This window comes from Rhizobium sp. AG207R, from assembly GCF_027109195.1.
GTDB lineage: Bacteria > Pseudomonadota > Alphaproteobacteria > Rhizobiales > Rhizobiaceae > Rhizobium > Rhizobium dioscoreae.
Genome location: NZ_JAEPVT010000008.1, coordinates 49,912 through 105,576 on the forward strand (window position 1 = coordinate 49,912; position 55,665 = coordinate 105,576).

Annotated in this window: 56 protein-coding genes and 9 pseudogenes (1 of these 65 only partly in view); 34 read left to right on the plus strand and 31 right to left on the minus strand. The window is 58.4% G+C overall.

Features of this window, described 5'->3' with window-relative positions; all coding sequences use genetic code 11:
- A partial coding sequence (locus JJQ51_RS19810; RefSeq protein ID WP_269245167.1) for a 3'-5' exonuclease occupies positions 1 to 895 on the plus strand: 895 nt, incomplete at its 5' end.
- 598 nt (positions 896 to 1,493) lie between these two features.
- Here JJQ51_RS19810 and JJQ51_RS19815 read toward each other — a convergent pair.
- Positions 1,494 to 1,850 (minus strand): response regulator, encoded by a 357-nt coding sequence (locus JJQ51_RS19815; protein WP_145634897.1) that lies wholly within the window; start codon positions 1,848 to 1,850, stop codon positions 1,494 to 1,496.
- Positions 1,851 to 2,670: 820 nt separating this feature from the next.
- Here JJQ51_RS19815 and JJQ51_RS19820 point away from each other — a divergent pair.
- Complete coding sequence (locus JJQ51_RS19820; protein ID WP_246661175.1) at positions 2,671 to 3,654, plus strand: PAS domain S-box protein; 984 nt, start codon at positions 2,671 to 2,673, stop codon at positions 3,652 to 3,654.
- A gap of 510 nt (positions 3,655 to 4,164) precedes the next feature.
- Here JJQ51_RS19820 and JJQ51_RS19825 read toward each other — a convergent pair.
- Positions 4,165 to 6,378 (minus strand): PAS domain S-box protein, encoded by a 2,214-nt coding sequence (locus tag JJQ51_RS19825; protein WP_183813620.1) that lies wholly within the window; start codon positions 6,376 to 6,378, stop codon positions 4,165 to 4,167.
- Between the two features lie 447 nt (positions 6,379 to 6,825).
- Positions 6,826 to 8,271 carry a MocR-like pyridoxine biosynthesis transcription factor PdxR gene (pdxR, locus tag JJQ51_RS19830; protein WP_113353594.1) on the minus strand — a complete coding sequence of 482 codons (1,446 nt, stop codon included), beginning with the start codon at positions 8,269 to 8,271 and terminating at the stop codon, positions 6,826 to 6,828.
- A 69-nt stretch (positions 8,272 to 8,340) separates the two neighbouring features.
- Between pdxR and JJQ51_RS19835 the strand changes: the two genes are divergently transcribed.
- The 4 genes from JJQ51_RS19835 to JJQ51_RS19850 all read left to right on the plus strand — a co-directional run bounded on the left by JJQ51_RS19835 (position 8,341) and on the right by JJQ51_RS19850 (position 11,066).
- Positions 8,341 to 9,069, plus strand: coding sequence for an NAD-dependent epimerase/dehydratase family protein (locus JJQ51_RS19835; RefSeq protein ID WP_269245168.1), 729 nt, complete (start codon positions 8,341 to 8,343; stop codon positions 9,067 to 9,069).
- A 17-nt stretch (positions 9,070 to 9,086) separates the two neighbouring features.
- Positions 9,087 to 9,647 (plus strand): cupin domain-containing protein, encoded by a 561-nt coding sequence (locus JJQ51_RS19840; RefSeq protein WP_269245169.1) that lies wholly within the window; start codon positions 9,087 to 9,089, stop codon positions 9,645 to 9,647.
- A 269-nt stretch (positions 9,648 to 9,916) separates the two neighbouring features.
- Positions 9,917 to 10,192: an alpha/beta fold hydrolase gene (locus JJQ51_RS19845; protein WP_331275830.1), complete on the plus strand. Its 276-nt coding sequence runs from the start codon at positions 9,917 to 9,919 to the stop codon at positions 10,190 to 10,192.
- A 169-nt stretch (positions 10,193 to 10,361) separates the two neighbouring features.
- Complete coding sequence (locus JJQ51_RS19850; RefSeq protein WP_269245170.1) at positions 10,362 to 11,066, plus strand: DUF899 family protein; 705 nt, start codon at positions 10,362 to 10,364, stop codon at positions 11,064 to 11,066.
- Between the two features lie 1,105 nt (positions 11,067 to 12,171).
- Here JJQ51_RS19850 and JJQ51_RS19855 read toward each other — a convergent pair.
- Positions 12,172 to 12,399: a DUF2934 domain-containing protein gene (locus tag JJQ51_RS19855; RefSeq protein ID WP_186449596.1), complete on the minus strand. Its 228-nt coding sequence runs from the start codon at positions 12,397 to 12,399 to the stop codon at positions 12,172 to 12,174.
- A gap of 293 nt (positions 12,400 to 12,692) precedes the next feature.
- Between JJQ51_RS19855 and JJQ51_RS19860 the strand changes: the two genes are divergently transcribed.
- From JJQ51_RS19860 to JJQ51_RS19870, 3 genes and pseudogenes are all read left to right on the plus strand, one after another.
- The gene (locus tag JJQ51_RS19860) at positions 12,693 to 12,932 is read left to right on the plus strand and encodes a hypothetical protein (RefSeq protein ID WP_269245171.1); all 240 of its coding nucleotides are present in this window, start codon (positions 12,693 to 12,695) and stop codon (positions 12,930 to 12,932) included.
- A gap of 212 nt (positions 12,933 to 13,144) precedes the next feature.
- Positions 13,145 to 13,381, plus strand: a pseudogene (locus JJQ51_RS19865) (transcriptional regulator); the annotation flags it as partial.
- Positions 13,382 to 13,506: 125 nt separating this feature from the next.
- Positions 13,507 to 13,845, plus strand: coding sequence for a hypothetical protein (locus JJQ51_RS19870; protein ID WP_113391245.1), 339 nt, complete (start codon positions 13,507 to 13,509; stop codon positions 13,843 to 13,845).
- Here JJQ51_RS19870 and JJQ51_RS19875 read toward each other — a convergent pair whose 3' ends face one another.
- Positions 13,846 to 14,298 carry an NUDIX hydrolase gene (locus JJQ51_RS19875; protein ID WP_331275828.1) on the minus strand — a complete coding sequence of 151 codons (453 nt, stop codon included), beginning with the start codon at positions 14,296 to 14,298 and terminating at the stop codon, positions 13,846 to 13,848.
- A gap of 197 nt (positions 14,299 to 14,495) precedes the next feature.
- Between JJQ51_RS19875 and JJQ51_RS19880 the strand changes: the two genes are divergently transcribed.
- Positions 14,496 to 15,947, plus strand: a complete 1,452-nt coding sequence (locus JJQ51_RS19880) for a CYTH and CHAD domain-containing protein (protein ID WP_269245173.1) — start codon at positions 14,496 to 14,498, stop codon at positions 15,945 to 15,947.
- Positions 15,948 to 16,126: 179 nt separating this feature from the next.
- Here JJQ51_RS19880 and JJQ51_RS32950 read toward each other — a convergent pair whose 3' ends face one another.
- From JJQ51_RS32950 to JJQ51_RS19915, 8 genes and pseudogenes are all read right to left on the minus strand, one after another.
- A complete protein-coding gene (locus JJQ51_RS32950; RefSeq protein WP_442967338.1) occupies positions 16,127 to 16,297 on the minus strand; it encodes a hypothetical protein in 171 nt (56 codons plus the stop codon).
- A gap of 303 nt (positions 16,298 to 16,600) precedes the next feature.
- A pseudogene (locus JJQ51_RS19885) lies at positions 16,601 to 16,907 on the minus strand (DNA polymerase Y family protein); the annotation flags it as partial.
- A gap of 162 nt (positions 16,908 to 17,069) precedes the next feature.
- Positions 17,070 to 17,405: pseudogene (locus tag JJQ51_RS19890) on the minus strand (DUF4143 domain-containing protein); the annotation flags it as partial.
- Between the two features lie 1,131 nt (positions 17,406 to 18,536).
- Positions 18,537 to 19,040, minus strand: coding sequence for a DUF4405 domain-containing protein (locus tag JJQ51_RS19895; RefSeq protein WP_113420988.1), 504 nt, complete (start codon positions 19,038 to 19,040; stop codon positions 18,537 to 18,539).
- 14 nt (positions 19,041 to 19,054) lie between these two features.
- Entirely contained in the window at positions 19,055 to 20,134 is a 1,080-nt protein-coding gene (locus JJQ51_RS19900) for a 4-oxalomesaconate tautomerase (RefSeq protein ID WP_113391240.1), read from the minus strand.
- Positions 20,127 to 20,798 (minus strand): 4-carboxy-4-hydroxy-2-oxoadipate aldolase/oxaloacetate decarboxylase, encoded by a 672-nt coding sequence (locus JJQ51_RS19905; protein ID WP_113352385.1) that lies wholly within the window; start codon positions 20,796 to 20,798, stop codon positions 20,127 to 20,129. Before JJQ51_RS19905 ends, JJQ51_RS19900 begins: the two co-directional genes overlap by 8 nt.
- 1 nt (position 20,799) lies before the next feature.
- Positions 20,800 to 21,762: a VOC family protein gene (locus tag JJQ51_RS19910; RefSeq protein WP_113352384.1), complete on the minus strand. Its 963-nt coding sequence runs from the start codon at positions 21,760 to 21,762 to the stop codon at positions 20,800 to 20,802.
- 20 nt (positions 21,763 to 21,782) lie between these two features.
- Positions 21,783 to 22,517 (minus strand): PIG-L deacetylase family protein, encoded by a 735-nt coding sequence (locus tag JJQ51_RS19915; protein WP_113391238.1) that lies wholly within the window; start codon positions 22,515 to 22,517, stop codon positions 21,783 to 21,785.
- Between the two features lie 280 nt (positions 22,518 to 22,797).
- Here JJQ51_RS19915 and JJQ51_RS19920 point away from each other — a divergent pair, with 280 nt between their 5' ends.
- The 7 genes from JJQ51_RS19920 to JJQ51_RS19950 all read left to right on the plus strand — a co-directional run bounded on the left by JJQ51_RS19920 (position 22,798) and on the right by JJQ51_RS19950 (position 29,579).
- Complete coding sequence (locus tag JJQ51_RS19920; RefSeq protein ID WP_113352382.1) at positions 22,798 to 23,652, plus strand: branched-chain amino acid ABC transporter permease; 855 nt, start codon at positions 22,798 to 22,800, stop codon at positions 23,650 to 23,652.
- Entirely contained in the window at positions 23,652 to 24,701 is a 1,050-nt protein-coding gene (locus JJQ51_RS19925; RefSeq protein ID WP_113391237.1) for a branched-chain amino acid ABC transporter permease, read from the plus strand. Before JJQ51_RS19920 ends, JJQ51_RS19925 begins: the two co-directional genes overlap by 1 nt.
- A complete protein-coding gene (locus tag JJQ51_RS19930) occupies positions 24,698 to 25,450 on the plus strand; it encodes an ABC transporter ATP-binding protein (RefSeq protein ID WP_113352380.1) in 753 nt (250 codons plus the stop codon). The genes JJQ51_RS19925 and JJQ51_RS19930 overlap by 4 nt, the downstream gene beginning before the upstream one ends.
- On the plus strand, positions 25,443 to 26,150 hold the full coding sequence (locus JJQ51_RS19935) for an ABC transporter ATP-binding protein (protein WP_113391236.1): 708 nt from the start codon (positions 25,443 to 25,445) through the stop codon (positions 26,148 to 26,150). Before JJQ51_RS19930 ends, JJQ51_RS19935 begins: the two co-directional genes overlap by 8 nt.
- An 89-nt stretch (positions 26,151 to 26,239) precedes the next feature.
- Positions 26,240 to 27,409 carry an ABC transporter substrate-binding protein gene (locus JJQ51_RS19940; RefSeq protein ID WP_269245175.1) on the plus strand — a complete coding sequence of 390 codons (1,170 nt, stop codon included), beginning with the start codon at positions 26,240 to 26,242 and terminating at the stop codon, positions 27,407 to 27,409.
- Between the two features lie 74 nt (positions 27,410 to 27,483).
- Positions 27,484 to 28,371, plus strand: a complete 888-nt coding sequence (locus tag JJQ51_RS19945) for an NAD(P)-dependent oxidoreductase (protein ID WP_113391234.1) — start codon at positions 27,484 to 27,486, stop codon at positions 28,369 to 28,371.
- Positions 28,368 to 29,579, plus strand: coding sequence for a LysR family transcriptional regulator (locus JJQ51_RS19950; protein WP_113391233.1), 1,212 nt, complete (start codon positions 28,368 to 28,370; stop codon positions 29,577 to 29,579). Before JJQ51_RS19945 ends, JJQ51_RS19950 begins: the two co-directional genes overlap by 4 nt.
- A gap of 255 nt (positions 29,580 to 29,834) precedes the next feature.
- Here JJQ51_RS19950 and JJQ51_RS19955 read toward each other — a convergent pair whose 3' ends face one another.
- From JJQ51_RS19955 to JJQ51_RS19965, 3 genes and pseudogenes are all read right to left on the minus strand, one after another.
- Positions 29,835 to 30,017 carry a hypothetical protein gene (locus JJQ51_RS19955; protein ID WP_162749491.1) on the minus strand — a complete coding sequence of 61 codons (183 nt, stop codon included), beginning with the start codon at positions 30,015 to 30,017 and terminating at the stop codon, positions 29,835 to 29,837.
- 360 nt (positions 30,018 to 30,377) lie between these two features.
- The gene (locus tag JJQ51_RS19960; protein ID WP_269245176.1) at positions 30,378 to 30,701 is read right to left on the minus strand and encodes a DUF1236 domain-containing protein; all 324 of its coding nucleotides are present in this window, start codon (positions 30,699 to 30,701) and stop codon (positions 30,378 to 30,380) included.
- A 213-nt stretch (positions 30,702 to 30,914) separates the two neighbouring features.
- Positions 30,915 to 31,133: pseudogene (locus JJQ51_RS19965) on the minus strand (hypothetical protein); the annotation flags it as partial.
- 663 nt (positions 31,134 to 31,796) lie between these two features.
- Between JJQ51_RS19965 and JJQ51_RS19975 the strand changes: the two are divergent.
- Together JJQ51_RS19975 and JJQ51_RS19980 are read left to right on the plus strand one after the other, a co-directional pair.
- On the plus strand, positions 31,797 to 32,258 hold the full coding sequence (locus tag JJQ51_RS19975; RefSeq protein WP_113391230.1) for a M24 family metallopeptidase: 462 nt from the start codon (positions 31,797 to 31,799) through the stop codon (positions 32,256 to 32,258).
- A 118-nt stretch (positions 32,259 to 32,376) separates the two neighbouring features.
- Positions 32,377 to 32,517, plus strand: a pseudogene (locus tag JJQ51_RS19980) (ABC transporter substrate-binding protein); the annotation flags it as partial.
- Here JJQ51_RS19980 and JJQ51_RS32850 read toward each other — a convergent pair.
- The 3 genes and pseudogenes from JJQ51_RS32850 to JJQ51_RS19990 form a co-directional block, all read right to left on the minus strand.
- Positions 32,518 to 32,710 (minus strand): annotated as a pseudogene (locus JJQ51_RS32850) (hypothetical protein); the annotation flags it as partial.
- Positions 32,711 to 32,748: 38 nt separating this feature from the next.
- Positions 32,749 to 33,270 (minus strand): aldo/keto reductase, encoded by a 522-nt coding sequence (locus JJQ51_RS19985; protein ID WP_442967328.1) that lies wholly within the window; start codon positions 33,268 to 33,270, stop codon positions 32,749 to 32,751.
- A gap of 128 nt (positions 33,271 to 33,398) precedes the next feature.
- Complete coding sequence (locus JJQ51_RS19990) at positions 33,399 to 34,391, minus strand: MBL fold metallo-hydrolase (protein ID WP_113391229.1); 993 nt, start codon at positions 34,389 to 34,391, stop codon at positions 33,399 to 33,401.
- Positions 34,392 to 34,557: 166 nt separating this feature from the next.
- Between JJQ51_RS19990 and JJQ51_RS19995 the strand changes: the two are divergent.
- Positions 34,558 to 35,464 (plus strand): annotated as a pseudogene (locus tag JJQ51_RS19995) (LysR family transcriptional regulator).
- A gap of 49 nt (positions 35,465 to 35,513) precedes the next feature.
- Here JJQ51_RS19995 and JJQ51_RS20000 read toward each other — a convergent pair.
- Complete coding sequence (locus JJQ51_RS20000) at positions 35,514 to 36,008, minus strand: lipocalin-like domain-containing protein (protein ID WP_269245177.1); 495 nt, start codon at positions 36,006 to 36,008, stop codon at positions 35,514 to 35,516.
- Positions 36,009 to 36,060: 52 nt separating this feature from the next.
- A pseudogene (locus JJQ51_RS20005) lies at positions 36,061 to 36,914 on the minus strand (SDR family oxidoreductase).
- A gap of 74 nt (positions 36,915 to 36,988) precedes the next feature.
- Between JJQ51_RS20005 and JJQ51_RS20010 the strand changes: the two are divergent.
- Positions 36,989 to 37,888, plus strand: a complete 900-nt coding sequence (locus tag JJQ51_RS20010; protein ID WP_113391225.1) for a LysR family transcriptional regulator — start codon at positions 36,989 to 36,991, stop codon at positions 37,886 to 37,888.
- Positions 37,889 to 37,930: 42 nt separating this feature from the next.
- On the opposite strand, the gene JJQ51_RS20015 is transcribed toward JJQ51_RS20010, so the two are convergent.
- Positions 37,931 to 38,257, minus strand: coding sequence for an Atu4866 domain-containing protein (locus JJQ51_RS20015; RefSeq protein ID WP_269245178.1), 327 nt, complete (start codon positions 38,255 to 38,257; stop codon positions 37,931 to 37,933).
- Positions 38,258 to 38,363: 106 nt separating this feature from the next.
- Positions 38,364 to 38,918 (minus strand): nuclear transport factor 2 family protein, encoded by a 555-nt coding sequence (locus tag JJQ51_RS20020; RefSeq protein WP_113391223.1) that lies wholly within the window; start codon positions 38,916 to 38,918, stop codon positions 38,364 to 38,366.
- Between the two features lie 172 nt (positions 38,919 to 39,090).
- On the opposite strand from JJQ51_RS20020, the gene JJQ51_RS20025 reads away from it, so the two are divergent.
- The 3 genes from JJQ51_RS20025 (at position 39,091) to JJQ51_RS20035 (ending at position 42,094) form a co-directional block, all read left to right on the plus strand.
- On the plus strand, positions 39,091 to 39,780 hold the full coding sequence (locus tag JJQ51_RS20025; RefSeq protein WP_442967329.1) for a LysR family transcriptional regulator: 690 nt from the start codon (positions 39,091 to 39,093) through the stop codon (positions 39,778 to 39,780).
- 812 nt (positions 39,781 to 40,592) lie between these two features.
- The gene (locus JJQ51_RS20030; RefSeq protein WP_113391222.1) at positions 40,593 to 41,177 is read left to right on the plus strand and encodes a TetR/AcrR family transcriptional regulator; all 585 of its coding nucleotides are present in this window, start codon (positions 40,593 to 40,595) and stop codon (positions 41,175 to 41,177) included.
- A gap of 5 nt (positions 41,178 to 41,182) precedes the next feature.
- Positions 41,183 to 42,094: a haloalkane dehalogenase gene (locus JJQ51_RS20035; protein WP_269245179.1), complete on the plus strand. Its 912-nt coding sequence runs from the start codon at positions 41,183 to 41,185 to the stop codon at positions 42,092 to 42,094.
- A gap of 210 nt (positions 42,095 to 42,304) precedes the next feature.
- Here the strand turns inward: JJQ51_RS20035 and JJQ51_RS32955 are convergent, their stop codons facing one another.
- The gene (locus JJQ51_RS32955; protein WP_442967339.1) at positions 42,305 to 42,508 is read right to left on the minus strand and encodes a winged helix-turn-helix transcriptional regulator; all 204 of its coding nucleotides are present in this window, start codon (positions 42,506 to 42,508) and stop codon (positions 42,305 to 42,307) included.
- A gap of 141 nt (positions 42,509 to 42,649) precedes the next feature.
- Between JJQ51_RS32955 and JJQ51_RS32960 the strand changes: the two genes are divergently transcribed.
- Positions 42,650 to 43,180 carry an alpha/beta fold hydrolase gene (locus tag JJQ51_RS32960; RefSeq protein WP_442967330.1) on the plus strand — a complete coding sequence of 177 codons (531 nt, stop codon included), beginning with the start codon at positions 42,650 to 42,652 and terminating at the stop codon, positions 43,178 to 43,180.
- Here JJQ51_RS32960 and JJQ51_RS20045 read toward each other — a convergent pair.
- Complete coding sequence (locus tag JJQ51_RS20045) at positions 43,177 to 43,362, minus strand: hypothetical protein (RefSeq protein WP_145324682.1); 186 nt, start codon at positions 43,360 to 43,362, stop codon at positions 43,177 to 43,179. The genes JJQ51_RS32960 and JJQ51_RS20045 overlap by 4 nt on opposite strands.
- Positions 43,363 to 43,367: 5 nt before the next feature.
- On the opposite strand from JJQ51_RS20045, the gene JJQ51_RS20050 reads away from it, so the two are divergent.
- Positions 43,368 to 44,003, plus strand: coding sequence for an NAD(P)-dependent oxidoreductase (locus tag JJQ51_RS20050; RefSeq protein WP_113352363.1), 636 nt, complete (start codon positions 43,368 to 43,370; stop codon positions 44,001 to 44,003).
- 41 nt (positions 44,004 to 44,044) lie between these two features.
- Here the strand turns inward: JJQ51_RS20050 and JJQ51_RS32965 are convergent, their stop codons facing one another.
- Positions 44,045 to 44,203, minus strand: a complete 159-nt coding sequence (locus tag JJQ51_RS32965; protein WP_113420974.1) for a zinc-binding dehydrogenase — start codon at positions 44,201 to 44,203, stop codon at positions 44,045 to 44,047.
- 159 nt (positions 44,204 to 44,362) lie between these two features.
- Entirely contained in the window at positions 44,363 to 45,256 is an 894-nt protein-coding gene (locus tag JJQ51_RS20055; RefSeq protein WP_442967340.1) for an SDR family oxidoreductase, read from the minus strand.
- Between the two features lie 232 nt (positions 45,257 to 45,488).
- Here JJQ51_RS20055 and JJQ51_RS20060 point away from each other — a divergent pair, with 232 nt between their 5' ends.
- Positions 45,489 to 46,364 (plus strand): alpha/beta fold hydrolase, encoded by an 876-nt coding sequence (locus tag JJQ51_RS20060; RefSeq protein ID WP_113352361.1) that lies wholly within the window; start codon positions 45,489 to 45,491, stop codon positions 46,362 to 46,364.
- Positions 46,365 to 46,646: 282 nt separating this feature from the next.
- On the opposite strand, the gene JJQ51_RS20065 is transcribed toward JJQ51_RS20060, so the two are convergent.
- The 4 genes and pseudogenes from JJQ51_RS20065 to JJQ51_RS20080 all read right to left on the minus strand — a co-directional run.
- Entirely contained in the window at positions 46,647 to 47,069 is a 423-nt protein-coding gene (locus JJQ51_RS20065; RefSeq protein WP_113352360.1) for a type II toxin-antitoxin system VapC family toxin, read from the minus strand.
- Positions 47,066 to 47,320, minus strand: a complete 255-nt coding sequence (locus tag JJQ51_RS20070) for a type II toxin-antitoxin system Phd/YefM family antitoxin (RefSeq protein WP_113352359.1) — start codon at positions 47,318 to 47,320, stop codon at positions 47,066 to 47,068. The genes JJQ51_RS20065 and JJQ51_RS20070 overlap by 4 nt, the downstream gene beginning before the upstream one ends.
- A gap of 542 nt (positions 47,321 to 47,862) precedes the next feature.
- Positions 47,863 to 48,357, minus strand: a complete 495-nt coding sequence (locus JJQ51_RS20075) for a sulfite exporter TauE/SafE family protein (RefSeq protein ID WP_233790204.1) — start codon at positions 48,355 to 48,357, stop codon at positions 47,863 to 47,865.
- A gap of 9 nt (positions 48,358 to 48,366) precedes the next feature.
- Positions 48,367 to 48,609: pseudogene (locus JJQ51_RS20080) on the minus strand (dihydrodipicolinate synthase family protein); the annotation flags it as partial.
- A 702-nt stretch (positions 48,610 to 49,311) separates the two neighbouring features.
- On the opposite strand from JJQ51_RS20080, the gene JJQ51_RS20085 reads away from it, so the two are divergent.
- From JJQ51_RS20085 to JJQ51_RS20115, 7 genes are all read left to right on the plus strand, one after another.
- Positions 49,312 to 50,055, plus strand: coding sequence for a FadR/GntR family transcriptional regulator (locus tag JJQ51_RS20085; protein ID WP_269245181.1), 744 nt, complete (start codon positions 49,312 to 49,314; stop codon positions 50,053 to 50,055).
- 204 nt (positions 50,056 to 50,259) lie between these two features.
- A complete protein-coding gene (locus tag JJQ51_RS20090; protein ID WP_269245182.1) occupies positions 50,260 to 50,523 on the plus strand; it encodes a helix-turn-helix domain-containing protein in 264 nt (87 codons plus the stop codon).
- A gap of 342 nt (positions 50,524 to 50,865) precedes the next feature.
- Entirely contained in the window at positions 50,866 to 51,843 is a 978-nt protein-coding gene (locus JJQ51_RS20095; RefSeq protein WP_269245183.1) for a 3'-5' exonuclease, read from the plus strand.
- A 510-nt stretch (positions 51,844 to 52,353) separates the two neighbouring features.
- Positions 52,354 to 52,596 (plus strand): type II toxin-antitoxin system VapB family antitoxin, encoded by a 243-nt coding sequence (locus tag JJQ51_RS20100; RefSeq protein ID WP_113355626.1) that lies wholly within the window; start codon positions 52,354 to 52,356, stop codon positions 52,594 to 52,596.
- Entirely contained in the window at positions 52,596 to 53,009 is a 414-nt protein-coding gene (locus tag JJQ51_RS20105; protein WP_269245184.1) for a type II toxin-antitoxin system VapC family toxin, read from the plus strand. The genes JJQ51_RS20100 and JJQ51_RS20105 overlap by 1 nt, the downstream gene beginning before the upstream one ends.
- Before the next feature lie 542 nt (positions 53,010 to 53,551).
- On the plus strand, positions 53,552 to 54,784 hold the full coding sequence (locus tag JJQ51_RS20110; protein ID WP_113355620.1) for an HlyD family secretion protein: 1,233 nt from the start codon (positions 53,552 to 53,554) through the stop codon (positions 54,782 to 54,784).
- Positions 54,766 to 55,665, plus strand: the start of a protein-coding gene (locus tag JJQ51_RS20115) for a glycosyltransferase (protein WP_269245308.1). The gene runs 1,095 nt beyond the window's last position; the window shows 900 of its 1,995 coding nt (coding positions 1–900); its start codon is at positions 54,766 to 54,768; its stop codon lies beyond the right edge, outside the window. The genes JJQ51_RS20110 and JJQ51_RS20115 overlap by 19 nt, the downstream gene beginning before the upstream one ends.

A 55,665-nucleotide genomic window follows, 5' to 3' on the forward strand; every position in this document is an offset into this window, starting at 1 on the left:
CGGATCATCGCCCGATGAAGCCGAGATGGTGCGGATGCTGGAAGCAACCGGACGCTATCAGATCCTGAAAAAACTCGAGCCACGCGCGATCGCCCCTGCCCTAAGGCCGGGCTATCCGCTGAGGGGCGTTATCCTCGACACCGAGACAACCGGTCTCGACGCGAGGAAGGACGAGATCATTGAAATCGGGCTGATCGGCTTCACCTTCAATGCGGACGGCAAGATCGGAGATGTCACCGGCATTTACGGCGGACTGCAGCAACCGAGCATCCCGATCCCGGCCGACGTGATCCGGCTGACCGGCATCACGGACGCCATGGTTCATGGCCAGATGATCGACATGCCCGCCGTGCGTGCGCTCATCGAGCCCGCCGATCTCGTCATTGCCCATAATGCCGGCTTCGATCGCCCCTTTTGCGAGGCCTTTTCCTCGATCTTTGCCCGCAAGGCCTGGGCTTGTTCCAATTCCGAGATCGATTGGAATGCCAGGGGCTATGAGGGAACGAAGCTCGGCTATCTCATCAATCAGAGCGGCTATTTCCATGTCGGGCACCGGGCCGTCGATGACTGCTTTGCGCTGCTGGAAGTCCTGGCACTTCCTCAGGGCGATAACGGTCAAACACCATTTGCCGAGCTTTATCAGGCAAGCCAGCGTTCCCGCGTGCGCATCTTCGCGGAAAACTCGCCCTTCGATCTGAAGGACCGGCTGAAGGAGCGGGGCTACCGCTGGTCGGACGGCAGTGACGGCCGGCCGAAATCCTGGTGGATCGAGATCGCCGAGGAGGCGATGGAAGACGAGCTTAGCTTCCTGCGAATCGAGATCTACCGCTGGGAGGATGCTGACCCCCCGGTTCAGCGTCTGACGGCATTCGACCGGTTCAGGGGGCGCAGATAGATTCGGCCCCTCGCTACTACATCGGGTATTCCCGACCTTGCCGGGCCCGACTTTCAAATTACAACTGAAAACAGCAAGCGCCGGCAGAACGCTTCCATCTCACGCTCAAACCGATCAAAGGCGTCATAGACCCAAGGCTCGTAAAGTTCAGACGCGCCACTACTACTACGCAAGGCACGCGATCGGAGCATCTTGAAACGCCGAAAGGCCATAAATCGAGTCGCCTTCAACCAAAACGGAGCCCGCTCCATAACATCATCAATTCGGTGGCTGTCCATCCATTAGAAGCTCGAAAACTAAAGGTCCCAGCAAGTGTTGCGAATTTGACAGCCTTCATCAGCACGCGTTGGCACTTGGCCATCATGGCGTTGCAATTGATCGGCCATTTCGCCAGCTGCGCATTGGATGCATCGCACAAGGCGTCCTGCGTGCACTGTGATCTTCGAAGCCTGCATATGGTGATGGAAGAAGAACTGGGCCCTGAGAACAACTTGAGGTCAGACGAACAGAGCTTTGGTTTCCGATTGATTTCCGACGCATATTGGAAGGCGGGAAGGCCGCAGCAATTCGCGCGTTGCTGAAAGCTAAGCGGCCGCGGTCAATTCGCCATCTTCGAGAGCAGGTCAACCATCTTTCGAGGCTCGTAGGGTTTCGCGAAAAAGACACTACCTTCAGGCATCTCTCTCGCCGCCAGGGGCTGTTTGCCCGAGACCAACACTGTGGAAATCGATGGCCAGCGACGGCTCACTGTCCAAGCGAGCTCGAGGCCGTTCATGCTTCCAGGCATATCGATGTCGGTCATAAGGATCCGAGTATCGGGCGTGCGCTCGAGCAGAGTAATAGCCTCCTCCGCGTTGGTGGCTTCCAACGCTTCGAGGCCAGCTTCCTCAACCAGATCCACCGCCAGCATCCTGAGCAGCGGCTCGTCCTCGACAATCAGAACAAGTTGACGCATTGGGCCCCGCGTTTTCTCGATCGCGTCTAACCTCGGAATGGCGATCAGGTTCCCCCCTTGCGGGGATCATCGTGAACTCCGGTTCGTCGCGCTGGACCTTCGAACGATTGAATGTCCTCCGCCTTTGGTATCGAATAACATCGATGGGCGACGTTTGGTAACGAGTTTATGAGCGACAGCCGGTGTGCCACCGCGATGTCCACCATATTCACGAAATCTAGCGGAGAAACCCCCGACTGGATCACATTGTATCCTCCATCGTCTCGCAACGAACATGTGAGGTCGACGGGCGGCGATGGGAACAGGCCAATGGTAAGCTCGATCCGTGTTCGCACCAGTAGACCCTCGAGCCTTCATCTATCCGGTCTTTCAGATGCGCCACGAACGAGACAGCCAGCCGTCAGCCCTCGGCGGGAGGTCACCGACCATCGACTGAGGCCATCTTCCGTCGGATCTCTTCAAGAATTAAAGATCTTTGTCTATCGTCTGAGCGATGACCGGAACCTAACGGCATTCAAAGATGTGAACGGTGCCCTATGTTAGTAGGGAGATACTTCAAAAACCGGCGATTCTCGCTTGGGAAACAGCTGGCGTTTTGACGAGTCCGCCGGCGAAGAGATGCTATCAAAAAGGCAAACGTGCATGATTTCTTGCGTTTGCCTCTGTTTTGGCGGTGATGAGAGTGGTTCAGGAGTGTTGCATGGCAAGTTCCGCGGAAGACCCCCCATTGGATGACGGACCGTCCGCGCCACCCCACGCGTGGCGGGCGAGCGTGCGGCTTCCATCAAATCCCTTTCCGCCAGCCAAGCTGATACACCAAGTGACAGCGGACGGACCCGATCCGCGTGACTGGCTGGCCGCTATTATCGATGGCTCGGATGATGCGATCATCAGCAAGAATCTAAGGGGCATTATCCAGAGCTGGAACCCAGCCGCGACCCGGCTCTTCGGCTATGAGGCGGAGGAAGTGATCGGCAAATCCATCACCATTCTCATCCCCGAGGATCGGCTCGATGAGGAGCCAGCGATCCTCGCCGAGATCCAGCGTGGCATGCGCGTCGAGCACTTCGAGACAGTGCGACGGCGCAAGGATGGATCGTTCATCGACATCTCGCTCACGATTTCACCCATCCGCAACGCGCAAGGCATGATCGTGGGCGCATCGAAGATCGCGAGGGATATTACGGAAAGGCGCCGGACGCAGGCGGAGCAAGAGCTTTTGATGGGAGAGATGCGTCACCGCGTGAAGAATCTCTTTGCGCTCGCGACAGCGATCGTCTCCATCAGCGGACGCTCCACCACGACCCATGAGGACTTGCTGGCGACGATCCAGGCGAGGCTCTCCTCGCTCGCGCGTGCGCACCAGCTCACCATGGCCGATTGGAAAGGTGAGATCGACGACATCCAGGCGATCTCACTGCACACATTGTTCGGGACCATCCTCGAACCTTACGGGGCAAGGGAAAGGATCACCATATCGGGCAGCGATCCCTCGGTCACGGGCAAGGCGATGACGCACATCGCTCTGCTGCTGCATGAGCTTGCCACCAACGCCGCGAAATATGGATCTCTTTCGGTCGCAAGCGGATATCTCGATGTAAACTTGCTGGATAAAGCGGATAGGATTGAGCTCATTTGGCGGGAAACGGGAGGGCCGGAACCATCAACTTCCGAAACCTCAGGCTTTGGCAGTCGGCTCGAAACAGCTCTGGCCGGTGCGCTTGGCGCCACCATCGAGCGCGACTGGAGACCGACAGGGCTGGTCGTTTCCATCAGCATTCCAAGGGCGGCATTTTCAGGCTGAGGAGTTCCTTCGACGTTGGGCGCCGATAGGTGTCACGATCCTAGTCGGAACGAATAGGAAGCGGAGAATTTCTGAGGGGAGCGATTGATACCGCACGTCGATCCGCGGATTTGGGCAGCCTTGATCTCGTACTCATTGGCATGCGGTTAAGGGTCTCCCACGCCTCGAACCGGCCACCGCGTATTGATGGGCACCACCCATGGAATATTCGTGATGGGGCAGCAACTCGCCCACGTTCGTATAATGGCACCAAGTGACTCCCATCGATCCTTCTCGACTTCAGGCCTGCGGCCGGTAAATTCAATGCAGGCCGGGTTGAAGTAGGTTACGACCCCTTCGACGTCAGTCACCTAAATGGCGACCGGAAACTGGTCTTGCGCCTCGCCAAGCTCCGCGATGCCCGTGCTGAGCGCATGGAAAGCCGTTCAAGAATGGTATCGATGCCAGGCGTCAGCATACCCCGCTCCCCGTCGGGCATTCGCAATACAAGCGGCTCCTGTGAAGGGACCATCACTCAAACTCCTCATCCAGCGCATCACGTACCTTCGCAGCCAGTTCCGCCGAACCGAATGGTTTTGTAATCAGTCTTACACCCTTGTCGAGACGGCCATGATGAATGATCGCATTACGCGCGTAGCCGGTTGTAAACAAGACCTTCAGACCCGGTTTAATCTCTTGCGCCTGGGCCGCGACCTGCGCTCCGGTCAGGCCCCCTGGAAGGACCACATCGGTGAAGAGCAGATCGACTCTCGCCTGTCGCTCAAGGAGGCGTAGCGCGGAAGGCCCGTCATGCGCTTCGATCACCCGATACCCGAGTTCACGAAGAAGCTCGACCGAATAGGCTCGCACATCATCGTCGTCCTCGACGACGAGGAGGGTCTCGTCATTTTGCCCTTCAGGGACCGGCAGATCAGTCTGGGGCTCGTCCGACGTATTGGCCGATGTGAATCGCGGTAGATAGATCTTTACCGTCGTGCCGTGGCCGAGCTCCGAATAGATCTTCACGTGCCCGCCGGACTGTTTGACGAAGCCATAGACTTGGCTCAGTCCAAGACCAGTCCCCCGACCGACCGGCTTGGTCGTAAAGAATGGCTCGAAGGCCTTTGCGATCGTGACTTCGTCCATGCCCGTGCCGGTATCCGACACCGCTATACAAACATACTGCCCTGCTGAAACCTCGGCGTAGGAGGCGGCGTAGGCCTCATCAATGTGGGCGTTCGAGGTTTCGATGGTCAAACGGCCACCATCCGGCATGGCGTCGCGCGCATTCACCGCGAGGTTGAGAATTGCGGCCTCAAGCTCGTTATTGTCCGCCTCCACCTGCCATAACCCAGCGGCCAGAACAGTTTCCACGGCCATGGTTTCCCCAAGCGTTCGATGGATCATCTCCGAAAGGCTCGTCACAAGGGCGTTGGCATTCAGTGGTTTTGGATCGAGTGGCTGGCGTCGAGAAAAGGCCAAGAGCCGCTGGGTAAGGGCAGCGGCGCGACGAGCGCCGATCATTGCGTGGCCCGCAGCTCGCTTAAGCCGCCCGGAATCCTCCGGCAAGTTCCGCTGCAAGATGTCAAGATTGCCGATAATGACCTGCAACAGATTGTTGAAATCATGAGCGATGCCGCCCGTCAGCTGCCCAACGGCCTCCATCTTCTGCGATTGGCGTAGCGCGCTCTCATTTTCTCTAAGCTGCGCTGTTCGTTCCGCGATTTGTTGCTCGAGGCTTGCATTCAGATCGCGAAGGGCTCCTTCCGCGCGCTTCCGCTCCTCAATCTCACGTTGGGTGGCCTGTGAAAGGTTAGCGTTGTCGATCGCTACCGCGGCCTCCGCCGCCAATCCTTCCAGGCCCCGCTCGGAGCGTTCGTTGAAGACAGCTGGCGTGGCGTGGCCAAAGAACAGGCCCCCGAGCACTTCCCCGGTGCGCGAAATCACTGGCACGGCCAGATAACTGCGCACGGGCAAATGACCCTCGGGCATCCCGCGTCGAGGCGCGTTTCGGCCATATCGCGGATCCTTCGTGATGTCGTCCGAGCGTACGATGCCTTCCCCGTTGAACGTCGGCGCGAACACTTGCGTGTTGCGCGGCATCGGGAATTTCGAAAAGGCTTCGATGGGAGCCCCGGAAAGCGTATAGAGCATATAGCTCTCACCGCGCTCGTTCAGCACATTGTAGAAGAACGCGCCGAATTCAGCGCCGGAGATGGCAACACCGGCATCGGTGACGATCTGCACCACCTTATGGAGGTCCGTCTCAGCCGCCAGGGCAGATCCCGCGCGGTTCAGCAATTCGAGCGCGCGACGCTCTTCGGCCGCGCCCTCTTCAGCCTTGCGCTGGGAGGTCCGATCGCGCAGGATCTTCACGTATCCGCTCTGCACCCCATCGGTGGCCCTGATAGGGGTCATCGCGCCAGACGCCCAAATGCGGCTCCCATCCTTGCATATACGCCATCCTTCTTGGCCGCCGCCACGGCCGTATGCCAGCGCGTCGCGCATCTCGTTTGCCAATATGTCTCGCTGGCGATCCTGGTCAGTAAACAAACGCTCCAGCGTCTGGCCCAGCATTTCAGCTTCCGTCCAGCCCAGGATGCGGTGCGCGCCTTCGTTCCAGCTCGTCACCTTGCCTTGGAGGTCGGTCGTAATGATCGCCGTATCGACCGCGCTATGGACGATTTGTCGCCATTCAGGCGCAGAAATCGCTTCAGGACCGCTGGGCGCTCCGGAATTGTTCATCGAGCTCCTCCCACCCGATGGCAACGGGTTTCAGTCTCCCCACAAAATCGTTCGCGCGTTAACGTCGAGAGCCCACTTTAGTTCCTTCCGTCCAGTTCCTTGGTGGTAGATCGGCGGCGCCATATCGTTCGCGCACCAGCGCTCCTTCTCCATCCGATATTATCAAAATTGCGATAGCCGGAGAGGCAAACAATGAAGCGGGTGTGCGATTTCCAGTCGCCGTGCTCCAGACCTGCGTCCGGGTTTGGCCCTTCGGTTATGGCGTTGAGGGACGGAACATACCCAATAAAGACTGTATAGGCGAGTTCCAGGTCGTTCGGGTGTAGTTCTCCAACAAAGGGAAGAGACGCCTCGTCTCTATGTGCTGCGCAACATACAAGAAGCCGAGCCGCGCAATCCAGCTTCCGTGCTTAGCACGAACAGCCTTTCTTCGTGAGCTACCGGACGTCAAGCTTGCGTAAATTCACCGATGATGGCCTGCAGTGCCTGCCAAGCGGTAGCGGCCGACCACGGCGTCACGTTCGTTACCCCCAGCAGCAGCCCAGGCCGGGAGCGGCTCGCATCCGCATACCAGCTCGACAGGGGTGATGGCCCCAGCCCAAGGTCGCGGGCGCGGCGAGCGATGGCGGCATCATCCGCACCATCCGGAAGACCAAGAATAAGCGCCAATCCGCCCCTCTTCCGGTCCATCAGCGCGGTGCCCGCGATGCCGCTCAAAACTTCGCTCCGTTCCGAATAGAGTCGCCGCATCTTGCGCAAATGCCGAAGGAAATGGCCCTCGGAGAGGAAGGAGGCAACGGCAATCTGGGCCATCGTCGCGGGAGCAGGAGAAAGAAACATCGCCCGGCGGAAAAGCTCGTCCAGCAGGCGGGGAGGCGCCACGAAGAAAGCCAGTCGCAGCGCCGGGCTGATCGTCTTGCTGAACGTCCCCACATGGATGACACGCTCTTCGGCGTCCAGCGAGGCGAGTGCCGGTGCAGCGCGTCCCTTCAGCTGCAATTCACCCAAATAGTCGTCTTCGATGATGAAAGCGTCTGCCGATGCCGCCCAGTCCAGAAGAGCCCGCCGACGGGTGAGCGACATTGTCATTCCCAGTGGGGCTTGCTGTCCCGGCGTTACGACCGCGAGCGATGCGTCGGGGGCGATCGCCATGCCGAACGCCACGTCGAGCCCGTCGCAGTCAACCGGGACGGGCACAACCTCTATGCCTTTCAGCGCAAGTCCGGCCTTTGCCAAAGGGTAACCCGGATCTTCAACCCACGCCTTGCATGGCCGTGCTGCGAGCGTATCGGCAATCAGGCCGAGCGCGGCGGTGAAACCTGTGGTGATGAAGACCTGCTCCTCATGACAGACGACAGAACGGGCCACGGCAAGATAAGCTGCGATCTCGCGACGCAGGGCCAGCTCGCCGCGTGGGTCCGGGTAACTGAGCGGCAGGAGCGCTGCCTTTCGGCCGGCCCGTACCAACAGTCGAGACCAGGTCGTCGCAGGGAACGCATCCTGTGAAGGCACGCCGAGCTGAAACAGGCGCGGCGGCATACCGGGTGTGATCATTCCGAGCGCGTGGAAGGGATCGCGGAGCGACATGCGACGCTCGCCCGCGGTGCGCGGGGGCAGGTGCGCGCTGACCCGCGTTCCCGCGGGACCGTGACTGATCAGAAGTTGGCGGTCGATAAGCCTTTCATATGCGGCCTTGACCGTCCCGCGCGCAACGCCGAGCTGGCTTGCCAGATCGCGCCACGATGGCAGCCGCGCGCCTCCCGACAACCGCCCATCCAGAATGGCGGCCTCGATCGACTGCGTCAGCTGGTCAGTGAGCGTTTTTCCAGATTGCCGATCAACCGTTATGGAGAGGGACCGAACATCCGTGGATGGTACAGTTTTTTTGCCCAATCTTGGTCCTTTTTACTGGATGATAGCGGCCATAGTGTAGCTATACAACGGAGAGGCAAGGAGAATATCGTGCCCAAGACGATTTTTCTGGCGGGTGCCACAGGTGCTATCGGCAGGCGGATCGTGCCGCAATTGTTGGATGCAGGATATGACGTTTTCGGGACGACACGCTCGTCCGACAAAGCGCGCGACCTTGATGCGGCCGGCGTCCATGCAGTGGTGGTCGACGTCTTCGATCGCGATGCGCTAAAGCGGGCGGTGATAGAGGCAAATCCGGATGTGATCATCCACCAGTTGACCGATCTCCCCCCGGCCGTAGACCCGTCACGAGCATCCGAATTCGCCGCCCGCAATGCGCGCATCCGCCGCGAGGGGACCGCCAATCTTATGCGGGCCGCGATGGCTGCGGGCGCCAAGCGCATTATCGCGCAAAGCATCGCCTGGGCCTATGCTGCTGGGAACGAACCCCATGACGAGTCGGCGCCGCTGGATCTCGCAGCGCCCGAGCCTCGCAGCGTTAGCGTCTCGGGTGTTGCGGCGCTGGAGGCCGCTGTCCTGGGAGAGCCTGAAAGGGTAACCGGTATCGTTCTGCGCTATGGGCGCCTCTACGGCCCCGCGACCGGCGCGGACTTCCCCGATGCCACGCTCGCCGTCCATGTGGACGCGGCGGCCCGCGCGGCAATGCTTGCAGTCAAGGCGGGAACGCAGGGCATCTACAATATTGCCGAAGCGAGCCCAATGGTTACCTCTGCGAAGGCTATCCGCGAACTCGGATGGACGCCGGAGTTCCGGATCTGAAGCCCCCTGAGCTATCATTGAAATCCCTGTCGCCGATGAGATACTCCATGCTGAAACCAAACGTTTATTCAATCTTCGGCTCGGTCGCGGAGAACAGCGCGATCTCGTCATCTATTTCGATGACCTTGGGAACCGTCGCCGTGCTTGCTTTATTCCTGGGCATTACCGCTTTCCGGAGCGGCGAGGCCGATCCAGGCCCTGCTCAGCATCATATGTCCGAAACCTCCGATCCGGCGGCCGCCGGACGACCCCAGACCACAGTGAGGCCAATTTCCTGCGAGCCATTGCCGAACGTGCCGGGTAAGTCACTGACCGTCGCGGTCGTCGATTATCCACCCAACGCCTATACGCCACGTCATCGGCATCCTGGCTCGGTCTCGGCCTTCGTGCTGAAGGGGACCTTGCGCTCTCAGCTTGAAGGTGGCCCGGCCGGGACCTATCGCGCGGGCGAAACCTGGTTCGAGCCACCCGGAACTGCGCATCTTTTTGCAGAGAACGTCAGCAAGACCGAGCCCGCTGAGTTGCTGGCGACCTTTGTCGCCGATAGTGACTGCGGGCCGCTGGTAATACCCGATTGACGATCTCCTTTGACGTCGTTTGGATTACATTTGTCCGAGCCTCGCTTCATCAATGAATCAAGGTAATATGCCACCTGGACCCTCACGTGACATCAACGCCGCGTATGCTAGGTTAGAAGAAGCACCGCGTTGGGCTACCATATAGCATTGCCGGCAATCGGCAGCGTCAGCTCTCTTTGGTTGTCGAAGGCGCTCGCACGTGATTGATCTCCGCATGAGCCACGACCGGCGACCTTTGCCAGATCTCAGAAGGAAGCGTGAAGATGGGGATGGTCCTAATTCCAGGATTCATGCTCGACGCCGACCTCTGGCGTGACGTTGAACCCGAGCTGGCGGCATATGGCCCAATCATCCATGCCGACCTATCGCAGGACTCGTCAACCGCTGAAATGGCGAGTCGTGCTATTGCTGTGGCGATGGCGGAAATGGTGCTGGTCGGCTTCTCGATGGGAGGCCACGTGGCCCTTGAAATTGTGCGCCAGGCGTCCGAGCGTGTTATCGCGCTGATTCTGATTGCCACCTCTGAGCAAGGCGACCGCAACTGAAACCGAAAAAAATTCGAGCTCTTGTCGAGAACGGATCGCCTCGTACGTCTATTTCAAGTGAGGCGTGGAAAACCATCATGCGCGCCCGCCGATTTCCGACGACAAGCATGGGATGGCCGAATGGAGGTCGTTTCGCGAGACGGTCGGAATAGATCCAAGGAGCAGGCACATGGACATGAGCGAATTGAGACCCGCAAAGGAACTGGCCGCAAAACGTGTGAGCAAGTTCACGAACGAAACTCCGGAATACGCCGAGGCAAGGACCGCCCTGCTGGCGGAGGAAATCGAAGTCCGGCGACATCTCACGAGGCTTGCGGAGCAGCGCCGGCGCCTGCCTCCAGGTCCCGTCGTTGAGAAGAACTATCGCTTCAAGGATGAGAACGGCGACGAGGTCGGTCTCGCGGACATGTTCGGTCACCACGATACACTAGTGACGTACTTCTGGATGTTCGGCCCACAGCGCGAACGGCCCTGCCCCATGTGCACGAACTTTCTTGGCGGAGCGAACGGCAACGGCGCCGACATCAAGCAACGGGTTGCCTTCAAAATCATCGGTCGCAGCCCCGTGGCACGACAACGCGCCTTTGCCATCGAACGCGGCTGGCGCGACCTGGACTTCGTCCAGACCGTCGGCGACGACTACGCCCGTGACCTAGGCCTGCTGAATGACAACGGATCTGAAAATCCAGGATTCACCGTCTACCAGAAGGATGGGAAAGATATCCGCGTCTTCTACAATGGCGAGATGCCGACCGAAGCAGCGGATCCTGGCCAGGATCCAAGGGGGGCGGTCGATATCGCACCACTCTGGAACATTCTGGACATGACGCCAGCCGGCCGCGGCACAGACTGGTACCCAAAGCTCAATTACTGAGCACGATCATTTTAGTCGTTGGTCTCATGCTACGAGTCAGAAGTCAGATGGAACGACAGCGGCACCACCTCCTCCTTTGAACCGCGGTAAGATGGATGTCGATCCAGCATGCGGGGCTCCGTGAGGCCGGATGTGGAGATCCGACCCGATCTCGTGTACCCGAGCTGTGGACCGACCGCCTGGATTAGCGCGGCGTTGATGCGCAGGCAGGTGATCATCGTTACCTTACGACGCTTGAGGGCATCTGCCAGAGGAGCTACGGGACCACGCGCCAGGTGTCGTGCTCGAGCATCGCTCTGGAGCGTTCGCCGTTGCCCGCGCCGGACGACTTAGAGCGCGCGCGAGAAATCTGGACATGGTGCATGGCCCCTATCGCACAGCGTTGGTACGCCAGTCATCGCGGTGGAGTCTGAAGCCATGCGTTGAGTCGACAGGCAACGATCGCGAAAAACATTGTCTCGCTCTTGAAGGGACTCGAACAGTCGACTCCTAATCGATCCATGGACTAAATTATTGATATCTAACGAGTTTTTGTGTCGGTGCGGCCGAATAGCCGAGCCGGAAACGTTCCCGTTCCTGACTTACCCGGATCGAAGGCCGCAAGTCGGAGGCTGTGAGCGTCGAATCGACGCTGATCGCCGTCCGAACTTGCGAGCAATGGTGCTTGGCCTGCGATCAATAAACCATTTCGCCAACGGCCAAGCGGCATTCCTCCGAACCGCCCTCATTCTCGATCGATAGCCTCTCTGAATTTGAGAGGTAACTTCCCGGCTTTGCGACCTGATTGCGGCGTGTGGGTGCACCTAGATTGACGTCAATGCGGTGCCCGCCGGTGAGATCCGGATTCATAGGCCGATCGCATTAACGCCGGCTGATATCAACACGACCGCAGTCTGGCTTCCTACCGAGGAAGGCATGGCTGCCTGCGGACAACCCTCATCAGAAAATGCCGAATATGACAAAAGATCATGGTCGGACTGAGGGCGTCAAGCGCCGAAAATCGCACCGAAAAATCTCAAATTAAGTGCCATCACCTCCGCAACGGGCGCATTCCCACAGTTAAATGCCAAACGACAGGGTGCCATCTGCGACGAAGTTGACGTCCTCAGTCCGGTGGGATCACAGTCGGCATGACGCCCGGCGAGTTCTGGTCATTGGGCAGACCGGCCTCTGCCTTCCAGTTCTCGGTGCCTTCTCCAGCGGCTACGTGTTCGCCTGCCGCAATTTCCTCTTCAGCTCGCCGCCAGTGTTCCTCGTGACTGCCTTCGGGGCGACCCTCTTCCTCCCATATCTGGTTGGCGCGCTCACGAATCTTCTGTTCTCTGTCCATCATTAGATCTCCTTCTAATTCCGGCTCAACGCCGCTGGCAGCTGCAACGTTCCTTGCGATGAGCAATGTCTCGATGTTTTACCGTGCAGTTGGATTTGCACCGGATCCTTATTGTCCAACGATCCACTTGAGTGGGGGTCGGCCTTATCAGCGCTAGGAAAAGGTGCTCCGCTAGCGCGCTATCGCCTCGAGTGATTTTTGCAGATGCCTCTAAGCCACCAGTTGCAGCCAGCCAGGTCGCTGGAACTTCCCGCGCTGGCGCGGGTTCTCCTTCCCTCAGAAAAAGGAGGAACATCATGACCGACGAACTCAGTGCTGGCTTCACAGGAACACTCGCAGAATCACCAACAGGTATCCGGAGGGTCGCGAAGGATGCCAAGGATGCTGTTGTCCGTGAGAGCGCCGCAGTGGCCGCGGGCGCCGCTGAGCATCCGCACACGGCAACGGGGATTGTCCTTACGATCGGCGCCCTCGCCTTCGCGATTGGCTATGTTCTCGGGCGCGATGCGTCGTTAAATAATTCTCGATGGCGGTGATGTGGACTGCTGGCGCGCGCTGAGCGTCATTTGCGTCGGGCCTATCACGCGAACTCGTTGATATCGCCCTGCCGAAAAGCGGTACGCCGATCAGCCCTTCTCTCCGGCCGTCATGAGTGTCCTGGCATGCCATCGCTAGTTTTTCTAGGTAGTCGGATCCAGATGTGCTGTTCAACACCTTTGAATATCGCTGAGACTTAAAGGACCATAAGATGCTATCTGGCAGGCAGATTTCGGCCTCTCGAGCGCTCATCGGTATGCCGCAAGCAACGCTCGCTCTCGCTGCGAATATCTCCGTGCCGACGCTGAAACGCATGGAAGCAAGCGAAGGCCCGGCCACCGGCATGCGGAATCATGTTGTCGCGGTCCGCGCCGTCCTCGAAACAGCTGGCGTGACGTTCCTCCAAGCTGGCAGCGTTGCGTCGGGTCCCGGCATCTCATTACGTACGGGCAGCGGCGCTGCACAGGATATGGACGAAAATGAGGTTGTGCAGTACCCCGAGAACTTAGAGAACGACGCGCCGCCCGGCGCCGGTGGCTAGGTCCCGGGCAGTACCGCTTAAGGAGAAATCACATGGGTGAGAAGCGCAAGAAGATTTACCAGGCTCTCGTTGACGGAGCTACCGAAGGTCTGACAGGCGATGCCTTGTATGAGTTCGTGTTGAAGCGCTGCCCGAAAACCTCCAGCAAGAAGATTGTCCGCGCCTCGCTGCTGGCCCTGACCGATCCTGGCGTCACGGACAAGAATGTGCTCGACACGATCTATGCCCTGGCGATCAAACACCGCATGGATGAGGTTCGTGTGGCGGACGATTATGACGGGGAAGATGTCGAAGAAGACAGAGAAGTCGTTCCATCGGTCCAAAGAGCGGAACGCCGCAAGGCTGAAAGCCGGGCACCTGTACAGCACTGATCAGGCGAATTTCGCGCCGTTGGCGAAAGATCCAGGGATCCCACTACATCCTGAAACCACGACCAAGCTGAAAACCTGGTCCGTCCGTGGTGCCAGAATCGCCGATCCCATCGGCAAACTTGCGTAGCAGCTCGCGCAGCCCTGGTTGCGAGACTTCGACCGGCGCAGCCGCCAGGGGAAACCAAGCCTTCTTTCGCGTCGATTTTGAGGATAGTCCATCGCGATCCTTGTCACCTCTGCAAGGTGAACCGAGACATGGTAGCGATCCGGCGTGCTGTCCTTCTCATAGGTGAATATTCCGAAAATTTCCACCTCGACACGACCGACCACGCCCGCTTCCTCGAAAGATTCGCGAGCCGCTGTGATCTCGCTGGTCTCGCCGGCATCAATGTGGCCTTTCGGAATGCCCCATCTGCCATTCCGACGGCTGCCGACGAGAAGGATTTTGAGCACTCCATCATCCCGGCGGCGGTAACAGATCGCACCCGCCTGCGGAACATCGCGAGCGGCGGAAACGTTCGACGCATATCGTTGCGCGCTCGAGAGCATGGCTGTTTTCGATTTCTTCCTATCTCTCATACAGTCGCTATAGCACTGGACTATGACAGCTAGGTCCGTGCTGAATTCGGCCTTATCAAACGGAGTCCGCCTTGTCGTCAGAAACCGAAGTCAAGCTTGATCTCTCACCCGAATCCCTCGAAGCCATCCTTGGTTCCGATCTGCTGGGCGAGCCCGAAAAGATTGTCCGGCAGCGGTCCACCTACTTCGACACCTCCGATCGTAGACTGTGGAAAAAAGGCTTCACGCTTCGAATTCGGCAGGTGGGCGCCGCGCGCACCCAAACCGTCAAGGCGACTGGACCCGGCAGGTCGCTGTTTGCGAGATCCGAGTGGGAGACGCCGGTTGAGCGAGAGGAACCCGTTCTCGACCACACCTCGCCGCTTCTGGGGGAATTTGGAAACAGCCTGAAACTGGAGCCGCTCTTCGATGTTGTCGTCGAAAGGCGGCTGTGGAATGCGGAGGAGAATGGTTCCAGCCTCGAGGTCGTCGTCGACCGGGGCGAAGTGGTTTCGGGCGAACGCTCTTCTCCGATCCGTGAGACCGAAATCGAGCTGAAGGATGGCAGTCCCAGCGATCTCTTTACTTTTGCCAGGAAGATAGACGAGATTGCCCGCTTTCGGTTCGGGGTGCGTTCGAAGGCGGAGCGGGGTTACGCCCTTGTCGAGGCGCAGAAGACGGTCTTCAAGTCGGAGCCGCTTCATCTCGATCGTGACATGAATGCCGCGGCGGCGTTCAAGGCCATCGCGTCTTCGTGCTTACGGCAGTTCCGCTTGAACGAGGATGTCCTCCTTTATCGACGCAACGCCGAGGCTCTCCATCAGGCGCGCGTGGCGCTGCGGCGGCTGCGATCGGCCTTCTCCATATTCAAACCGGTGCTTCCTGACGAGGAGCCGCGGCGGCTGAACAACGAATTGCGATGGCTGGCGGCGGTGCTTGGAGAGGCCCGCAATGTCGACGTCCTGCTCGGGAAAGCGGCCGAACCGGATCTTGTCTTTAAGCTGAAAGCAGCGCGCGAGAACACCTACCGTGATGCGGTCGATGCCTTATCCTCACCGCGCGCGCGAGCACTGATGCTTGACCTGCTGCAATGGCTTGAATGTGGAGACTACCTTCATGGCAATTCCCCAGTGTCGGCGGAAATTCCGGATGCACTCACCTTCGCTGGGCGGGCACTTGAGAAACAGCGCAAGAAGCTCAAGAAGGACGGCGGCGCGCTGGCAAAGCTGGACGACGAGCATCGTCACAAGGTTCGCAAGGATGCGAAAAAGCTTCGCTATGCAGCCGAGTTCTTCGCATCGCTTTTCGATGACAAGCGCGGCAGGCGTCGGCACGCGAAATTCCTTGCCGCGATGGAAGCCCTTCAAGACGACTTGGGAGCATTGAACGATCTGGTGTCGGTTCCCGGCGTCCTGGAGAAACACTGGCTGGCGAACCACCCGGCGAGCGACACGGTTCTTTCCCATGCCGAGAAGGATGCCTTGATCGACAGTGCCCAGGCCCATGTCGATGATGTGCTCGACGCGAAGCGGTTTTGGAAATGACGGGAGCGGCGGGCGGGGCACCTTCTGGCTTGCGACCGGTGGGTCTGCCATCAACCAGCCGATAGGCAGATTAATCTGTCGCAATTCGACCGACGGCTCATGAGGAGCTCAAAACTTGATCAATTATTTGGCATATTCACCAGCAGAATGTCGGGATGACAAAGCGGGCGAGCGCGTGGCTATGGTGATATCGCTACATTAGAGCGTTGAGCGAGATCCAGCGCTCGAGCCCGTTCGATTTCGCCACTGAGCGCAATCTTGAACTCACGAAAACCTGAAAAACCGAGTATTCGACAAAACCGAACGATAGAAGCAGACCCGCTGTCGGTATTATGAGCGAGTTCCGCCACCGACAGTCCCAAAACGATCTCAGGATCTTGTGCTATGTACAAAACGACCGCGCCAAGGCTGCAGGGGCAGTGTTGATTGCGTCATAAATCATGTCCAGAAGCACCGGCTGCCGCTTGATAATGTCTTGCATGAATCTCCTAGATTGGCGTCACGAAGTTGCACCGGGGGCGATCCTTCATGTAAGGCGGGCGCCTTCGTACCGCATGACATTCCACGGTGTATGTCGATAAAACGCAAAAGCAGCAGGTACCGTCTTGAGAGCCGATTGCCAACTACCGTAAGCCCGAATGCACACCATTTGGCCAGTGATGCACCCAGGTTTCAATGACGTCCTCGGCTGCAGCCGAGACGCTGCATTCAGGAACATCGGAGGCCATAGGCGCGATGCGATAGACGCACTGTCCCTGGTTTCCGAAGGTGTCGATCAGCGGCGTGATATCCTCGCCCGCATGGTCACCAGTGACGATCGCTGCTCCTCGCCAAGCGGTCGCTCATGACGGCAATGAGTGTCAGTTTCTCGATGCCGACGCCGGGCTTGATCGTTTCCCTTCGATCCCGGAAGAGCTTGGTCAACCGAGCAACATCGAGCGCCGGCTTGGCTGAGGGCGCAAAGCAGTCGTGCCGCAATAAGCTACAACACCACTTTTAAAGCTCACGATCCGTGGTCGGATCCGTTGATGTGAAGGGATTCGAACTGGAGGCCGGCTTTATCGAAGCGCTCGAAGTTTCAAGAATGTTCAGGCCTGGAGACTGAAGAGAAATTCCCACGCGCTAACGCCACAATGCCGAAATTGGCACGGCGGACAGGCGTTCCCCGAACGGGACAACCTTGTCATGGTCGTACAAGACGATGCCCGAAACAAACCGCTCTCCAGATGCTTCGGCCAACATTCTCAATCCGGAAAAATCGGAAGTCGAGACGGATGCTGCCGCTTTTATCTCGATGCCGACAACCCTCCCTCCTCTGTCCTCGATGACAATATCGACTTCATTCTGCTGCTTGTCACGAAAATGCGAGAACTCAAAGCGGCCATGTCCACTGCTGGCGAGTTTAAGGATCTCCCCAAAGACGAAAGTTTCCAGCAACGCTCCGAACGCCCCCCTGTCCATGACCAATTGAAAGTCAAGGAATGACTAATTGCAATCGGCATGGCGTCTGATTGAAACTGAGGCCGATGCCAAATGGCAGCATGAAGGCGGTAAGAGGCCACGCAGACGCTGAACCTTCGCTGACAGGTCACCGGAACTGATCTAGCTGATCCTCAAAGGAGAGATATTCGCGGAGCGAATCGAAAGCAAAATTGTGCATGTCTCCATCACACCGCCAAGCGACCAACTTTTTACAAATGGAAGGAATCCAAGCTCTTGAGGAATCAGAACCGTAGGCCCTATCATCAGAAATTTCGCATGGAGCAGACCCTTGGGCGAGTCACGAGCTTGGGCTGAAATGACGATTTGAGATCCTCAACCGCTATTTCCACATTCATCTGGCGGACTATCTCCCGACGTTAACGACGATCTCAGGTCCTCAACCCGTCTAGACTCCAACGGGCATATCGTGCAGGCGGCATGCCTCGGCGCACTGAGCACGCGCACCACTCATCCTTTCTATATCGCGCGCTGGAACAACGCGCTTCCGGGGGCTGGGATTGAACGGCAGAATCGAAAACCCTTGTTGGGATCGGACCAAGGGTGAGATGGTCGCGGCTGCGCCAACGGAGCATTACTACGTCGCCTGGCCCCGTCGTCGCTGTCATGCGCCTCGCCGACAAAAGGACGTTGGCAGGGCTGTTGAAGGCCTTAAGCGTCACCAGACCATGGTCGTGACGCTCGCCCATCAGTTATAAAATGGAGCCGGAGCACAGGCCTTCCCTTTCATGATTCGAGCAGTTGCCCGGGTGAAGCGGCATGTCTAACGCTGAGAAGGCTCTTGCAGCTCGTCGTGGTTGATAAGCTGACACTGGCGCCTGTGTCGACGCGCCGCCACGACAACGGGGCCGCACGCCCAGACCGGGCTGGGAAGATCGCTACCGACCAGGAATTTTTGGCCTGGGAGTCTCATTGACGATCTGTAGAAATAAAGGCGGCAGCTGAATCCCTGGTTCTCTTTTTTGTTCTGCTCAGGCGGTTGCAAACCGAATCCGATCAGGTTGGGTGCGTCAATCGCCATCTCCTTGACAGTGTGGTAGGCGATTAGATTTTCCGTCAGGACTTCACCAAAAACCTCTCGGCATACAGCTAGGGCGACGCAGTCAGGATGTTGATCAATTCTGCTTCACCCTTGCCGGACCGAGCCGCGATCTCATTGAGATGCATATCAGGGCTGACTGCTGAAAATCCCGCAGCTAGCAGCCGCTCCTGAAGGGCTTGGGATGAAGTCGCGAGCAAAGGCGCGACATCCGAGACCCGATTCTGCAAGATTCGGTTTGCGAACGCGATCTGCGGAGGTCCTCCAGTGTGCGAACCCGGCGCGTTGGAGATCGTTGCGTAGTAAAGTGATGCAGCAAGGGAAACTCCGAGTGCAACGGTCATGGGCAGACGCTGGAAATAGTTCGTGAACGGTCGCCAATTTTTCCACACATGGAGGAGAAATGGTACGATGAGCACCATGCTCAGCCACTCATGCATCGCACGGAACCAAGACTGCCCAAGGTGTAGGAAGAGAGCGATTCCCGATACCAGCGAGACCAAGAAGAGGCCCGTGATGAATGGGGTGGCATAGCGAAGAAACATGGATTTCATTGGCTTGGTCCAGCTCAGTGAGATTGCTTTTCGCGCTTTTCAATGGGAAAGACCAACCCATCGAATAGCTTTCGGGCAGTCCTCACGGTGCCTGCCCCCGTGACGTTTGCCTGCTCCGTCAGTTCCAGGAACACTTCCATCTCGCCTGTAGGATGCTCGATGCGATACCGCCCATCCGACGGTGCAGTGACAAGTTTGTTGGCAGGCGTTCCGGGAATGCGGGTTGCTGTTGCGACCGTGACGGCGGCTAATACGCCAATTGAAGCATGAACTCGATGAGGTATAAAGCTGCGCGTGTTGATTGCACCACCGGCGGCCGGCCCTGACACCAAAGTCATCTTCGGAACCGACGCCGTGCTGACATCGCCGAGTTTCATCTTCGGCCCGGCCTGCAATCGGATGGCCTCGAGCCGCTGTTTTAAGCCATTATTGGCCTCAAGGTCCTCGCGCGATTCTTGTCCCGTCAACCCGAAGTCTGTTGCCCGCATGATCACGCACGGCATGCCGTTATCGATGAGCGTCGCCTCAATCCCATCAATGACGTCGACTTCCCTGCCTGTCGGCAGAAGGGATCCGCACATCGAGCCCTCAGTGTTCGTGAACAGGATCGGAATCGCTGCGTGCCTGCCTGGTACTCCCGCGATGCCAGTATCACCAAGATAGCTTACTTTGCCGCCAGGCGTGCTTATCTTTGCGACCGCAACCTCACCGGAATTGACCATATGGATTCGCACGGGGGTCACCTCCCCCGAGACTGGAACCAAGCCTCGTTCCAGGGCCGCGGGTCCCACCCCTGCGAGAATGTTTCCGCAGCCTTGGGCGTCACTTACCAAGGCCTGGTCGACGAAGACCTGAAGGAACAGGTAGTCCACATCAGCATCGCTTCTCGTCGGGGGAGACAGAACCGCCACCTTCGAAGTTAGTGGGTCTGCGCCACCGATGCCGTCGATCTGCCGAGGGTCAGGAGATCCCATGACCCGCAGCAGAAGCTCATCTCGCTGCTCTGGGTCGTCCGGCAGGTCACTGGCGAGGAAGTAAGCGCCCTTTGATGTCCCGCCACGCATCCAGAGGCAAGGGATTCCATCCTCATACATATTTCAGCCCCTTGGCTTCGAGCTTGGGCCGCATTTCATAGATGTCGAGCCCAAGCTCACCCGCGGCGAGACGCTTGCGTTTGCTGTCTTCATTGGCGACGCGCTTTTCCGCAGCGACCGCAACCTCTTCCGCTTCCGCCCGCTTGACGACACAGACGCCATCATCATCGGCAACGATGACGTCGCCCGGCTCGACGTAAGCACTGGCGCAAACAACCGGTACGTTCACCGAACCGAGCGTTTCCTTGACGGTTCCTTGCGCCGATACCGCCTTCGACCAGACCGGAAATTTCATGGCTGTCAGATCGCGGACATCGCGCACGCCCGCATTGATGATGAGCCCGCGGCAACCTCGAGCGAGAGCGGAGGTCGCGAGAAGATCGCCGAAGTAACCATCCTCGCAATGCGATGTCGGCGCGATCACAAGAATGTCGCCTTCCTTGATCTGCTCGATCGCGACATGGATCATCCAGTTGTCACCCGGAGGCGCGGAAATTGTTACCGCGGATCCCGCAATCTGGACGCCGGGATAGATTGGCCTCATGTAGCTTGCAAACAGCCCCTTGCGGCCCTGAGCTTCGTGTACCGTTGCGACGCCGGCGGCGGCAAGACGATCGATAACCGATTGGCTCGCTCGTTCGATGTTCTGTACGACGATACCCACTTCATTCTCCTTTCGACCCCACGGGCGGTGTGCCGTGGGTGTGGAATGTTTCGATGGTCTTTAGCCCCCAGGCCTGCCCCTTCTTGCGCTCTGCTTCCGTCCACACGACGGGCTCCCAATCCGGAGCAAGGATCAGTCGGGCACCGGCATTGGCAAGCTCGACGCGGTTGCCGGCAGGTTCCCAGACGTAGAGGAAGAAGGTTCCCTGGATCGCATGCTTGTGCGGCCCGGTTTCGATATGCACGCCATTCTCCAGAAAGATATCGGCAGCCCGCAGGATTTCCTCGCGCGTATCCGTCGCGTATGTGACATGATGGAGTCGGGCGTCGCCTTTGCCGTGCTCTTCCGTGCAGGCAAGGTCGTACCCTTTGTTGTTGATCGTGAACCAGCAGCCACCGACTCGGCCGTTATCGAGCTGGATCATCTCCGTCACCCTCGAGCCGAGGCAGGTTTGCATGAATCGCCGGAATTCGGTCACGTCTGAAGCCAGGAGGTTCAGATGATCGAGGCGGCGTGGATGGCATCCCTGCCCGTGATATCGGGATGCAATGTTCTTCAGAGCCGGCTTTTGCTCTTCCGGCGGCTGGTAGCGCACGGTGTCGTAGTAGAGCTCGAACACGTGTCCGAACGGATCCTTGAACCGAAACGCCCGTCCGTGACCCTGATCACCGTCCACCCAGCCTATAATATGGAAGCCGCTCTCCTCGATCGCCTTAACTCTGCGCGTCAGCGCCTCGGGCGAGGATGCGCGATAGGCAATATGCCCAACGCCCGTCGTGTGGTGGCGCGTCAGCTTCAGGGTATGGAACTCATAATCGTCCCAGGCCCGAAGATATGCCGAATTCTCGTCCTGAGCCGAAAGCGTCAGACCGTAAATGCGCAAAAAGAAATCGAGACTTTCATCGAACTTGTTCGTGTACATCTCGACGTGCGCCAGGTGCGCGATGTCGAAGCACGGCTCCATGTTCATCCTCCCTAGGTCGATCAAAGCTCGTCGACCGTGCGCGGAAAGATCGACTGGAACCCTTCCGCATATTTCGATGCGCGGCCGCCGGATTGGCCGCCGGAATTACGCTGGAAATGGTTGGCACGGTTCTGAGCGACGCGGGTATAGAATTCCCAGAGGTGCTCCTGGCCTTCCATGCATTCGATAGCCGCGCGCTTCTTTTCCCAGACTGGTGTTATGTCAAGGAAAACATCGGGCTTCCAGCCCATCTGCTCCGTCTGGTGCGGCTCGAACAGGTAGAGCTGCGGTGCGCCAAGCACCTCCTGGCCGGGATTGTGACCCCACGCCTGCGCGATCATGCGCGCCTCGAGGGCCACCTGCGTGGCATACATATGGTCCGTGTTATAAGGGTCGTATTGGGAATGGCTCAGCATGAAGGAGGGCTGCACGTCGCGGATAACGTCGACGAGATGGTACTTGTCCTCGTCTGTCAGCCGCAGCGGGTAGTCGCCGAGGTCGAAGCTGATGAGATCATGCACGCCAAGCGTCTTCGCGGCCTTCTCCGCTTCGCGGCGTCTTGCCGCCTTGACCTTCTCCAGCGTCATGCCGTTTTCTTTCCAAAGCTTGGCTGACTCACCGCGCTCACCGAATGAAAGGCATACGACCGTTACGTCGTATCCTTTGTCAGCATGTAGGGCGATCGCGCCACCGCAGCGCCAGACGAAATCAGCGGCATGGGCACTGATTACGAGTGCAGTCTTCTTTTCCGACATTGGATGTCTCCTTCCTGTTAGAGAGATATCGCGCCGGGGAAAGCGATTTGCCAATTTGGAAGTGACGCTAATCCGATAAGTTTTCGCTATAGATGAATCTTCGCATCGAAAAGCGCCGGTCGCGCTATAGCTTTTTGTTATATCATGCGGGCCATTTTGAAATAGCCTTCCCGGCTCGATCCCTCCACCCTGATGCGACTAAAACTGGCTCGTCTTGTCGAGCCCGCAACGTGATGTGCCACCCGAAGAAGCGAGAATATCGGCGGCACAGGGAGGAAGCATGTTGACCCTTCTCTTCGATGGGCTGGCCTATGGAATGTTGCTGTTCGTCCTGTCGTGCGGATTGGCTGTCACCCTCGGGCTGATGAATTTCATCAACCTGGCGCACGGCGCCTTCGCTATGGCTGGTGGCTATGTCACCGTCATCCTGACAAACCGCTGGGGCGTGCCATTTCTGCTGACGCTGCCGATCGCCTTCATCTTCACGGCCATCGCGGGCCTGGTTCTGGAACGGACTCTCTACACAAGGCTGTTCCACAAGACCCACCTGGATCAGGTTCTATTCTCGATCGGGATCGTCTTCATCGCTGTCGCCGGTATCGACTATCTGATGGGGTCGCAGCAGCAGATTCTCGATCTGCCTGAATTCCTGAAAGGACGCGTATCCTTTTTCGGTGTCGGTATTGGCGTCTATCGCGCCTTTCTGATCCTCGTGTGCGGCGTCCTTGCAGGCTGCCTGCAGCTTGTCCTCAGCCGCACGCGCTTCGGCAGCAGGCTGAGGGCGTCGGTGGACGATCAGCGGGTTGCTCGCGGCGTCGGCATCCGCGTCAACACGATCTTTGCGGCGACCTTCGCCGCCGGATCCGGTCTTGCAGGACTGGGAGGGGCGCTTGGAGCGGAAATCCTCGGCCTCGACCCAACCTTCCCGCTGAAGTTCATGGTCTACTTCCTGATCGTGGTGTCTGTCGGCGGAACGTCGAGCATGACCGGACCGCTCGTCGCCTCGATCCTGCTCGGGATGGCCGACGTCCTCGGTAAATACTACGTGCCGTCGCTTGGCGGCTTCATCATCTACATCGTGCTCGTGGCTGTTCTCGTTGTTCGTCCCCAGGGCCTTTTCTCGAGGGCTGGCTGATGTCCGTGACGCACCAACTCAATGGTCCGCTTTCGAATGCTGTCAAAGCAAGCCTGAGGCGACAAACCCGGTGGGCTTTGCTGGAAGTCCTATTCTGGATCGCTGCGGTGGCATCCTGGTTCCTGTTGCCTGATGAACACCTGATCCTCACCCAGATTACGATCTTCGCCCTCCTCGCCCTCTCGATCGACCTGATCCTGGGCTTCGCGGGGATCGTGACCCTCGGACAGGCCGCGCTTTACGGCGTTGGCGCATACGCCAGCGGCCTATTCTCGATCTACGTTACCGGAGAGCCGCTGATCGGATTATTGGTTGCGGCAGCGGCGGGTGCCGCCGTGGCGCTGGCGACCAGTTTCCTGCTGTTGCGTGGCGCCGATCTGACGCGGCTGATGGTCACTCTCGGCGTTGCCGCGGTTCTCCACGAGATCGCCAACCAGGCCGGATGGCTGACGGGCGGGGCCGACGGACTGCAAAACATCACGATTGATCCGCTGTTCGGGTCCTTCAATTTCGACATCTATGGCCATGTCGGATATGCCTATTGCCTGACGGTCCTCTTCGTCCTGTTCGTGCTCGCCCGCTATCTGATGGCCTCGCCCTTCGGCAATTCCCTGAAGGCCATCCGCGACAATCCGCTGCGCGCTTCAGCCGTCGGTATCCCGGTGAAGGCTCGCCAGATTGCGATTTATACGCTGGCGGGTGCCTATGCGGGCATCGCTGGCGCACTCTTCACCCAGACACAGCAGTTCATCTCGCTCGACGTCCTCTCGTTTCAAAAGTCTGCAGACGGGTTGATGGTGCTCGTCATCGGCGGAACGGGTTATCTCTACGGCGGTCTGATCGGGGCGCTCTTCTACGAACTGATCCAGGACGCTCTCTCGTCCGTGACCCCGCAATACTGGCAGTTCTGGCTCGGCATCCTACTGGTCGCCTTCGTTCTCGTGGGCCGGGATCGGCCGCGCCAGATCATCGAACAAATAGCAGCACGTGGCCTCGGTGCGCGAAAGGCGCCATCTTCGATCCGGGCGTCGAAAGGAGAAGCGTCATGACCGCGCTCGCCTTGGAAACAAGGGGTCTGAATAAGGTGTTCGGCGCCTTGAATGCGACCACAGATGTCAACTTTGGCTTGGAGCATGGCGCGCGCCACGCACTGATCGGCCCTAACGGTGCGGGGAAGACGACATTCATCAATCTGCTCACCGGCGTTTTGCAGCCATCAGGTGGCGAGATCTTACTGAACGGAGAAGTTGTCACCCGCCTAAAGCTGGAGCGACGGGTCGCAAGGGGACTGGTTCGAACCTTCCAGATCAACCAGCTCTTTGCAGGATTGACCGTGATTGAGAGCCTGGCGCTCGTCATTGCTGAACGTGACCGCCGCGGATGGAACCTCCTGCGGCCAACGCATGCAATCAAAGGATTGGAGAAGGAGATTGGAATCCTGCTCGAAGACTTTGGCCTCGACGGAGTGGGCGACGAAAAATGCTCGGCGCTGCCCTACGGCAAGCAACGCCTCCTGGAGATCGCGCTGGCGATAGCATCCAAACCGCGCGTGCTACTGCTTGACGAACCCGCCGCGGGTGTGCCCGAAGCCGACCGGAAGGAGGTCATGAGGCGGATATCGGCCTTGCCATCGGACGTCTCTATCCTGCTGATCGAGCACGACATGGATCTCGTCTTCAACTTCGCCAAAAGGATTTCCGTCCTTGTCTCAGGCGCGCTTTTTGCGGAAGGCAGCGTAGACGAGATCGCCCGGGATCAACGCGTCAAGGAAGTCTATCTTGGGGGTGCCCATGACTGAAGTTCTCAGGATAGATGCACTGTCCGCCGGTTACGGCAAGGCGACAGTGCTTCACAACGTCAACATCTCGGTGGAACAGGGAACGGCTCTTGCACTGCTCGGCCGCAATGGCGTGGGCAAGACGACGACACTGAACACGATCGTCGGGCTGACCCGGTACCAGTCCGGCTCGATCAAGCTTAATGGCGCCTCTATCGAGCGCATGGCCCCGGAGCGGCGGGTCGAGGCTGGCGTCGGCTGGGTTCCACAAGAGCGCGGGATCTTCCGTTCTTTGACCGTCGAGGAAAACATCACCGCGGTGGCGAGACCTGGGAGATGGACGCTGCAAGCTGTCTACGAACTCTTCCCCCGGCTCCAGGAGCGTTGTTCGAATTTAGGCAATCAGCTTTCAGGCGGCGAGCAGCAGATGCTGTCGATCGCCCGCGCTCTGGTTCTCAATCCGCGTATTCTACTGCTCGACGAACCGACTGAAGGCCTCGCGCCGATCATTGTCGAGGAACTGCTGGTAGCCATTCGAAGGATCGTTCGGGAAGAAGGTCTTGCCGCAATTATCGTCGAGCAGCATGCGCAACAGATCCTCGCGATCTCGGATAGCGCGGTCATTCTTGATCGGGGAAGCGTCGCGTATTCGGGTAGCAGCGCTTGCCTTGCCGATGATCGGGCGACGTTGGGCAAGTTTCTCGGCGTCGGTGCGGCCTAGTGATCGCAGCTCCGGCAACCGATCGAATGAAATCAAGCAAACGGCGTGCGGCCAAAAATGGCCATAACCCGGTCAACAAGGAGGAGAGAATGAACATGAAAGGCATCATTGCCACAGCGGCTGCAGTGCTCACGATCATGGCGGCGACCGCCGTTTCCGGACGTGCCGAAGATGCGGTGAAGGTCGGCGTCGTTATTCCGATGACGGGCGGCTTCCAATCGAATGGGCGTCAGATCAACGCAGCGCTAAAGACTTACGTTGCCACGCACGGCGACACAGCCGGCGGCAAGAAGGTTGAGTTTATCGTGAAGGACGACGCCAGCTCTCCGGACAATGCGCTTCGCATCTCCCAGGAACTCGTCACCAACGACAAGGTGTCGATCCTGACCGGATTCGGCAACACACCGACGGCGCTTTCGGTGGCACAACTTTCGAAACGTGCGAAGATCCCTCAGGTGATTATGGTGGCGGCCACCTCCTCGATCATGAAGGCGTCCCCGTACATGCTTCGCACCTCCTGGACGATCCCGCAGGTCGCGAGCGTCATCGGAAAATGGGCTTCCGAAAACGGTACGAAGAAGTTCGTCTCGATCGTATCGGACTATGGCCCGGGCAAGGATGCCGAGGAATGGTTCTCGAAGACATTGGAGGAGAATGGCGGCACGATCGTTTCCAAGCTCAAAGTTCCGCTCGCAAATCCCGATTTCGCGCCTTTCCTTCAACGAGCTGCGGATGAAAAGCCTGAAGGCCTGTTCGTGTTCGTTCCGACGGGCGCCGGCGCGGCCTTCATGAAACAATTTGTCGAACGCGGTCTCGACAAGTCTGGCATCAAGGTCATTGCCATGGCTGACGTCACGGATGACGACTTGCTGAACGACATGGGCGAGCCCGCGCTGGGGGTTATCACCGGAGGCCCTTACTCCACCAATCATGACTCACCGCAGAACAAGACGTTCGTCGAAGCCTTCAAGAAGAACAACGACGGGATGCGTCCGAACATGGTCGCGGCCGCGGCATGGGATGCGTTGGACCTGATCTACAAGACGCTTGACAAGACCAAGGGCGACGCAAGCGGTGCGACCTTTGTCAAGGCCGCCGAGGGCATGCAGCTCAACAGCCCGCGCGGGCCGATCTCGATCGATCCGGAGACGCACGACATCATCCAGAACATCTATATGCGGAAGGTTGAGAAGGTCGACGGCGAATTTTACAACACCGAATTCCAGACGATCCAGAACGTCAAGGATCCGGCCCATTGAAACCGAGGCGCGGAGATAGGTCCTGCCTCCGCGCCTCATTGCATTGAACAAACCAGGTGTCGAGAGAGATAAGCATGACAAAGGTCGGTCTGGTGGGATTTGGAGAAGCCGCGCAGGCTTTTGTTTCCGGATGGCGAGCCGATGAGATCAGCAGCCGAGAACTCGAGGACGTGACCACGTTCGACGTGAAGGTCGAAGACCTCGAGACCCTGTCCGGGCTGCAGGACCGCTGTAAGGATCTTCAGGTTTTGTGCGCCAAAATTCCCGCTGAAGCGCTTGCTGATCGCCAGCTCGTGTTTAGCCTTGTGACCGCTGATAGGGCGTTGCAGGCCGCAACCGGCGCGGCGGAAAACCTCGAAAGAGGCGCACTCTACCTTGACTGCAATTCATGTTCGCCCAACACGAAGTTAAAGGCAGCAGAAGTCATCGAGGTGGCCGGCGGGATCTATATCGACGTCGCGGTCATGGCTCCGGTATATCCCGCGCGTCACCGTACCGCGCTTTTGCTGTCGGGTTCGTCGGCCGACAAGGCTCTGGACCTTCTCTCCAGCCTCAACATGAACGCCACAGTTGCGGGACATAGGGTCGGACAGGCATCATCGATCAAGATGCTCAGATCAGTGATGATCAAAGGCTTCGAAGCGCTGACCGCGGAGTGCTTTCTGGCTGCAAGGCGCGCCGGTGTCGAGGCAGCTGTTCTGGCGTCACTTCAATCTTCCGATCCCGGGCTGGACTGGAACAAGCGAGCAACTTACAACCTCGAGAGAATGATGGTCCACGGACAAAGAAGAGCTGCGGAGATGGTCGAAGTTGCAGCAACACTGAGAGAGCTCGGACTGCCGGATCGAATGGCAACCGCGACGGCGGATTGGCAACGTCAAATCGGCGGAAGGGTGACACGGTCCGTCGAAGACTCTCTGCAAGCCAGGACCGACGCGATTTTGGGGTCGACGCTCGATTGAATAACGGAAAGTCTCCAGCATCTCAGATCCAGCACAACCTTCGCCATCTGAGGGTGTTTCTGACTGTTGTGACCACCAACTCGGTGACTAAGACCGCGGCAGCCTGTCATTTGTCACAGCCGGCTGTAACGCAGGCGCTGTCAAAAATCGAGCGAGAGCTTCACACGAAGCTGTTCACGAGAACACCAACAGGGCTCTTCGCGACGGCTCACGGCGACCTCCTTGCCAAGAGGGTCCGGCGGGCGTTTGCATATCTGGATCCTGCACTCGACGAACTGAGCCCTCGCCTGCGGATGCTGACGACCACATCTCAGCTTCGTGCCCTGATCGCAGTGCGCGAGTGCGAGAACTTCACCCTCGCGGCAAAGAGGCTCGGCCTGGCGCAACCAACGGTGCACAGAGCGATCACGCAGTTCGAAGAAGAAGCGGGCCGCACTTTGTTCGATCGCACATCCTTTGGAATTGTGGCGACCAAGGCGGCGAACGGGCTTGCCCAGGCGGCCCGTCTCGCACTTGCGGAGCTTGCGCAGGCCGAGGTCGATTTGGCCGACGCGAACGATGAGGAAGCTGGACAGATCGTCATCGGCGCCATGCCTCTATCGCGCTCTTTTGTTCTTCCACGAGCAATCGCAGAGTTCCGAAAGCTCCGACCAAAGACGCCAATTCATGTCCTCGAGGGTCCGTACGCCGACCTCCTTTCGGGTCTGCGGCGCGGGGAGATAGATTTTCTGATTGGAGCGATGCGCGATCCGCCCCCTATCGGCGATGTCGAGCAGCGTGTGCTGTTCACAGACACCATCGTCGTCGTCGCTGGCAAGGATCACCCCCTGCTTGAAAAGGGCGTGCCGACGACGGAGCAGCTCGCATCGTTCCCATGGGTCGTCGGGCAGGTCGGAACTCCGATCCGAAGGCACTTCGACGCAATGTTCGAAGGACTTGGTCGGCAACCGCTCAGCATCGTCGAGTCCAGTTCGCTCATCCTCATGCGCGAACTTCTGGATCGGACCAATCATTTAGGCTGCATTTCCTTTCTGCAAGCACAAGCTGAGATTTCACGAGGACTGCTAAAGGCACTCCCCCTCGAATTAGGGCATACTGCCAGGCCGATAGGCGTCACCTGTCGGGCGGAATGGCTGCCCACGGTTGGCCAGCAACTTTTCCTCGACCTCGTCATTCAGACGGCAAGAACCGCTGGCATTGACCCGTGAAGATTGTTCCAGAAGTCATTTCCGGGCAGTGGGCGGAAATAAGCTCGCTCGCTTGAAAACTAAGAAAAAATTCCTTGTGTGCTATCGTGTGGACGACATCATCAGTCGGATGCAGAGTCTGATCCAAGAAGTCGGATAGGAACCTGACGAACGTGGTCCTAACTGCTTCGATGGGCGCTCCAATAAGCAGCGGCAAGCCTTCCGCTAGCGCTAGCGGACTTGTCACGTCCATCCAACCTCGCATGTGCTTCGCGCTTATGCAGCTTTGCGCAAAGCATGCGCAATTTTACAAATGCGCTTTGACCGATAGACGAGGAATGGAATCGGCTTACTTTTCACATCGGCACTTGCGAGTGAATCATCCAAAAAGGCAGCCTCTATTCGCGGGATGGTTATTGCTTCATCCTTAGCGACGCGATCGGCGGCTTTGAGCATCATGCTCTCCTCTCGGAATCACGAAAAGATGCTCGCCGTTATGCCACGCTGACTTTCTCGAGTAAGGCATGCTGGACAGTTTGCTATTTAAAGGCCTACCGTGGATAGACGTCGTCGCGAACCGAGACAGAATGGCGCCAAGCCTAAAGTACCGCCCCAGTAAGCCGGTGTACTCGCCGCTGCGTATCACAACCCTGTTCCAAGATCAGTCACACACCGACTGAAAGGGCGTGGCAAACCCCACAAGCTCCTTGTCGTCGCTGTCGCGAGGAGGCTCTAACAATCGCAAACGCGATCCTGAAAAATGGCGCCTCATGGAGCCATCAAAGCCCAACTTAGACACAGTTGTTAGTTAGACGGTCGTTATTTAACGATTTCGATAACCTTGTGAGTGTGCGGGTTGACGATGACACGCTGTTTTCCGATGACGGTGTAGGCATAATCACTATTGCTGGGGATGGGATACACCTCTACGGAACTCGGCAGTTCGGCGCCGACAACAACGTCACCCTCATAAGTTGCGGATGGAACGTCATGTCCTGTGACATAGGTTTTGACCTCCCCCGGTACGACCACCGTCGAAGCGTTGGTGTCTGAACTATCCGGAGTTACAACAACACTGCTTTGCGCAAGAGCCGTTCCGAACGTAAACAGTGATGCGCACATCGTAATGACGAACTTATTCATCTCGATCTCCATCTATCCAATAGGGGTAGCCTAACCGTGTCAGCCCGCGAAGGTTCCCAAGACAATGTGCCGGGCACGGCCCGGCGAGGCGCAGCGGTCATTTCGAGCCATTGACCGTGCAGCAGGTACCTGAACGCTTTCCCTGTGTGTGCCGCTTGCCTGATGGGTTTGCGGGCTCGTGAGTTATTCAGTCCAGATCGACTGTTTTCGCATCTACTGAAAATTCCGGCTTCTCACCTTCAGCCTCTCAATAAGCCGATCCGGCTCATAGATCTCCCGTGCCTTCATTATCGCCCGCTCCCGCGAATCCGGACTGCCGGGAGTCCCATGGGCGAACTCGTCGCCGCGACCAGTCGGCAGCCTGAAGGCCTCATCGCGATCGGCAAGGCCGGAGAGATCGAATGTCAGATCGAACAGTTGCTGGGCGACCAGACGCGGAAACAACCGGCCTCGATAGGAGAAAGGACGAGATCATCGAAATCGCGCTGATCGCCTTCAGCTTCAATGGCGAAGGCGATATCGGAGATGTTGCCGATTTGGGCGGAGGAAGGAAGGCCAGAGGCGCGCCATCTCGACCATGGACAACGAGCGGAGAATCAACACGAGGAAACGGAGCGAGAGGCCGATACGTCCATCCACCGTGGAAGGTCATTCCGTCACGACACGGTAGTCAACACCCGAATTCGTCCGTTGACCAAACATCTGAGATGGCACAGCGATCGCGCGTGGTTTTTCAGAGATCTGATACTTCTACAAATGCCGCGAATCTTTTGCGCACTTATAGAATTTTGGTCAAAATCTCGAAATTCTCCGCTCTGCGTCTACAAATTCCTGAGCGACGCGTTTCGTGGATCATGTCCGTAGCTTCCACCTGGGACGATCATGTCATCGAGGAAATGAGGACTGCGGCTTCTTTGTCGTCGTAAATCCCCGATTGAAGCTCAATCGTTCCACCTGTTCGCACCGCAATACTTACGCTCAGCATCTCCGCCCATCCAATTATCGTTCACCGCGTCATAAACGTCCAAGCAAAGAACACGTTCCAAAGCTTTCGAAATATCTGACGCATTCGATATTTCGGTGCTGCTTAATTGAATGCCCTCTACCGACCTCGTCGGCTGTTATGGCATGTGCGTGGACATTTCTCGAACCTGGTGGATCGGCGATGCGCGGCCAAGCGACAACATGATCTCTGCCATGAACCACGCCGTCGACCATATCCGCGAGAACATGGCGATGCTGAAGCCGGGCGTGACGATCAAGGAGCTAACGCATGGAGGCCATCGGCTCGCGGACCGCTATTGGCAACAGAAATACTCCTGCAAGATGCACGGCGTTGGCCTCTGCGACGAATGGCCGTTCGTGCCCTATCCGGATGCATGGGTCGAGGGCGCCTTCGATGTCGCGCTGGAACCGGGCATGACCATCTGTGTGGAAGCCCTCGTTAGCCCCGAGGGCGGCGATTTCTCCATCAAGCTCGAGGATCAGGTGCTCATTACCGAGACCGGGTACGAAGATCTGACATGCTATCCCTTCGACAGCCGCCTGCTGTCCTAGACTCTGGCCATATCGGTCGCGGCTCAGTCCGCGCGGCTACGGTCAAACTTGTTCAGCCAAGAGGAATTGAAGCCCGAAACCGAGATGGGAGATCCCTGATCATGTACAGGTTTATAGCATTTGTTATGTGGCCGGCGCCTGGGCGTCGGCGGATGCCAGCCAGGCGACGGATTGCGGCAACGTCTCCATCGCCGAGATGAATTGGGGATCGGCTGGCGTTGCCGCGCATGTCGACAAGATCATCCTGGAAAACGGCTATCTCGTCTTCGATGGTAATGGGCATGACGCCCTTCCGACCCTGGATTTGCCGCACGAGCACCAGCCCGCCGTTTAAACCCAACAGCCGTCCCGTGCAGTCATCGCCTCGGCACAGGGATGATGTTGAGCTCCGAGAGGTCCTTGCGAAGGACGGCGACCGGATGCTGCCGCAGCGTCGGCCCGGTATGGCTGTACCGCAGGCGCTGCGCGGCGTTCGCCTGTGCCTCTCGGATCAGGCCAGAATACATATTCTCCTTGCCGGGATACCACGGCATCGTGCCGATGGAGCCAAAGCCGGGAATCGTCTCCATATGAGCACTTCCTTCTTCCATGCCTTCATCAGCGGAATGACGACCGGCGCATTGGTGATGCTGTGGCATTGCATCAGATTGATCGTGTCACGCCATGTCCGCATGCGCGACTGGCGAAAGCTTTCAACAGCGTGGCTTTCGTCCGCGAGATATTCTCCTGTGGACCAGACCTTGTTGGCGAGGAACATCTCGTCCGATCGCTCAAATTCGCCCATGAACTCGCCGACGCTAACTTCCGCCGAACCGTAGAGAGGTGACGTGTCGACGACGCGACCGCCTGCGGCGACGTACCGTTCGAAGACCTGCCGGAGTGCGTCGCGCCGATCCCCGGGCTTCAGATCAAAGGTCAGGAAGGTGCCGAGGTCCAGGGCCGCGACCCTTTCGTCGGTACGCGGCAAAGTGCGGGTTAGCACATCCGGACTAGATCCGGCGGCTGGCACCATATTCGTGTCCTAGGTTTGCCCCGCAGCGTTGGTGGCCAGTGCCCTGTTGCCGCCGCACCCATCGTCCCGAGGAAGCTGCGTCTATTGATCTTCGACTGGTCTATGCGATCTCTCCTTTTCCTCAGCCGTCAGAACTGCCAGTTGGCGGGTACCCAGGCGTAGCCGCCATCCGTCTTTAGCATCCGTCCGAGGCCGGGGAACGGATAGTGGAAGCCCAACACTGGCATGCGCTCGGTAGCCGCGCGGTCGAAGATGCGCTGACGGGAGGCAAGGGCCGTTTCCTTGTCGCGGTCAGGCCCGGGCAGCCATGGCTTGTCGACGTTGACGACGGGGTGATAGGCAAGGTCTGCCGTCAGCAGCAACTGGTCGCTTCCTGAATGGACGAGGAAGGTGGCCATTCCGGGCGTGTGGCCGGATGCGACGATCGTCGCCAGACCCGGCACGATCTCGGTGCCGGCTTCATAAAGCTCGACGTCGTTCATGACCGGCGCGAGGCTGTTCTTGATGTTTGCCGCGAAGCGCAGACGGAATTCCTCCGGCACGGGCATGTAGGAGAGATCCGGATCGGTGCGGACGAAGAAGTCCCAGTCGGCCTTCGGGACGAAGACAGTGGCGCGGGGAAAGGCCTTGCCACCGTCCGTGGTTCTCAAGTTGCCGACATGGTCGGGATGGGTATGAGAGATGACGATGGCGTCGATGTCCGCGGAACTAAGACCGATAGCCGCCAGATTATCAAAGATGCGGCCACCGTTCGGGCCCATTGTCTTGCCGGCGCCAGCCTCGATCAGAATCCGCCGGCCGCCGGTCTCGATCAGCAGCGTGTTGAGGTTGAGCGTCATGTGGTCGGTCGGAAGAAACGCCTGCCGCAGGACTTCTTGAAGCTCGGCTTCCGGCGCGTTGCTTGCATAGACGCGGGGCGGGCCACCTATCACACCATCGCTCAAGACAATCGCGCTGATTTCGCCGACACGGAAACGGTAATAACCAGCATTGACGGCCACCGAAGACGCCGCCTGGGCGTGGGCGTCGCCGGAGTTACCCAGGCTTGGGATGAGCATGGTTGAAGCACCTGCGAGAGCGGACAGCATGATAGCGCGTCTGTTAAGGGTAAAGGCATTCATCTGTCGTTCCTTCTTCTGGACGCACCGCTTCGTCCCTTTTCCTCGCGGACATTGTCAACGAAGAGGGCTTTCCACAGGGCTGTGTTTAGTTTCCGCAATCATGACACGGCGCTATTGATCTGATAATCTGCTATAAAGTTGTCAGCTTGATTAGAAAAACTTCGCAATGGACCCTATTCGCCTAGACAGTTTCGATGTCTTCGTGGCCATCGTGCGCTGTGGCGGCTTCCGCGCGGCAGCACTTGAGCGCGGCGTCTCTTCATCTGCCTTGAGCCAAACGATGAATGGGCTGGAAGAGGCTCTGGGTATCCGGCTCCTCAACCGGACGACGAGGAGCGTGTTTCCGACGGAGGCAGGACAGCGCCTTCTTGAGCGTCTGGCACCTGCGTTGAGCGACATCCGGCTTGCCATCGCAGAGGTCGATGAACTGCGCGATAGCCCATCGGGTACCGTCAGGATCAACGCACCGGCACCGGCCGTCGATCATTTTCTTTGCCCGCTCGTGTTCGACTTCATGGATGTTTACCCCGAGGTGAAGATCGAGATTATCAGCGATGCGACCGTCATCGATATCGTAGAACAGGGTTTCGATGCTGGCGTTAGGTTCGGCAAGCAGTTGGCACAGGACATGATTGCGCTCCCGCTTGGACCCGCACTTCGTTATGCAATCGTTGCTTCACCTGACTACATCAAGAGGTGCGGAGAGCCGCAGACGCCCCCCGAACTCGTTGAGCACGACTGTATCAAACGTCGTTTCCCTGGCGGCACGCTCGTCACCTGGCGGTTCGCCGAGGGAGACGAGGAAATCGAAATCGCTCCGACCGGCCGTTTGACCGTCAGCTCTGCGCATAATGAATTGCAAGCTGCGCTGGCGGGCAGAGGAATCGCCCATGTCTTCGATGACTACACCAAGCCTTATATTCGGGACCGGGCAGCTGGTGGAGCTTCTCTCCGACTGGAGTCTGACCTTGCCACACTGGTTTTTATACTACCCCAGCCGTCGCCTGCCGAGCGCCGCCATGCGCGCATTTCTCGACTATATGAGAAGCTACGACTGGGAGGCGAATGACTGACGGCGCACGCCCGGAGGTCGAGGCCTTGCAGGAATTAACCCCTCGTGCCTCATGTGACGCGCTGCCACTCGATCCGGATTTCGGTGCCTTCCGGCCTGCGGAATTGCTCGGTCATGCGGTCGCCGTCCACGACCAGCGTGAAATCATCGCGTGTTCGCGCGCTGCCAACCCAGTTTGGGAATGTCGATCCCTCGACACGGTTGCCGCTGAATTCGCCCCTCTCATCGACGGTGTAGGTGCCGAAGAACCCGATGCTGCGTGACATAGCCATGCGGTTTTCATCGTCCGTTCCCTCACCGCGAGCATTGGAAGCAAAGGGCGGGATATCGGCGTCGGTCAGGACTTCCACGAAGTGCATGTCGGGGGTGAAGACGAGAAGACCGTTGGGTTTTTTTCCATAGGCGGCGGTGTTCTTGCCGCCGGGATCGATGGTTGCCGACACCATGCGCCAGGTGCCTACAACCTGGTTTTCAGCCGCTGTCTGCGCGAAGGCGGAAGACGAGACGCTTATGGCGAGAGCCAACATGGCTGGTCGGATGCACATGGTGTTTCCTTTCCTATTCATGAGATCTGTGTTTCCAGGCCGCTCTCGCGGTTCACAAGTCCTGGCGGTCGGCAGAATTCGCCACCTCCCGTTGCGCCTCGAGAGCGGACAGGCGTGTGGAAAGCGCCTTTGAGATAGACGAATAGGCCGTGCTGCCCAGCGCCAGCCGCAGCTGCGGCTTCTCGCTCTCGGCGGCTGATATGATTGCGGCCACGGTTCGCGCCGCATCGCCGTTGATCTCGAAGCTGCCTTGCGTAATCGCCCGGCGAACCGCCCCGGCGGGAGTGTCATCGTAAACATCCATCGGTGTCGCGCAGACAAGATTAGCTCCGAAATTCGTGCCGGTCGGCCCCGGCTCGACGATGATGAAGTCGATGCCGAAAGGCTCCACCTCCTGAGCCACGGCTTCGACAAAGCCCTCGATGCCCCACTTGGTTGCGTGATAGAGGCTGAAGCCCGGATAGGCGATCTGCCCACCTTCGGACGAAACTGGACGATCCGCCCGCCGCCTTGCCTTCGAAGAAGAGGCAATGCTGCGCAGATTAGATGGATGGAGCCGACGAGGTTTGTGGCGATCTGTCGGTCGATCTCCTCATTCGTGAGCTCTTCCGCAGCACCGAACAGGCCGTAACCGGCGTTGCTGACGATCACGTCTATCCGGCCGTGCCGTTGGAATGCTCCTTTAACGGCGGAGTCAATGCTTTCCGGCTCGACCAGGTCGAGCTCAACGATATCGAGACGATCGCCGTATTCCTGCGCAAGTTCCGTCAGCGCGCCCACACGGCGGACCGTGGCGACCACCTTGTGTCCCTTATCAAGCAGCTGTTGTGTCATCTCGAGACCGAGCCCCGAGGAGGCGCCGGTAATGAACCATGTCTTTGGCATAGAAACTCCTGATCTGTTCATCTCGGAATGTAATTCGGCAGCATTGGTGATATAAGATCTTCAATTTGAGATGATGCGGTGAGGATATATCACGAATGTCACGGCCCAGCCTGAACGATCTTGCCGCCTTTGCCGCGGTGGCCAATCACCAGAGCTTCCGCAGAGCCGCCGACATCATGGGCGTCTCGCGCTCCGCCCTTAGCCACGCGATCATTGGACTGGAGGGAAAAGTAGGCGTACGGCTCTTCAATCGGACGACGCGCAGCGTGTCGCTGACCCAGGCTGGCGCCCGCCTGCTCGCACGACTCGACCCGGTTCTGCAGGATCTCGATCAAGCGCTCGATACCCTATCGGAGGAACGCGGTACCCCAAGCGGTCCGCTGCGGATCAACGCCAATAAGAGCGGCGCTCGCATCCTGCTCGCCGACGTCGTTCCAAGCTTTCTCGATCGTTATCCCGACGTCGAGCTTGATTTGGTTTCGGAAGGACGGCTCGTCGATATCGTGGAACAGGGTTTCGATGCCGGCATCCGCTTGCTGGAAGCTGTTCCGAAAGACATGGTCGCGGTGAAGTTCGGCGGCGACGTGCGTTTCATCGCCGTGGCAGCGCCATCCTACCTCGAGAGCAGAGCAAGACCGCATACGCCCGACGACCTTTACGCGCACCGCTGCATCCGCCAGCGTCTGCCGAGCGGGAAGCGCTATCGCTGGGAGTTCTCAAAACGGGGCGCCGAAGTGGCGATCGACGTCCCCGGCAACCTCACCCTCGATGACAATGATCTTCTCGTCCAGGCGGCGATAGACGGGCGCGGTATCGCCTATGTACCCGACTATTTCGCGCAGCCATTTCTGGCGTCCGGTCAATTGGTCACCGTGCTTGATGAATGGTGCCCGCCGACATCGGGGCTGGCGCTCTATTACCCTCGCAGCCGGCACGTTCCGTCACCACTCCGAGCTTTCATCGACCTCCTACGCGAGGTGGACAGGTCACGGTGACAGGGCGGCACTGAGTGGGCTCCGCCCCTGTCAACTGGTATGTCAAGGCGTTGCTCGCTGACGTCGTAAGATCATGCCGCCATGGCGCAATGTGTTGGCATCGACGAAATCGCCGTCGGCAATGAAGCCCGTGTGGTCCCAGTACTCGATATGCGTCCCGTCGACTTCGTAGCGGCCCTCATAGGCTCGCTCCCGCTGGCCGCGGGCCTCGACATAGCGTCCGTTCGGCAGAAGCTCATGGCGCACACGATTGTCGTCGGTGACCCACATGCCGGCACAGGGATGATTCGGCTCCAAATTGGTCTCTTGCGCTTCTATGGATTGAAATGAAAGGGTGGCCGTGATGATTGCTGCAAGTGCCTGTCGCATGACCTGGCTCCATTGAGCACTACTATTCTCGGTTTGGAAGCGATGGCGCGCGGATGCGCGGCTATCGGTCGCCAGACGCTCTGGTCTGCCGAACCGCCGGCGTCGGTCATTGGGGCCGTGGAGCGTTGTTGTCGACGACCTGCTGATAAGCAACGAGGTCCAGAAAGGCCTCAGCATTAACGACAAGGCCGTTCTTCATCTTGAGTATCCAGACGAACTGATTGCGATAAGGTGCGCCCGACGTCGTGGTCGCCGTTCCGTCGAAGCGGATGATGACGGTGTCGCCATCGGCGAAGATGTTGTGCACCTCCGGCGCGATCGGGGTCGCGAGCCGGCTGGTCAGGGGACGCGATGCCTGTTCGATGAAATCCTTCTGGTTGCGATAGGTGCCCGCGACCGGTCCGGAACCATGGATCGTCCAGACGACATCGGGAGCGAGGAGTTCCGCGAAGACATAGGTGCCCCCGCGCCACTTTTCGAAGGCGGCCTCGACGACCGCCTTGTTTCGCTGCTCGATAGCCACACTGTCCACAGCTTGCACCTGCGTTGCCATGGCGTTTGCAATGGCTGTGCCCGGCAGAGCGAGCGACAGCAATGCCAGTGTGATCAGAGCTCTAAGGCGCGCGCCGGCGACCCTGTGACGTGTCGGAAGAATGGTCATGGTATCGGTCCTTTCCTGTTGCTGAGAGCTTGATGAGGACTATCGACCCGCGATGAAGCTGCATGCACCGTCGACAGGCCTCGAGTTCTAGTTCGTGAGATCCAAGCTAGGCGCCCGAATAAGATCGGACAATTTGCCCAATGATGACCAAGCTGGTAACCTGATCTAACCAATGGCAATCGATCTGAATGGCATTTCTGTTTTCCTGGCTGTCGCTGAAGCGCGGAGTTTTCGTGTAGCCGCGGAGAATTTGGGCATCACACGGCCAGCCGTCAGTCAGGCCATCCGCCGTCTCGAAGATCGGCTGGGCGTTGCGCTCGTGCGGCGCACGACACATAGTGTCAGCCTCACGGAGGCTGGTGAACTACTATATCAGCGTGTGGCGCCCGCTATTTCCGAAGTCGGACTGGCGCTCGACGCAACGGCGGATCGCGACAGCGCACCAAGCGGCCTGTTGAGGCTGGCGGTGTCATCCATCCCCGAGCAGTTCATCTCCGGGCCGCTTCTGGCGGGTTTTGCGAAAGCCTTTCCCGGCATCCGGATCGACGTGACAGTGACGGACGAGGAATTCGACATCGTCGACGAAGGCTACGACGCGGGCGTGCGATTGGGTGAAGTCATCGATCAAGACATGATTGCCGTTCCAGTTTCGGGCGACCAGCGCCAAGGTGCTTTCGCCGCGCCGTCCTACATCGAACGTTTCGGCAGGCCCGAGCATCCTTCGGAGCTCTCCGCGCATCGTTGTATCGGCTGGCGTCCAGCGCCACACAGCGCGCTTATCGCTGGGAATTCGGTGAGCATGGACGCGAGTTCGATGTGGCTGTCGACCCCGCAGATCACCACAACGACGTGTGGCTTATGATCCGCACCGCCTGTGCCGGAGGCGGCATTACCTTCGGAATGGAGGACACCTTCAAACCCTACGTCGAATCCGGACAGTTGGTCCCTCTCCTTCAGGACTATTGCCCTCCCTTTGCCGGCTCCTTTCTCTACTATCCCAGCCGGCGCAATATCGCTCCGAAGCTTCGAGCCCCGGTCGACCGCGTGAAGCGGTGGCGATAGCGCCCCATGACATCGTCGTGTCATCACAGTCGCTACCGGGCCCGGCCACTACGATGCGGAACGCCCGAGCGCTGAGGCTGGCTTGAAGCCGTGGCCGCATCGCGGATGGTCACTCACCTTCGTTACCCGCCTCATCGCGTCACTTGCGTCGAAGACAGCTAGCCAGCTTTCTGGCCCCAGCACCCTGAGATCCCGTCCGGATCCGGCCGCGTCGAGCATTGAAGTTCGTTCGCTACCTTGCGATTATCGTAAGGTAGCGAACGAAATGAACCGGCCGTTCCCATGCACGATCAGGCGGATACCAAAAATCTCTCCGTGGAAGCATGGACGAAGCGGTGTCACTTCGCAGGCCGAGCCCTCAACCGCCTTCATCGCGGCGCCCTCAGTTGAGCGGCCAGGTATTTCCGCACCACAGCACGACTAAGCATAGCGTTCAGTGCTTAGCGCGGGAAGCTCGAACGGAAAGCGCTAGCGAGGGTGCAAGGCGGACTCGCGTGTTCCGGGCGCGCCCCGTCACCTCAGCTACCGCGGTAATCGTTCGTACCGCTGCCGTGGCCTGGCGCTGGGAAAACGTATATTGACAGCAATACGGACGTATGTATTATAACGGCTATGGCAAAGCACTCTCATCGTGAAGCTATTTTGGAAGCAGGTCGGACTGTGATGTTCCGCAAGGGATATGTCGGTTCAGGCGTGCGCGATATCGTCGCCGAAGCGGCCGTACCTCAGGGCTCCTTTACGAACCACTTTCGCTCGAAAGAGGAATTCACGAGAGAGGTGCTGGACAGGTATTTCGCCAGTCTGAAGGACGCAATGGCGGAGTCGCTTGGGGATAAGCGGCTAACCCCTTCACAACGGATCAACCGTTATCTCGATATTATTATCGGCCGCCTGGCTGAAGACGGTTTCCAAAGAGGCTGCTTGATCGGTGACTTTAGCCTTGAGGCCGCGCCCCAGAGTGATCTCCTGCGCGAGCGGCTGAGTGATATCTTTCCTGAATGGTCAGCTCCTTTTGCCGACTGCATTGCCGAAGGCCAGGCGTCCGGGGAAATCTCGGATGCGTTCGAGCCAAATGACTTGGCCGAGTTTCTGATCGCAGCGTGGGAAGGAGCAATATTGCGGATGAAGGTATCCCGCGACGTAGAGCCGTTGGAGCGCTTCAAAAGGATTGTTTTCGCTACTGTGCTTAAAAGGTGATCGTGATGAACGCTGATATCAGCCTGCCCCGACTGCCCGTCCTTGACTCTGAAATGGCCTTTCGTGAGGCGGGGCGAACGGACGCCCCCACCGTGCTTTTCTTCCACGGCAATCCCACCTCGTCATTCATCTGGCGAAATATAATTCCGCTTGTTGCTGATGTCGGTCATTGTATCGCGCCGGATCTGATCGGTTTCGGACAGTCCGGCAAGCCGGATATCACCTACCGGTTCGAAGACCATGTGAGATATCTCGACGCCTTTATAGAGAAGTTGGAGATCCGCTCGGCCTACGTCGTAGCGCAAGATTGGGGTACGGCGCTTGCCTTCCATCTTGCCGCCCGACGTCCTGACTTTATCAAGGGCATGGCCTTTATGGAGTTCACAAGACCCATCCCGACCTGGGAGGAGTTTTTGCGCGATCGGGCTGAGCGCGAAATCTTCCGCAAGTTTCGTACACCCGGCGAAGGCGAAAAGCTGATCCTAGAGGAGAATGCATTCGTAGAGGGCGTACTACCGGGAGCAACCGTCCGCGTCTATACCGAGGAGGAAATGGCGATCTATCGCTCACCATTCCAGACCCCTGCCTCCCGCAAACCAACGTGGCGTTTTCCGAACGAATTGCCGATCGCAGGCGAGCCAGCCGATGTCTACGCGATAATGGAGCGAGCGCATGAAGCCTTGTCGGCTTCGACCTACCCCAAGCTATTGTTTGCCGGAGATCCTGGTGCGCTTGTATCGCCTGAGGTGGCGGAGGAATTTGCTCGCAGACTGCACGACTGCCGCCTAGTGAAACTCGGATCGGGCCTTCATTGCCTCCAGGAGGACCACCCGGAGATCATAGGCGAAACGGTTGCGGAGTTCATAGCCGAGGTTGAAGCCGCGACCGCTGCCCGTCTGGCTCCTGCCACTGCTTAGTTCAAGCGACTTGGATGATGGACACGAGCCGCTTGCGGTCAAACTGGAATATGCTCATGCGAGCGCAGGATCGTAGCAGGTGGCCTGCTGGCGCAGCCTCTCGGGCGCGCTCTCCGCCGGTCTAACTGCATCCAATCGCAGTCTGCACTCGAAGCAAAGCACGCCTCCGGGGCAGTCGGCCGCTCGGTCTTCCACGCTTCTGGCAGGGTACTATGCGCGAAACGGCCCCTCTATTTCCCGTCCGAGCGGGGTGAGCGCATACGCGGACTGATCCTCTACCGCAACCCGCTTGATCAGCCGTGCTGATTCAAGTTCACGCAAATTCTGCGTCAGCTCTTTGGCGCTGATCCCGTCGATCGCGGACAGGAGAGCGTTGTAGCGAAGCGGCCCGACCAACAGCAGCGAGCGTAAGATGTGGAGCTTCTAGCGCTCCCGATAGTGTTGATTGCCAGTCCGAGCGGACAGGTCGCCGCATCGGAGCGAACCTCTTGGTGCGTTGATCCGTCAGCGGGAGGCGGTGAAGTTAAGTCTTCTGTGAAATCGACGGAGTCTTCCATGCGGAGAAGCAATAACATCTCCAGCCAATATCGCTGCATCGCCCTGGATCATCTCGGCTTTGGCCTTTCGGACAAGCCGTCCGGTGTCTCGTACCTTCCTCAGTTCCACACGGCAAACTTCGCCCGCTTCGTAAACGGTCTCGATCTCAATGACGTAACGTTGATTGTACATGATTGGGGTAGTCCGATCGCTCTGAGCTGGGCTGTCGAGCATCCGGATCGCGTTCGTCGCACCATTGCCCTCAATAGCTGGTTTTTCGACATAAGTGATCGGCTCATGATGCGGCGCTTCAGTGCGATCGTCGGTAGTAAAGTGGCCCGCTGGCTTACGCGGCACTTCAATTTCTTTACTCGGGTCGTATTCAAGGGGTCCTTCGGCGACCGGTCGCTCCTTACCCGAGCCGTACACGCTCAGTTCTCGCGCCCTTTGCGGCCCCGTCTTCGCGTGAGCAGACCTGGATATTCCCACGAGCCATCCTCGGCGAAAATGATTGGGCCGCGCGGATCGGGGCGCGGAAATCGATACTAGCCGATCTTCCAGCGCTTCTTCTCTGGGGAATGAAAGACCCAGGCCTTGCTCCCGTGCTCCCGATCTGGCGGGAGGCTTTCCCCAAGAATAGGTGCGTCGAGTTCGCCGATGTGGGCCACAATGTCGCGGAGGAGGCAGGTGATCGCCTGGTTCAGCCCATTGAAGTCTTCCTTGAGGACCATCGGCTATGACCGTGGTTGCGCTGCTGGGCGGCAGTGGGCGCCTTGGTGGTCGCGTGCTCGATCTTCTATGTGCGCAGGGGTGCCAAATCCGGGCATTGATCCATAGGAGTCGAATATCGGGTCCAACCGTGCAAGTTACTCAGGTTCATGGCGATGTTCATGATCCCGCCGCTGTTGCTGAACTCCTCGACGGAGCGTCGATGGTCGTCTCGACGCTTGGTGCCGCAGGGTTGCCGACAATGGACGTCTGCTCTGCCGCCATGCGGAATCTGATGCCGGTGATGACCGAACGGTCCATTATGCGGATCGTGACCACCACCGGCTCTGCTGCGCAACTCGATTCAGAAGTCGGTCAGAAAAATGGCTGGCAGGCAACGAGGCGCGCGATGCTGATGCGCCACATGGCTCCGCTGATCCTGGACGGAGAGGAGCATATGCGATTGCTGCAACAGTCAGCACTCGACTGGACCACCCTCCGCCTGCCGATCATGAGCGTCGGGCAGTCCGATGCTGTCAAACTGTCCGATATGTGCGGGCCACCTGATGCAACTCTCGGGTACAATGTCGTCGCTCGAGAATTGACGAGAGAACTGTTTTCGGCATACTGGATTGGCGCTGCTCCGTTTGCTGTCGGAGCTTAGGCCTAGATCGGGGCGCTGTGCCTAAGCACTCCTTTTGGTGATCATTCGTCGATGATAACGATTTTTCCGAACTGCTGGTGTGTCGCGGCCTGCGTATAGGCATCACGGGCTTCCGAAAATCGAAAGACACCATCAATGATCGGCCGAATGCCGGCAGAGCTAACCAATTCTACAGCGGCTTCAATGTGCGCACAGCTGATCCGCTAAACGCACGCGGATGACAAGGGCTCGGCTTCGCATGCCTCGATGGACGGCTGGTAGTTGCGAGTGAATTGGGGGCGGAGGCCCACCGACCACCGTCGCTCCTCGGTGTCGTAGGCGGCCACGCGTCAATCGGCGTTTCGGCGAAATCGGCGAGTTTACGGCTGGCCCCCGCCGCCCGCCGCGCCGTAGACCTGTCCCGTGGCGTAGCTCGCCTGCGGATCCGCAAGCTGCACGTAGATTGATGCGAGTTCCGCGGGCTGGCCGGGACGGCCCATCGGGGTGTCTGCACCGAACTTTTCGAGCTTTTCCATAGTCGCTCCGCCGCTGACCTGAAGCGGCGTCCAGATCGGACCCGGCGCGACGCCGTTCACGCGAATGCCCTTCGGACCGAGCTGCTTCGCCATCGATTTGGTAAAGTTCATCATTGCCGCCTTGGTCATCGCGTAGTCCACGAGATTAGCCGAGGGGTCATAGGCCTGCTCCGACGTCGTTTGGATGATCGTCGATCCTGGCTTCATGTGCTTGAGGGCGGCTTTCGTCAGGAGGAACGTCGCGTAGATATTGGTCTTCATCGTCGCGTCGAAGGCTTCGTAGGTGATGTCGTCGATCGACTGGGCCTGCTGCTGCCGCCCGGCGTTATTCACGAGGATGTCGAGACCGCCCAGCGCCTTGACTGCTTCGTCGACCAGTTTTTCGCAGAAGGCGGCGTCACGCAGATCGCCGGGCAGCGCCACGCCCTTGCGGCCTTCCTTCTCGATAAGCGCGATAACTTCCTTCGCATCGGGCTCTTCGTCCCGAAGATAGTTGATGGCGACGTCCGCGCCTTCGCGAGCGTAGGCGATGGCTGCGGCGCGTCCCATACCGGAATCGCCTCCGGTGATCAGGGCCTTGCGTCCGACGAGACGGCCAGAGCCCTTGTAGGAGGTCTCCCCGTGATCCGGTTTTGGGTTCATCTTGCCGGCAAGGCCGGGAAACGGCTGGCTCTGCTTCTGGAACGGCGGCTTCGGGTACTTCGTCGTTGGATCGTCCATATGCGTGTTCTCCTGCATGTTCGAAGCCGACCAGGCGGCGCTGGGAAAGACCGAGGCCGCGAGCATCGTGCTTGCCGCCGCAAGGACGGATCGTCGGCTGATCGGAAATGGGTGCTGGGATCTCATCATTGCCTCTTCGGCATGCCGGGCGCGACTGCCCAGGGTACCAACTCAGGTGACGCTGCAATGTTCCAGGTGTCGGAACCAAGTGCCGCCTTTCTGTGTTGTTGGATCGAACCAGGAGATCGCCATGCCGCACCTCGACACTCACGACCTGCGGATTGCTTTCGAAGAATGCGGAGCACACCATGGTGATCCCGTTCTCTTGCTGCACGGATGGCCCGACGACGCCTCCACGTGGAAAGCTGTGTCGTCAAACCTGCAGCACCGAAACCTTCGCCTGATTGCGCCCTACCTGCGCGCCTTCGGCGCATCCGTTTTCCGGAACGACATGGCATTGCGGACCGCGAACGGCGCCATTCTCGCAATGGACGCGATCGCCCTGATGGACGGTCTCGGGATCGAACGGTTCTCCGTCGTCGGTCACGACTGGGGTTCGAACATCGCCGAAGCGCTCGCCATCGGATGGCCGAACCGGGTCGACAGAATGGCGCTTCTTTCCTCGCTGCCGCGCTTTGGCGGGCTGAAGACGCCGCCCTTTCGGCAGGCGCAGCGCTATTGGTATCATTGGTTCATGGCAACGAAGCGCGGCGCCGATGCCATCAAGAGGGATCCGCGCGGGTTCGCACGGATTCAATGGGAAAACTGGAGCCCCGACGGTTGGTTCGACGAGGAGACCTTCGCCACCGTGTCGAGATCCTTCGACAATCCGGAGTGGGTGGCCATTACCCTCCACAGCTACAGAGTTCGGTGGGGTGAAGCCGAGCCCGATCCACGAAGCGTCTGGCTCGAGGACCGCATCAGGGAGACGCGATCCCTTTCACTTCCCACGCTCTACTTTCAGGGCATGGAGGACGGCGTCAATCCGCCGGAACTTTCCGAAGACCTCCACAAGAGGTTTTCAGGTCCCTTCGACAGGATCGTCCTTCAGAACGTTGGCCACTTCCCGCAGCGGGAAGATCCGGAAACAGTGGCTCGGGAACTGACGATCTTCCTCAAAGGGTAAAGCCGACTCCAGGTTCAAGCCGCCGAAGATGTCATCACCGTTGCCAATCACGTTGCCACCTGGACGTCGGCAGTGCGAAACTCCGCTCCACGGTGAAGAGTGCGTCCCCTGTCGGAGCCGCGGGCTCGAACTTGTTCCATTACAGCTGTTACTCAAAGTACCCTGCTCTTGAATAGAATCGAACCGTCGATCTGCTTCAACCAAAAGCCAAGCACGTGATAAGGTTCTCGGTGCACCCGTTGCTGCACCTGAGCTATATCTTCCTCGGTTGTACCTGGAAGTTCAGCCCTGCCACGGATCAACGATGATCACACCAGTTCCATCGAAATCTTTGATATTCCGCGTGACGACAGTCAAGCCATGGACTAGCGCCGTTGAAGCGATCAAGGCATCAGCCTCGTTGCGGCGGTCGGGAATATGAAGATGAGCACAGCGCGTGGCGACGGCATCATCTATGGGCAGAATGCGATCCACAAATTCCGGGCGAACGCGGCTATCCATCCATTCTCGCAATCGGGCGCCTTGTGACGCATCGCGGCGCTGAACGCTCAAGATACCGCGTTCGATCTCCAGCACCGTGATAGCGGAGATAAAGAGTTCACTGGCATCCTGCGAGGCAACCCATTGCGTGACATTTGCATCTCCTTTGCCATCCCCAACCTTGCGCAGTTCGGAAACGACGTTCGTATCGAGCAAGTACTTCAAGACAGATCGACCTCGCGTGCCGCGATTTTGGCTCTAGGCGTATCCACCTCAATAGTCGAAAGGCCGGGCATAGCGAGCGCGTCAACGAGGTTCCTGCGTTTCCCTGACAAACGTTCAAATTCACTGTAGGTCATTAGGACGTGCGATGGCTTGCCGCGATCTGTGATTATCACAGGACCGTTCTGAGCAGCTTTTTTAGCTTTGCTGACGTCATGATTGACTTCTCTGCTGGACAAACTCGTCATGCTCATAGGCGAACCTCCACGTAGGTAAGTACCTACATATAGAGCGTCACTGATTTTTAAGCAATAGTACCGTCGGCTGAAGTCTTGAAGAGATTTGGCCCAGAAGGGTAAGTTCCTGATGTGGCACGGATCGGCTACGCCACGTGTGTAACGCTTTAGCCTTTCTATCAGTTTCAGGGATGAGAGTTTGCAGGAGTGGACATGAAATAAGAAGCGACCTGGGGGGACGAACAACGGCAACGCCTCTAAGTAGAGGATAGGCGAACATGATATTGTTTGGCTTGAGAGCGTTCGTCCGGACAACTGCGCGGGCGACCGCTATCTGCCCTAGGCTCTTTCTCCATCTGCGCTGCCGGAAAGAGGCGTCACCTGCATTCTAATTTATTGTCTTGCTTGTAAAGCGGCCGCTGCCTTAGGAAATATCGCTTATACAGATCGGCAATTTCAAAGAAGATGCCAAACGCCGGTGAATTTTTGTTGCACGCTTCGCTCATAGGCGAGTGATAGCTCGTCTACCGGTTGAATTTACGGTGCCACCAGCACATACCTCAGCCGAGACAAAGGCTCGCAAGCGAGGCGGCCGGGAATGTCGCGCTCAGAACACCAATGGCTGCGAGTGTCAGCCCTGCCCCGCGCCGCAGGGCCGGACCTAGCCAGCGCGCAGTTCGTGACCCAGTCAGCATCACCGCGCCGGCGGCGACAGCTGCAACGGCGGGAATAGTTGCAAGCCCGAAGCCGGTCATGAACAAGGCGCCGCCGGCCATCGAGCCGGTCAGCATCGCCGTCATCAGCGCATTATAGACCATCGCACAGGGCGCCAACCCCCAGCAGATTCCGGCAACGAGTGGTGCCGATGCGTTGAAGGACCCCGAGATGGCCGCTGGCATTTGGCCGATCATACCCATGATCCCACCGTCTAGTCGGCGGATCTTTGGCAGGATGCCGACGATCGAAAGCCCCGACCAGACAAGCGCGGCGGCGGCGATCAGCCGCAGTACCTCCTGCCCGCCCGAAAATCGCAACAGCTGACCGAATATCTCCATCGTCGAGCTGCCGGCTATGATCGGAATCTCGCCATTCACGGCTTCGACATAGATGCGGATCAGCTTGAGGCGCTCCTCTTCGGTCAGGAACGTGCCTTCGCCGGCGTGGCCAAGGATGACGAGGCTCTTCACACCGTCCATCGACGCAAGCCACTTTGCGATCCGCGTGTTCGCGGCATAGTCGACTTCGCCGTCGCGGGTGAATGCGGTCACCGGTGCTGGGCTCAAGCCTCTGAGGTCCATTGGGTGCATGGGTAGTCTCCTCCTTGACGAGAGCGTCGATGCCGCGATCCAGCAATGCACGGGAAGCGGCCTGCTCGCTTGCCTTGGTCGGCTCGCCACGAACTGTGACGACCTCGCCACCGGCATCGAGCACTGCCTTGACGATTTGCCAGCAGCCGCGACGCCAGGGCTGGTTGAACGGTCCATAAGTCAGAGGCACGCCGATGCGCACCTTCTTGCCAGGTGCCGGCGGCGTGATTTCGTCGGCACTTGCCAGCGTAGCGGTACCGGCGAGCGCGGCGCTCCCAATTGCGCCGACGGCTCCCTTCAGAAGGGTACGACGGCTGAATTCCGCATATTCGGTGGCTTCCTGCGCCAGCCCGCGCAGCCGTGTCATGTCGTCAAAAAAGCTCATGCATTCCTCCCTTTTTGCTTAGTTCACGCGAGAAGCCCAACGCGTTCTCCCTGGACAAACTGAATCCCGGCAGGGCGCGCGTTGCCGGAAGCGTCTTGCCTGAATGACGCTCCTTTCCTGCTTCGCTCGACCGGAAAACCGTCGCGGCGGCTGCTCAGCCACCCTCCTCTTGTGGATAGAGAACCATATAACCTGGTTGCCTGACAAGCACTTTCTGCTATTCTTGCGGAAAATGATGCAGTAGGGCAGTGGCAGGAGGCAAAGCCTGTTAAAACCACTCCGGATGGCAGAGTCGGGGAAAATGCTCGGAGGTGCGCATGGTACTAGATCACAGGGTAACACGCGGCCCGTCGCTTGTGGATTCGGTAGCCGGCCGTATCCGTGCCGACATTACGTCCGGAACTTACGCAAAGGGCGACAAGCTTCCGACGGAGCGTGTTCTTTCGGAGAAATACGGCGTGAGCCGGCCCATTGTGCGTGAGGCGATCGGCACGCTCAAGCGCGATGGTCTGGTCGCAACGCGTCAAGGGCTCGGAGCCTTCGTCATCGAGACGAAGGAGGTTGCCTTCCGGTTGCCAGGCGTCGATCTGACGGATTCGCTGGATGTCCAGAATGTTATCGAGTTGCTGATGGCGGTTGAATCCGCTGCAACGGCGCTGGCAGCAGAGCGGCGTACCGAAAAGCAGCTTCGAGAGATCGAGCGTCGGCTGAACGCCATCCAGATGGCATTCGACAACGGTGCAGCCGGCATTCAGGAGGATCTGGCGTTTCACCGGGAGATCGTCGATGCATGCGGCAATCCGTACTTTCGGGAGATGTCGGACTTCCTCGAAACCCATGTCCGAAATTTCATCCGCAAAGCCCGTGCCAGCACCCTGCGCAACGCCTTGCTCGAGCAGGTGCAAGGCGAACACATCGCCATCTACAATGCAATTGCCAATGCCGATGCGCAGGGCGCGCGGCTTGCCGCAGAGAACCACCTGCGCGGCGCCGCCACCCGGCTGACCTTGCTCCTCAAAGGGGTAGATACGGAACATCCATCAAGAGAAAGCACCCGCTAAAGGCAAGGAATCGGCCGACATTGCAGCTGCCCGAAGCGGCGGCTACAATGGTATGGTGACTATCACCGCCTTTGCTAGCAGCCGGCTCTCTGGCAGTATTGCTGAGACTCGCGCAGTAAAGGCTTTTCATCCCGGAAATCCTCCGAGATGTCGCTGCTCATGATCGTATGAACACAAATACGGCCGCAGCCGAAGCGAGAAAGGTTGCGACGGCCAGCCCGATCGAAATATGCATGCCCTCGACGAAGACGGTCGAGCCGACCGCCCCGATACCTCGCGCTTGAGGCCAATGTCGAGCGCGCCTATGTGGGCTATCTCGAGCGCGGCAATAAGAACCCGACGGTCACGACGCTCGAGAAGATTGCGGAAGCGCTGGCTTGCGATATTTCCGAGTTCTTCGTTCCTGTGGCCGATGATGTCATCACAATGAAGCCGCTGAAGAGCGGACGGAAGCCGTCGCGTGGCTGACGTTTACTCCTGTGCGGCCATAAGTATGGCCAACACGGGTTTGGTTTGGTCGCTTCAGGTCAATGTCAGCTATCCGTTTTAGGGCTGAATCGTGCGAGACTGGCGCCCCCAATCGAAGTTTCGCATGAGGTTCACAAAACCTCCCAGCTCTGTCTCACGCTAGCGAGGCAGAGCTTTCGCCACCTCCGTGCGTGTCAGTAGACGATCACACAGTTTGAGCGGAGTTCTCTCCTAGCCCTCTATGCTCAATATCGGTGGGTATCGGGCACCGGACAGGCCCGAAAGCTTCTCAAGTGGCGAGCGGCACCTTAAATTTACGTGATCCTTTTAATTGGACGGGCAATGACGTCTCAGCTGGACATGTTTTCGGAGAATGCGCAGGCCGTTCGCAAAGCGTCGGCACCCGGCCTGCGCGTCCGGCAGGCCGGATCATCGCCCGATGAAGCCGAGATGGTGCGGATGCTGGAAGCAACCGGACGCTATCAGATCCTGAAAAAACTCGAGCCACGCGCGATCGCCCCTGCCCTAAGGCCGGGCTATCCGCTGAGGGGCGTTATCCTCGACACCGAGACAACCGGTCTCGACGCGAGGAAGGACGAGATCATTGAAATCGGGCTGATCGGCTTCACCTTCAATGCGGACGGCAAGATCGGAGATGTCACCGGCATTTACGGCGGACTGCAGCAACCGAGCATCCCGATCCCGGCCGACGTGATCCGGCTGACCGGCATCACGGACGCCATGGTTCATGGCCAGATGATCGACATGCCCGCCGTGCGTGCGCTCATCGAGCCCGCCGATCTCGTCATTGCCCATAATGCCGGCTTCGATCGCCCCTTTTGCGAGGCCTTTTCCTCGATCTTTGCCCGCAAGGCCTGGGCTTGTTCCAATTCCGAGATCGATTGGAATGCCAGGGGCTATGAGGGAACGAAGCTCGGCTATCTCATCAATCAGAGCGGCTATTTCCATGTCGGGCACCGGGCCGTCGATGACTGCTTTGCGCTGCTGGAAGTCCTGGCACTTCCTCAGGGCGATAACGGTCAAACACCATTTGCCGAGCTTTATCAGGCAAGCCAGCGTTCCCGCGTGCGCATCTTCGCGGAAAACTCGCCCTTCGATCTGAAGGACCGGCTGAAGGAGCGGGGCTACCGCTGGTCGGACGGCAGTGACGGCCGGCCGAAATCCTGGTGGATCGAGATCGCCGAGGAGGCGATGGAAGACGAGCTTAGCTTCCTGCGAATCGAGATCTACCGCTGGGAGGATGCTGACCCCCCGGTTCAGCGTCTGACGGCATTCGACCGGTTCAGGGGGCGCAGATAGATTCGGCCCCTCGCTACTACATCGGGTATTCCCGACCTTGCCGGGCCCGACTTTCAAATTACAACTGAAAACAGCAAGCGCCGGCAGAACGCTTCCATCTCACGCTCAAACCGATCAAAGGCGTCATAGACCCAAGGCTCGTAAAGTTCAGACGCGCCACTACTACTACGCAAGGCACGCGATCGGAGCATCTTGAAACGCCGAAAGGCCATAAATCGAGTCGCCTTCAACCAAAACGGAGCCCGCTCCATAACATCATCAATTCGGTGGCTGTCCATCCATTAGAAGCTCGAAAACTAAAGGTCCCAGCAAGTGTTGCGAATTTGACAGCCCCGCAATCCAGTACGCGTCGCCACCTGTCGCGTACAGCTGAGCTGTCGACCGGGTCTCCTTGGTTGTTACTGGGTTAAACACATATAGACGAGAGTCAAATGGTGGGACTCACTCTTGTATGGACAAATTTCGTCCATACGTATATACAATCGTTGTCATGACATAAAGGGACGCCATATGCTCAGCATCCGTGATCGGGAAGTTCGCACCTTGGCGGAAGCTGTTATGCGCAAACGCGGCGCCCCAAACCTGACCGCCGCTATCAAGCTTGCCTTACAGCACGAGATTGAGCGGGCCGATGAAGCTGTTCCCCTAAGGCAGCACGTCGCGGAAATCCGCGCACGCGGACTTGCCAAGGCAAAGTTTCCGCCCGCCGCGCCCTTGACCAGAGAGGAACGCGACGCGCTCTGGGGTCAATAATGTTCATAGAGACCTCAGCAATCGTCGCCATCCTTGCCGGAGAGGCGGATGCCGATACCTATCTGGCCGCGATCGAGAGCGCCACGGATCGGCAAACCGGCGCGCATGTCCGGCTTGAAGCGACCATCAACCTGGCGCGTATTCTTGGCCTGGAGGTCTTGGATGCCCAGGAGATGTTCGACGCTTTTCTTCACGCAGCCAAAATCACCGTGATCCCAATCACCGATACGATCGCGCGGCGCGCTGTCGAAGCTTTCGCCGCCTACGGCAAGGGTAAAGGCCATCCCGCCCAACTCAATTTCGCCGACTGCCTATCTTACGCTTGTGCGGACACCCACAACATGCCGATCCTGTTCAAAGGACGCGATTTCATAGAGACGAATCTCAAGAGCGCACTTTTCGGAGCAAGCTGAGCGCGTTCAATCGATCACCAGTTCGACAAGTCAGCGACGGGTCGATCAATGCCCAGCGGAAGCGTCCGGGAGCCACAGAGCTATCTAATTCGTCCGTTCACAGCAAGCGGGTAAGAGCCTGGGGATCCCTCATGTCGAGCCGCCTCTATGGAGTATTGAACCAGCCAAAGGAAAACACATACTTGCTCTTGAAGTAGAAAGCGAACCGCCGACCCTGTCGTTGCAAAAGCCAACTGTTTGAAATTCCTCAATACCGGACATTGGCTTTGGTGGATTGACCGATCAAGGCGAAGGCGGCTGGCAGCTTCTAGGCGTGGACCTGCACCCACTCGCCAACGATATTCGCCGGCAGGTGCGGGGCGAGGCTTGAACCTGAGCCGACCGCCAATGGGACAATATGTTCTGATTCATTAACACAAGCAAATCGCGACCACTTGCCCATTAAATTCCGTCAGGCTAAATTACACAAGATTTAGTTGCATTTCTGTCGGCCAAGGTCGGCGGATCGATCACCGCTAACCCCGCTGGTCCTACAAGCTGACATGATTTGGAATCATCGCATTACCCGCGTCACCGTCGGCGTTCTGCTGCTGGCGCTTGCTATCGTCGTCTCCTTACCCGCAATCACGGGTTATACAAGCCGAGATGGCACCGTAAATGCCCGCCTGGCTCTCCTCAACGCGCCCATTGATGGTGTGATTTCGGGCGAGCCGGCAAAGGTTGGCATTCCAGTGAAAGCCGGCGAAACTCTCGTGGAAATCAGCAATCCGCGCGTGAACCGTGCCGTTCTGGCTTCGCTTGAGGCCGAGCGAAACACCGCTCTCGATCGCGTGGCAGCTTTGAAAAAAGAACGCGACGATCTCACGCAACTTCGCGATCAGCTGGGAAATCGGCTCGAAATCTTCAAGCAGGCAACGATTTCCAATCTTGAACGCGAAGTTGAGATCCTGCGTAAGAGGGTCGAGGTTTCGCAGGCACAGGATCTCGCCGCGCAGGTCGACCTCGATCGCCGGAAGGAATTGGAATCCAAGGGCATACTCACCCAGCGGATGGTGGACGCAGCACGCGCTGCCGGCGCGGCGACCGGAGGCGAGGTCGAAGTGAGCAACCTGACTGTCGATCAATTGCAACAGCGATTGAACGCCGTTCGACAGGGTATTTTCGTATTCGGAGATGGACAGAATGACGTGCCATATTCCCGCCAGCGCCAGGATGAGGTGATCGTCCACATCAGCGACCTGAACTCGCGGATCGCGGAGAATGAAACTCGCGCCGCCGAAGTCGAAAAGCAACTGACGGAAGAAGGCATTCGCGTCAGCAGCCTCGAATCGGCAACCGTGACCGCGCCATTCGATGGAGTTGTTTGGAGCAGAAGCATCGTCAGTGGTTCCAACGTCGTGCTCAACAATGAACTGATGCGACTTCTCGATTGTCGGGAGCTGTTCGTCGACATCCTCGTCCCCGAAGTTGACTATGACGAGATCTATCCTGGGCTCGGCGCGCAGGTTCGGCTGCTCGGGCGCAGCGATGTTTTCAAAGGTTCGGTCGTTTCTGTAAAGGGCAGCTCGGCGGCCACGGAAACCGATTCATTTGCGGCTAGTCTGCCCCTTACATCACAGCGCAATGCCCGCATCAGGGTTCGTCTCGAACCCTCCTTCATGAATGGTGACTTCGAAAATTTCTGCCAAGTGGGACGTTCGGTCCAAGTCCGCTTTCCCAGGCACGGATTTGGCGTTTTGAAATGGGTCAAGAACTTGTGGTTCAGTATCTTCTAGCCCTCGCCCCAACCTTTTTCGTAACAGCCTTCTTTCTGCTGGGCCCATTCAATTGGTCGCGTCATCATAGCTGGACGAGGACAGCCACCTGCGGGTTCGTCGCGGCCGTCGCACTACGCTACATGATTTGGCGGTTCACGCAGACCGTCCTTCCATACCCCTATGATGGGGCGAATTTCTATTGGGTCTGGCTCGTCTTTATCGTCGAACTCCTGGCATTTACCGACGTTGTGCTGTTCCTCATCCTGATGAGCCGCTACGTCGACCGGAGCCGCGAGGCAGACAAGCTTGGTAAGATCTTTTTTTCGCGTGACCAACGCGAACTGCCGACGGTGGATGTCTTCATACCCACCTACAATGAGCCGCTCGACGTCCTGGAGCGAACAATTGTCGGCGCACTCTCACTCGATTACCCTGCAGAAAAGCTCAAGGTTTATGTCCTCGACGACCAGCGCCGCGACTGGCTCAAGACTTTTTGCGAACAGAAAAACGCTGTTCATGTCACCCGCCGCGACAATTCTCACGCCAAAGCGGGCAATATGAATAATGGTCTGCAAGTCAGCTCGGGCGAATTCGTTGCCGTCTTCGATGCCGACTTCGTGCCCTATAGGAACTTTCTTCGCCGCACACTGCCATTCTTTTCCGACGAAAGCATCGGTATCGTCCAGACGCCGCAGCACTTCTTCAATGCCGATCCCGTCCAGACGAATCTGGGGCTTGAGAACATATGGCCGGACGAGCAGCGGCTGTTTTTTGACGAGATCGCGCCCAGCCGCGACGGATGGGATGTCAGCTTCTGCTGTGGCTCGTGTTCGATCGCTCGGCGCAAGGCGATCGAGGAGATTGGTGGTTTCCCGACAGAATCCATCACAGAGGATTTG

Coding starts and splice junctions, on each gene's coding strand:
- JJQ51_RS19815 (WP_145634897.1), bottom strand. CDS start 1,850: ATGCGTCAACTTGTTCTGATTGTCGAGGACGAGCCGCTGCTCAGGATG.
- JJQ51_RS19825 (WP_183813620.1), bottom strand. CDS start 6,378: ATGAACAATTCCGGAGCGCCCAGCGGTCCTGAAGCGATTTCTGCGCCT.
- JJQ51_RS19845 (WP_331275830.1), top strand. CDS start 9,917: ATGGTCCTAATTCCAGGATTCATGCTCGACGCCGACCTCTGGCGTGAC.
- JJQ51_RS19850 (WP_269245170.1), top strand. CDS start 10,362: ATGGACATGAGCGAATTGAGACCCGCAAAGGAACTGGCCGCAAAACGT.
- JJQ51_RS19855 (WP_186449596.1), bottom strand. CDS start 12,399: ATGATGGACAGAGAACAGAAGATTCGTGAGCGCGCCAACCAGATATGG.
- JJQ51_RS19860 (WP_269245171.1), top strand. CDS start 12,693: ATGACCGACGAACTCAGTGCTGGCTTCACAGGAACACTCGCAGAATCA.
- JJQ51_RS19870 (WP_113391245.1), top strand. CDS start 13,507: ATGGGTGAGAAGCGCAAGAAGATTTACCAGGCTCTCGTTGACGGAGCT.
- JJQ51_RS19895 (WP_113420988.1), bottom strand. CDS start 19,040: ATGAAATCCATGTTTCTTCGCTATGCCACCCCATTCATCACGGGCCTC.
- JJQ51_RS19900 (WP_113391240.1), bottom strand. CDS start 20,134: ATGTATGAGGATGGAATCCCTTGCCTCTGGATGCGTGGCGGGACATCA.
- JJQ51_RS19910 (WP_113352384.1), bottom strand. CDS start 21,762: ATGGAGCCGTGCTTCGACATCGCGCACCTGGCGCACGTCGAGATGTAC.
- JJQ51_RS19915 (WP_113391238.1), bottom strand. CDS start 22,517: ATGTCGGAAAAGAAGACTGCACTCGTAATCAGTGCCCATGCCGCTGAT.
- JJQ51_RS19920 (WP_113352382.1), top strand. CDS start 22,798: ATGTTGACCCTTCTCTTCGATGGGCTGGCCTATGGAATGTTGCTGTTC.
- JJQ51_RS19925 (WP_113391237.1), top strand. CDS start 23,652: ATGTCCGTGACGCACCAACTCAATGGTCCGCTTTCGAATGCTGTCAAA.
- JJQ51_RS19930 (WP_113352380.1), top strand. CDS start 24,698: ATGACCGCGCTCGCCTTGGAAACAAGGGGTCTGAATAAGGTGTTCGGC.
- JJQ51_RS19935 (WP_113391236.1), top strand. CDS start 25,443: ATGACTGAAGTTCTCAGGATAGATGCACTGTCCGCCGGTTACGGCAAG.
- JJQ51_RS19940 (WP_269245175.1), top strand. CDS start 26,240: ATGAACATGAAAGGCATCATTGCCACAGCGGCTGCAGTGCTCACGATC.
- JJQ51_RS19945 (WP_113391234.1), top strand. CDS start 27,484: ATGACAAAGGTCGGTCTGGTGGGATTTGGAGAAGCCGCGCAGGCTTTT.
- JJQ51_RS19955 (WP_162749491.1), bottom strand. CDS start 30,017: ATGATGCTCAAAGCCGCCGATCGCGTCGCTAAGGATGAAGCAATAACC.
- JJQ51_RS19960 (WP_269245176.1), bottom strand. CDS start 30,701: ATGAATAAGTTCGTCATTACGATGTGCGCATCACTGTTTACGTTCGGA.
- JJQ51_RS19975 (WP_113391230.1), top strand. CDS start 31,797: ATGCCCTCTACCGACCTCGTCGGCTGTTATGGCATGTGCGTGGACATT.
- JJQ51_RS19985 (WP_442967328.1), bottom strand. CDS start 33,270: ATGGTGCCAGCCGCCGGATCTAGTCCGGATGTGCTAACCCGCACTTTG.
- JJQ51_RS19990 (WP_113391229.1), bottom strand. CDS start 34,391: ATGAATGCCTTTACCCTTAACAGACGCGCTATCATGCTGTCCGCTCTC.
- JJQ51_RS20000 (WP_269245177.1), bottom strand. CDS start 36,008: ATGTGCATCCGACCAGCCATGTTGGCTCTCGCCATAAGCGTCTCGTCT.
- JJQ51_RS20010 (WP_113391225.1), top strand. CDS start 36,989: ATGTCACGGCCCAGCCTGAACGATCTTGCCGCCTTTGCCGCGGTGGCC.
- JJQ51_RS20015 (WP_269245178.1), bottom strand. CDS start 38,257: ATGCGACAGGCACTTGCAGCAATCATCACGGCCACCCTTTCATTTCAA.
- JJQ51_RS20020 (WP_113391223.1), bottom strand. CDS start 38,918: ATGACCATTCTTCCGACACGTCACAGGGTCGCCGGCGCGCGCCTTAGA.
- JJQ51_RS20025 (WP_442967329.1), top strand. CDS start 39,091: ATGGCAATCGATCTGAATGGCATTTCTGTTTTCCTGGCTGTCGCTGAA.
- JJQ51_RS20030 (WP_113391222.1), top strand. CDS start 40,593: ATGGCAAAGCACTCTCATCGTGAAGCTATTTTGGAAGCAGGTCGGACT.
- JJQ51_RS20035 (WP_269245179.1), top strand. CDS start 41,183: ATGAACGCTGATATCAGCCTGCCCCGACTGCCCGTCCTTGACTCTGAA.
- JJQ51_RS32960 (WP_442967330.1), top strand. CDS start 42,650: ATGCGGAGAAGCAATAACATCTCCAGCCAATATCGCTGCATCGCCCTG.
- JJQ51_RS20045 (WP_145324682.1), bottom strand. CDS start 43,362: ATGGTCCTCAAGGAAGACTTCAATGGGCTGAACCAGGCGATCACCTGC.
- JJQ51_RS20050 (WP_113352363.1), top strand. CDS start 43,368: ATGACCGTGGTTGCGCTGCTGGGCGGCAGTGGGCGCCTTGGTGGTCGC.
- JJQ51_RS20055 (WP_442967340.1), bottom strand. CDS start 45,256: ATGCAGGAGAACACGCATATGGACGATCCAACGACGAAGTACCCGAAG.
- JJQ51_RS20060 (WP_113352361.1), top strand. CDS start 45,489: ATGCCGCACCTCGACACTCACGACCTGCGGATTGCTTTCGAAGAATGC.
- JJQ51_RS20070 (WP_113352359.1), bottom strand. CDS start 47,320: ATGAGCATGACGAGTTTGTCCAGCAGAGAAGTCAATCATGACGTCAGC.
- JJQ51_RS20075 (WP_233790204.1), bottom strand. CDS start 48,357: ATGGAGATATTCGGTCAGCTGTTGCGATTTTCGGGCGGGCAGGAGGTA.
- JJQ51_RS20085 (WP_269245181.1), top strand. CDS start 49,312: ATGGTACTAGATCACAGGGTAACACGCGGCCCGTCGCTTGTGGATTCG.
- JJQ51_RS20095 (WP_269245183.1), top strand. CDS start 50,866: ATGACGTCTCAGCTGGACATGTTTTCGGAGAATGCGCAGGCCGTTCGC.
- JJQ51_RS20100 (WP_113355626.1), top strand. CDS start 52,354: ATGCTCAGCATCCGTGATCGGGAAGTTCGCACCTTGGCGGAAGCTGTT.
- JJQ51_RS20105 (WP_269245184.1), top strand. CDS start 52,596: ATGTTCATAGAGACCTCAGCAATCGTCGCCATCCTTGCCGGAGAGGCG.
- JJQ51_RS20110 (WP_113355620.1), top strand. CDS start 53,552: ATGATTTGGAATCATCGCATTACCCGCGTCACCGTCGGCGTTCTGCTG.